Consider the following 57,671-nt stretch of genomic DNA (forward strand, 5'->3'; position numbering starts at 1 on the left):
CATCAATCATTTCAGGATTCTTTGGTGTTACTGAACCAGCAATTTATGGTATTACATTACCAAGAAAAAAACCATTTATAGTGAGCTGTATAATAGGTGCAGTTACAGGAGGTATCCTTGGTTTCTTTGAAGCTAAAAAATATATGCCAGGTGGTTTAGGAATATTTGTTTTACCAAATTTTATAGGACCAAATGGACCTGACAAGGGATTTTATGGAGTTGCTATAGCAATGGCAGCAGGTTTAATTTTAGGATTTTTAGCAATGTTATTTGTAAAATTAGATCCAAAGGATATGGAAGAGGATAATTTTAATACAGATGTTTCACAAAATAGTGAAAATACATTAGTTAAACAAGAAGTTATTTCAAGCCCATTAAAAGGAAAATTAACAGAGCTAAAAAATGTTGAAGATGAAGCATTTGCTTGTGGTGCATTAGGTAAAGGTATAGCAATAATACCAACAGAGGGGAAAGTTGTAGCTCCAGCAGATGGAGTACTTACAACACTATTCCCAACAGGACACGCTATGGGAATTACAACTAATAATGGAGCAGAAATATTAATACATGTTGGTATGGATACTGTAAAGTTAGAAGGAAAACACTTCACATTAAAAGCTAAACAAGGAGACGCAATTAAAAAAGGACAGACTTTAGTAGAGTTTGATATTAAAGCAATTGAAAAAGAAGGGTATTCCTTAATCACACCAGTAATCATAACAAACTCAGATAATTATTTAGATGTTGTAGAAATCGATAAAAAAGAAATAGATTTTAAAGAAGATTTATTAACAGTAGTAATATAGTTTAGTTTATAAAAATTATTGATTGTAGATATTATGAGTAGTTATAAATATTACTCATAATATCTGGCATGAAATAAAACTTCAGTTATTAATGAGAATATAGATGTAGTTATGATATATTAGTATTAACACAGGTATTTGTTAATCATAACACCTTAAAGTTACAGTATGAAGATTGTAACTTTAAGGTGTTATTTTTTTATTCTTTAGGAAATTATATTTTTAAAAACTGTGTATAACTAATAAAATGTAGATATGATAATTGAAGATAAGATAACAGTAAAACAGATATTAAAGGACAATTATAATAAATTTAAAAATAAATATTGGTTTCAAGTTTTGAAAAATATGCGAGAGCATATTGATGATGAGATAAATAAATCTTTAAGGTGTAGCGATATTAAATATGGATTTGCGGAATATAGAATAATTAAGTATGAAAATAACAGAATATCAATAGTAAAGAAAATAAGGCTCATAAATTATTAGAACATTATAGAAAAGTATGTAATGTATATGAAAAGCTAATGTTGTTAATGAAATGGGAGGAAGATATTCAAAATCTAAAGGCAGAAAAGATTAAGGAAGAAGAGTTTATTGTAATAACTGCAAAGGGAAATAAATTTATAGTAAAGCTAGAAAATAATATGTGTATATGTAAGTGTTTTTATTATAATAGAGAAACTTGTAAGCAGATTATTGCTTGTAAAAGATATAAGTAAACTCATAGCCATTATTTAAAATGCTAATGGCTAAAAAATATCACCAAACTGTATCATAAATAACGGAGCATATGATTTGTGATAAATTGTATAAAATTATATACTCCTATATAATAATAGTATTCTTAGTCTTAAATTATATTTAAATAAATTAGAGTGAATTTTATAGAAATGAAAGCAATTATTATATATTTTAAGAGACATATGATCTATTAATATATAAATCTATTAAAAGATTTAAGGTAATAAAAGTTATCTACAAAAGGAGGGGAAATATGAATCCTATAAAAAAGTCTAATCGAACTAGAATATTAGAGTATGTTTTTAGAAATGCTCCTGTATCAAGGGCTACTATAGCGGAGCAAACAGATATTACACCTGCTACAGTAACAACAACAATAACAGAACTGATAAATGAAAATGTTATTGTAGACTTAGGTGAAGTTGAACAAAGTGATAATACGCCGGGGAGAAAGCGTGTTTTAATTGATTTAAATCCTGACCATAGTTATGCAATTGGAATTGAATTTAATGAAAAGCATATATCTTTTTGCATAACTAATTTAAAAGGGAAGATTATAGATGAATCAATATTTTTAACAACTTATCATCAAGTTTCAAATATAACAGAGTTTATAATTGAAAATGTAGAAATACTTATGCAAAAAAATAAAGATATCAAGGATAAGCTTTTAGGAATAGGTATTGGTGTACCGGGAAAGATAAATAATAATAATAAAGAATTATTTTCAGATTCAAATGTATGGAAATGTTTCTTTCCTGAAAAAATTAAAGAGAGATTTCGATTATCTGTCATTATGGAAAATAATGTTAAATGCATGGCTAAGGGGTTATATTTATTTGAACCTCAAAAAAGTCCAGAAAATTTTTCTTTTTTTCATTTAGGTACTGGAATGTACTGTGCAAATGTGATTAATGGAGAATTATTTAAAGAGGAAAATTATATATCTGGGGAAATCGGTCATACAATTGTTAAAGTGGATGGAAAATGTTGTGAGTGTGGAAAAAATGGATGCCTTAATACTTATGCAAGTGAGAGATGGTTAATAAAGATGGCTAAGATACTGATTAAAAATAAGGCTTCTGTTATTTTAGATAGTTTAGTTAAAAATTACGAAGAGTTAAATATTGAGCATATTATAACTGCATATAATTTGGGGGATGAAGTTATAAGACAATACATATTAGAAGCACTGAAATATTTAAGTATGTCTATTTCAAATTTATCTATTATAATGAATCCTACTAAAATTTTTCTACATGGTCAATTATTTGAGGATGATACAATATTTAAGCAATTTCAAATATATATTGAAAGAGATCTGAACTTTATAGGGGATAACTATTTTTCTAATATAGAACTAGTTCACTACAAGCCTATTGATGGTGCTATTGGGGCAAGTGCTAGGGTCATTGATGCTTATTTTATTAATGAATAATTAAAAAGAGTATATATAAATTTGTTTTTACACAAATATATATATACTCTAATTATTTATCTCTAAGGATAATATATTTTTTTCTTTATAGATATAATTGTTAGATTTCTAATAAAAGTCTTTAATACGATGAAACCATACACTAGCTGGGTCATTACTTTCTTTCAGATGCTTAGATAATTTTTGTATATATTCTCTTTTTATATCTGCATATTGTCCATCATAACATAAATTATTTAGTTGATATGGATCGTTAGTGAAATCATAAAGCTCACCTTTTTCATTTTCATTAAAGGTGAATTGGTATTTATTATCTCTTACCATCCTTTGACGAGATACATAAAAGTGATTATGAAACTCGCCAAATACTTCTGTTCTATTATTACTTTTCTTTACTCCGGACATTAATGGGAGAAGGCTTTCACCATCAACAGGTTTAGGAGGCTTCATGCCTGCTATATCTAGAAGCGTTGGCATAATCTCCTGTAGATAAACAAAACTATCATTATCCTTAGTGCCGAGACCTTTAACTATCATAGGTATTCTATATATTTCATCGAAAGTGAATGCACCTTTTTCAATTAACTTGTGAGCGCCAAGACAATCCCCATGATCTGCACTATATATAATAATAGTATCATCATAGATTCCTAATTTTTTTAATTTATCTACTATTAATCCCACCATGTCATCGATCATTGTACAATGACCATAGTATTTAGAAGAGATGTCTGCAAATCCATCCCACCCATAATCTCCAAGTCCCCACATTTTTTCAGTAAGATAATAACCATAAGAGGTTTATCATTAAAATCTTCTTTATAGCTTGGATGCTCTTTAATATCCTTTGGATCATACATAGAATAATAAGGTTCAGGTACGATGCTTGGTGAGTGAGGTCCCCAGAAATTTGCCCAGATCAAGAAGGGTTTATCTTCGTCAATTGCTTCATCAATTAAACGATTAGCTTCATGTGCAACAAAATATTCAATAGTGCTTTCAATAGGTCCTTCATGCTTAGCATACATTTCTTGGATCTGAAGTGCAGGGTTATTACCTAAGAAGCCGTGGGAAACATCAGGTATATCAAAGCCATTATCCTTTAAATATTCTTCGTAGTAATTAGGTAAGTTATCTGGTGGTTGATTAAATATTAAACTAGGAAAAACTTGGCTTCCTGGAAAACCATATCCCATAAAAGCTTTTCCGTTAAATCTACAGTCCTCAGGTGTTTTTGATGCGGAAACATGCCATTTACCAGCAAGACCACAATAATAACCTTGATCTTTCATACATTGTCCGAGAACAGGAATATCATCTTTAATATCTGTAAAGTTATCGATTACACCATGATTGTGAGGGTAAAGTCCTGTCATAACACTTGCACGAGAAGGTGCACAGATTGGAGAAGATGTAAATGCATTAGTAAATTTCATTCCTTCATCAGCAAGAGCATCAATATTTGGTGTTTTGCATATATCATTCAAACCATAAGAACTAACAGTATCATATCGTTGTTGATCGGATAGTATTAGAATTATATTTTTTTTCTTAGTCATAAAACTCAATCCCTTCTAAATATGAATTAATTATTTATTATAAAAAATAAAAAGTGATAATAAAAGATTTTAATAATAAAAAGCATAAAAATCGCAATATAAATTAATGAAATTTAAATAATATATAATTTAACACTAATTTTAATGTTAGTATAGCACTGCTAATTATTAAAATTAATAATTAATTAAATCTATTAATAATTTTGATAAATCGATATAATGAGTATTATATCAAGAAAAAATAAAATGTATTGAAAATACATTAATTATTATTTATAATTAATTGTGAAAAGGTTAAAAGCAAAGGGGGAGTGTTATAACCTTATAAAGTAAGAGAAAAAAGTTATGCTTCTTAAGAGAACTATTCGGGTAGATGAGGAATTGATGTAAAAATTAAAAGTAAAGGGGAGTGTTATAGCATTATAAATTAAGAAAGAAAAGTTAAATTTCTTAAAAATTAAAATTATACGGGGGTAAAGAGATGAATAATTCAGTGGAAGCTTCAGAGAAACAAGTATACTTATATAGTATAGGGAACATTGCAAATACAGCTATATTTATGTTTGTAGGCACATATATTATGTTCTATTACACAAATATATTGGGTATTTCAGCTACAGTGGCAGGAACAATTTTTATGGTAGCTAGAATCGTAGATGCACTAACAGATCCGATTATGGGAATGATTGTTGATAGAACTAATTCTAAAAGGTTCGGTAAATATAGGCCTTACATCATATTTGGTTCACCTATATTAGGAATTATTTTTGTATTAATGTTTATGGCTCCGGATTTAAGTATGGGAGGAAAAATAATTTATGCATATACAAGTTATATTTTATATAGCTTAGCATGGACATGTGTGCAAATTCCTCAACTTGCACTTCCTATTATTTTGAGTAATAATACAACACGTCGTACAAAAATTCAGGCTATCTTTCAGGCAGTTGGAAACATTGGATCTTTAGCGGTAACATCATTAGCCATTTATATGCTAAAGTGGTTTGGTGGAGATGGAAGTAAAGAATCGTGGTTTATTGTGGCGATAATTTTTGCTATATTCTCTACAATTATGTTTATTATATCTGCTATGTCTGTTAAAAGTCTTGATGTTTTTAATCCAGCACAAGCTAGTAGAGTTAACTCAGGTGAAAAGGTATCCATTAAACAAAGAATAAAAGTTATTACTTCGAACACAGCTTTACTTATGGTACTTATCAGTTTTGGAACAGATAGTTTAGCTATTTAAATCGGAAATGGACTAAATATGTATTTTTTTAAATATAACATGGGAGAAAAATTAAATCTCATGGGGATGCTAGGATGGGCAACTACTATATTTTCTTTCATATTGATTGGAATTGTAGGATGGTATGTAAATAAGCTTGGAAAGAAAAATGGAATAATATTAGCTGAATCACTTGCTATTATAGCTGCACTTGGATTATTATTTGTTCCGTCACATAATACTTTTTTCGTTATGTTCTTTTTAATAGCATCAGTTACTATTGGGGCAATTACTAACATGTTAAGTAGATCTGCTGTTTTAGATTCAGCTAACTATGCAGAGTGGAAGACTGGCATTAATGGATCGGCATTAGTATCTTCTACATTTACTTTTGTAAATAAGTTTTCACAAGCATTTGGAGCATTTATCATGGGGTATGTTCTAGAGTTTGTAGGTTATGCACCAAATCTAGCTCAGCAGTCTGCAACTACGCTAAAAGCTATTTTATATATGAAAACGTTAATACCTATTGCTGCATTTATATGTTCTGTTGTGGCAATGCAATTTTATCCAATTGATAGAAAAACAGAGAATGAAATGGAAACGTTTATAAATGAGAAGCGTAAGAGGGAGATTGAATCATCTAAATTAATAGAAGATGAAGTTCATAAAGAATCACAAATAAAAATTTAATAAAAAATAAAAAGAACTTATATTAAAGCATATATGGGGAATGGCATCTAGTATATCGAAAATTATCTAAGTATATTTTATATATAATAATCTTATATCAGTCAAGAAAACGTTTTTTAGAGAGTGGTTTATATTTTACTGAAATAGGTAGTGAAAGTGAAATAAATATGCTTAATATAATTAATTGTAAATGATTAGCAGCTGATTTCTGCTCTGTATAAGAAATCAGCTGTTAATTGATTTTAATATAGTTTCATATATAGGTAGAGAATGAAATGTTGAAAATGACATAATAATATAGAAGAAAAAGTAGGGGGAGTGTATGGAGTTTATATACTTTATTATAAGTGCCATCGCATCATTAGTAGGAGCTATAAGTGGAATTGGTGGAGGAATAATTATAAAACCTTTTATGGATAGTTTAGGAACAATGAGCGTATCAACGTTAAGTTTTTTGTCCGGATGCACTGTTTTGACTATGGCTACAGTATCACTTATAAGAAATAGAAAAGAGGAAATTAAGATAAATGTGAATATAACTGTATATTTAGCAATCGGTGCTTGTGTTGGTGGAATTTTAGGAAAAGAATTATTTGATAAATCAAGAAGGATATTTGGAAATGATAGTTTAGTAGGAATCATTCAATCAATTTTATTATTATTAATTAATTTAGCAATCATATTTTATATGAAAAATAAAGATAAAATTGAAACACATAATGTTGAAGATAAGATAAATTGTGTATTAATTGGATTATCATTAGGAGTGTTATCATCTTTTTTAGGTATTGGGGGAGGCCCATTAAATATAGCTGCAATATACTATTTTTTCTCAATGAAGCCAAAGGAAACAGCTTTAAACTCATTATTCGTAATATTCTTTTCTCAAATGTCTAGTTTACTAACAACAATTTTAGCAAATGATATTCCTGAGTTTAGAATTATGACATTGATTGTAATGTGTTTGGGAGGAGTTTTAGGAGCGATTTATGGAAGTTATAGATCAAAGAAAATGAGCGATGATATAATCCAGCAGTTTTTTGCGAGAGTTTTAATTTTATTAGTTTTTATAAATATATTTAATATAGTCAAGTTTACAGGAGTATCATTATAGAGGAGGGCTAAAATGTATCCATTAAATTTATTAATTAAACCAGCATCAGGATATTGTAATTTTAAATGTAAGTATTGTTTTTATGATGATATAGCTGATAATAGATCAGTTCAGTCTTATGGATTTATGAGCACTAAAACTTTAGAGCAAATAGTAAAGAAAGCTCTTAAGTTTGCAAAGGGTGAATGTACATTTATTTTTCAAGGTGGTGAACCTACTTTGGTAGGCCTTGATTTTTATAAGGATTTAATAAAGTTTCAAAAGAAATATAACAAAACAGGGATAGAAATCCATAATTCAATTCAAACTAATGGCTATTTAATAGATAAGGAATGGGCAAAATTTTTGCATAATAATAAGTTTCTTGTAGGAATATCACTAGATGGAACTAAAGAAATAAATGATATAAATAGGATTAATGCTAGTAGAGAAGGTACTTATGATAGTATATTAGAAACAATAGAACTCTTTAACAAATATAAAGTAGAATACAACATATTGACTGTAGTAACTTCTTATGTAGCTCAGAATATAAAGAATATATATGAATTTTATAAAGAAAGGAATTTTTCATATCAACAGTATATACCATGTTTGGATCCTATGGGAGAAGAAAGAGGATGTCGTGATTATTCACTTAATCCTAAACTTTATGGACAGTTTTTAAAGGATTTGTTCGATTTATGGTATGAGGATATGAAAAAAGGAGAATTTGTATATAATAGATATTTTGAAAATATAGTAGGGATAATAAAAGGATTTAGACCAGAGGCCTGTGGTATGCTTGGTCATTGTACAGTTCAGAATGTAATAGAAGCTGATGGCAGCGTATATCCTTGTGACTTTTATGTATTAGATGAACAAAAGATAGGAAATCTGATAGAAGAAGATTTTGAGGATATAGAAAAAAAGCGAAAAGAAAGTAAATTTATAGTATCATCATTAAAGTTAGAGTATAGCTGCATGGAGTGTAAATGGAAAAATCTATGTAGAGGTGGATGCAGAAGAGATAGAGATAAAAATATGGATGGAAATTTATCGCTAAACTATTTCTGTGAATCTTATAAGGAATTTTTCGAGTATTCAATTGATAGATTAATAAACTTTTAATAAATTTCTAGAAGAACAAAATGAAAAAACTTAATTAGAGTAGTTATAGTGAACCGTACAATAAGAAAATGAGATCTTTAATTAGATATTAATATAACTTATCTAAGGATACGAAAAAATAGTATCATAAGTAATACTTTAAATTTAATTAATACAATATATTATTTATATATTATATAACAATGAACCAAGGTGAATATTTAATTATCTAAGATACAGTAATAGTCGCTGCAACTGTAGATTAATGCTTTATAGAGTATGTAAATTTAATTAAGAGAGAATTAAATAAATTTTACAATAAGTTTAAAAGTATATAATTATAGTTTAAATATGTTATAAAAAGAAATAGTTAAATATTAGTATGAAAAATGTGAAATAAATAATTAAAAGGTGTTGCAATTAAGTAAATACTATGTTATTATAAGAGAGTAGCAAAGTTGCTAACAAAAAAAGTTTCATTTAGGTAAATAGTTTCTCAAAAATTAGAGATTATTATATCGATTTAGAATCTTTAATTTCAGGAGGAATATTTATGACAGATAAGACATTAGTATGTAGAGATTGTGGAAGTGAATTCGTATTTTCAGTAGGAGAACAAGAATTCTATAAAGAAAAAGGATTTACAAATGAGCCAACAAGATGTATATCTTGTAGAAGAGCTAAAAAGGAACAAAATAGAAGATAATTTTAAATTGTTATAGGTTGTAGTTTAGACTACAACCTTTTTTATTTTTAAATAAGCCTAATCACCTTAATAAAAAAGCCCAGACTTTAATGTCATGGGCCTTTTGCATTATATTAATAACAAAAACATCTTTTATTAGATGTTAAAAATTGAACAAACTTTTCCTCGTGATCCGTAAAATTATAGTTTTTTCTAAAAGCTAAGTAATAGTTATAAGGAATTTCTAAACCATCAATGGTAATTCTTTTTAAGGTACCTGTCCTAAGTTCATGAGTAACAACTGATTCTGGAAGGAAAGAATAGCCTCTACCAGAAGCTACGGATGATTTTATAGACTCAAGAGAGTTTAAGGAAATTAATATATTTAAGTCATTTAATGAAAGCAAGTTATTCTGAAGGGCTTTTTCTAGCAAAGCAAGAATTCCAGAACCTTCTTCTCTTAAAACTAGGGGTAATTTAGTAAGTTCTTGAATTGAGATAGAATTATTTTTTACATTTTTACCCCCAACTAAAATTAGCTTATCAGGCATTATGGAAGTTGTGCTTATATTATCAGGAACATCCATATCTTGAATAATAGCAATATTAGTAGCATGATTTATAAGATTTTTTATAACATTAGCTGAGTTGTCTACTTCCATTGATATATCTATATTAAAATGTATTTCTTTAAATGTATATATACTACAAGGTAATATGTGCTCACCAATGCTTTTACATGAAGAGATAAATAGCTTGGACTTCTTATTTTTTAAGTTTTTTAAATTACGCTCAAGATTATCCTGTAAGGATAGCATACTTTCAGCATATTCAAAAACTAATTTACCTTCATCGGTTAATGAAACGCCTCGATTACTTCTATTTAAAAGGTTTTCACCAATATCATTTTCTAAGCTTTGTAATTGCATACTAAGCCCTGGTTGAGTTAAATGAAGCTGTTTAGCAGCCTTTGAGATACTATTACACTTTACAGTTACATAAAAGGAACGTAAGTAAGTTAAATTCATTTAGTCACTTCCTCTAAATATCATAGTGATTATATTCTATATTATTTTTATAAGATATGTCAAATTTACAGATGTATAAGACTTATTTATTGTAAATAAGGAATGCTTATTACACTAAAGAGAGTATTATATGTTATCCTAAGGAAGGATAAAAATTTAACAATCTATACTGATTAGTCAAAATAATTGTTTAATAATAGATAGGAGAGTAATCGTATGAGTAAAAAAGTAGTCATTGTTGGAGGGGTAGCTGGTGGAGCATCAACTGCAGCTAGATTAAGGAGATTAGATGAAAGTGCTGAAATAGTAATGTTTGAAAGAGGTCCACATGTTTCTTTTTCAAATTGTTGTTTGCCATATCATTTAAGTGGTAAGATTGAGGATCATGAAGATTTAGTTCTAATGAAGCCAGAACAATTCTTTAATCAATATAAGATAGATGCAAGGGTATTTAGTGAAGTAGTTAGAATTAATAGAGAAAAGAAGGAAGTTACAATAAGAAATGTTGTTAATGGTAAAGAGTATGTTGAAAGCTACGATAAGTTAGTGCTTTCCCCTGGAGCTAAAGCAATAGTTCCACCTATCGATGGTATTGATGATGTGAATTTATTTACAGTAAGAAATGTAGTAGATATAGCTAGACTTAATGTATTTATAAAGGAAAATAGAAGTAAAAATATTACTGTTATCGGTGGGGGATTTATAGGTGTTGAAGTTTGTGAAAATTTAAAAGAGGCAGGATATGAGGTTTCTTTAGTTGAAGCAATGGATCAGATAATGAAGCCATTTGATTATGATATGGTACAAGTGTTACATAAGGCTATGTACGATAATGGAGTAAATCTTATAGTTGGAGATAAGGTTAGTTCCTTTGAAAAAAATACAGTGGTATTAGAATCAGGAAAAAAGATAGAATCAGATGTAGTAGTTATGGCAATTGGAGTTGTTCCAGAAACTGATTTAGCTAGAGAAGCAGGATTAAAAATAGGACAAACTGGAGCTATAAAGGTAAATACTAATTATATGACTAATGATAAGGATATATATGCAGTTGGAGATGCAATAGAAGTACATAATGCATTAACTAACTCTGCAACTAAACTTCCACTTGCAGGGCCAGCTCAAAAGCAAGCAAGGGCAGTAGCAGATCATATTAATGGTATCCCAGTTAGAAATACAGGATTTATTGGTTCATCATGTATTCAAGTTTTTGATTATAATGGAGCATCTACTGGTTTAACAGAAGGACAAATTAAAGCTCTTAATTTAAATATTAATTATGAAGTTGTCAGAGTAATACCTCAAGATAAGGTTGGCTTAATGCCAGAGAGTGAACCACTTCATTTTAAATTAATATTTGAAGTGCCAACAGGAAAAGTTTTAGGAGCACAAGCAATTGGAAGAGGGAATGCAGATAAAAGAGTTGATGTAATTGCTACATTAATTAAATTTAATGGGACAGTTTATGATTTAGCTGATTTAGAGCTTTGTTATGCGCCACCATTTGGAACAGCAAAAGATGTTGTTAATCATGCAGCATTAGTAGCAACAAATCTTTTAAAGGGAACTTTCAAACAAGTTTATGTTCATGAAGTAAGGGATTTAGTAGAAAGTGGTGCTTGCATAATAGATGTAAGAGAAGAGGATGAATATGAATTAAGCCATATTAGAGGAGCTAAAAATGTTCCATTAAGCCAATTAAGAGATAGAATAAATGAAATACCTAAGAGTGTTCCAGTGTACTTACATTGTAGAAGTGCGCAAAGGAGTTACAATGCATCAGTAGCATTAGGACACTTAGGATTTGATAATATATATAATGTTTCAGGGGGATTTATGGGAGTTAGCTTCTATGAATACTACAATGATATGGTAACTGGAAGAGAAAAGATAGTTACAGATTATAATTTTGATTAAAAAAAGATTCATGTAGACTTTTTTTAATCAAAAGGAGCTTATTAAATTTAATATAAAATATTAATGAATTTAGGGGGATATTATGAAAAAGGGACAAATATTTATAGGATTTGGAGTTATAGCTGCAATTATAGCATTTATTATGACTAAATATACAGATAATAGTAAATTAGCGTTATTTCTAATTACAGGATTAATGTTAGGTTATGTGTTACAAAGATCTAGATTTGGATTTGCTGGTGGAGTTAGAAAAATAGCTATGACTGGTGATGGAAAACTAAGCAAGGCATTATTATTCTTATTTTCTATAAGTGTAATTGGTACAGCTGGAATTCATTATGCAGGAGCTCAAAGTGGAGCAGAAGCTGCTTTTAGAGCAGCTAAGGATGTTGCTACTATTCCAGGTACAGGAAGTGTATCTGCAATTTCATTAGGGTTTATAATTGGTGGTATATTATTTGGAATTGGTATGGTACTTGGTGGAGGATGTGCTTCAGGTACGTTATCAGATACTGGGGAAGGTTCAGTGAGAGGTTTAATAGTTCTTTTCTTCTTTTGTATAGGAGGAATGCTTGGAACTTGGAATTTACCTTCATTAAAGAATACATTCTTATATAAGAATTCATTAACTGTTTATTTACCAGATGTGTTTGGGTATGTTGGTTCAGTATTAGTTTCATTATTATTACTTTTAGGATTATATTTTATAGTTAAGATATATGAAAATAAGAGAAGAAAAGCTGGTACTCTTAAACTAGAAGAATATAATGAGTGGGAAAAAGGAATTGAAGAAGAAAAGGAATATGAGGTTCTAAGCAATAAAACTTATCATAAACTTTTTGTTGAAAGATGGTCTTTCTTTACAGGAGCTTCATTAATAGCAATATTATTTATATTTATAATTAATACAACTAATTCAAGTTGGGGTGCATCAGGTCCATATACTCATTGGGGAGTGTGGTTATTTAGTAAGTTAGGTATTGACTTTGGTTCAATAGAAGCATTTAAGGGAAGTGCAGGAGTAGTTACTAAGGGAATATTAAATGATCCAGTTTCAGTAAGAAATATAGGTATTATTTTAGGAGCTGCCATTTGTATGTTATTAGCTGGAAGATGGAAGTTAAGTGCAAACTTTAAAGCTAAGGATATTGTATTCTATGGCTTAGGTGGCATATTAATGGGATATGGAGCAAAGCTTGCAGGGGGATGTAATGTTGGAGCTCTATTCTCAGGAATAGCTAACCTTTCATTATCAGGATGGGCATTTTTAGTAACACTTGTTATTGGTGGATTATTAGGAGTTAAATTAGTTAAAAAGTTTAATATACCTGCATAGATATCAATAACATGATAATATAATAGCAGAAATATTTTATAAGCCTATGCAGATAACTCTGCATAGGTTTTGTTGCTAAAGAAAAGTAGAAAGGAAGGAAGTATGAAAAAATATCTTAATAGGTTAGATGTGTTTTCCATTGTTGTAGGTGGTATTATCGGCTGGGGTTCATTTATGCTACCAGGAACTAAGTTTTTAAAGGAAGCTGGAGTAATAAATACAGCGATAGGTCTTATACTAGGAGCACTATGTATTATTGTAATTGAGAGAAACTACGAAGTTATGATGTCTATTCAAAATGAAGAGGGAGGAGAATTTTCATTTACTTATAATAATTTAGGTAAAAAGCATGGTTTTATTGTTGGATGGTTTCTTACCTTAGCTTATTTTACAATGATTCCTCTAAATGCTACTGCATTTCCATTAGTTATAAAGAAGTTAATGGGTGGAGTCTTAGAGTTCGGATATCTATATAATGTTGCAGGATATAATGTTTATATAGGTGAAATAATTGCAGCTAGCATTATTATTTTACTTTTTGCTTATTTCAATATAAAAGGATTAAAGGAATCTAGTAGAATACAAAATATTATAATAATAGTACTAATATCAATGGTATTTCTTGTTTTTGTAGGCATGCTATTTAAGGGAGAAAGAGAAACCTTTGTTCAAACATATATCAAAGAATACTCATTTGATATAAATTCAATAGCTATGGTATTTGCTATAACACCATTTGCCTTTATTGGATTTGATGCCATACCTCAATTAAGTAATGAATATAAGTTTTCAGCCAAAAAGGCATCAATAGTTGCTATAACTGGGCTTATTATAGGAACGTTAATATACAATATATTAAATATAATAACTGCTTTAGCTTATACACCTAAACAGGCACTAGTTCTTGAGTGGGCAACTGGTAGTGCTGTATTAGGGACCTTAGGAAGAGGAGCATTCTTTATGCTTATAATGGCACTATGTGGTGCAGTATGGAGTGGAATTAATGGGTTTATGATTTGTAGCTCAAAATTATTGGGGTCAGTAGCTAGATATAAGATGTTACCTGATAAAATGGGAAAGATAAATAAAAATGGAGTATATAAAAATGCAATACTATTTTTAACGGGTATAAGCTTAATAGCACCTTGGTTTGGGAGAGAAGTTATAATTTGGATTGTAGATATGTCATCTCTTGGAGCAGCTGTAGCATATCTTTATGTTTCATATATTGCATATAGAAAGACTGAAAAGATAACTGGCAAAGTGTTTTCAATATTAGGAGTGATTATAAGTATAATATTTATATTATTATTACTACTTCCAATGTCTCCAGCTGGGCTAGGAAAGGAATCCATGATATCTTTATTAATATGGAGTCTTATGGGGATTATATTTTATTTTAATATTAAGTAGATTAGAAAAAAGATGTTTATTATTGTGATAGGTTTTAATATAACTAGGTGATAGCCGTACTGAAATTAAGTACGGCTTTTTATTTTAGTTTTTTGTTGATTATAAGCAGTGTACAAAGTATATAATATTTTCTTTATTTATTAACATAATAAATTTATTTTGAAGAAGAAAAAATATATTAATTATTAAAGAAAACTAAGGCTAGTATAGGAAAATATCATGCAGGAATTTCTAATGATGAGGGAATTAAAAATCAAGAAAATAAGAAGATTCAACAAATTACTATTTTAGTATATTATAAATATTTATTATTAGATAAAAAATTGAAAAGTTTAAATTATGTCAGAAGATTGTAAGAAGTTATATGTAAAATACAAAGTATAGTAAATAAAAATTTTGAGGTGGAGTTAGATGAGTATTTTAAAAACAGAAAATTTAGTGAAGATATATGGAGAAGGAGTTAATGAAGTTAGAGCATTAAATAACGTTAGTATAGAGATTAAAGAAGGAGAATTTGTAGCTATAATAGGGACATCTGGAAGTGGAAAATCAACATTATTAAATATGTTAGGTGGATTAGATAAATCAACTAGTGGAGAAACAATTATAGGTGGTAAAAATATAAGTAAAATGAAAGATGAAGATCTTACTATATTTAGAAGAAGAAATATAGGGTTTATTTTTCAAAATTATAACTTAGTTCCTATTTTAAATGTTTATGAAAATATAGTTTTACCTATAGAGTTAGATGGAGTAAAGATAGATAAAGAATATGTAGATTCAATTATTAATACATTAGGTTTGAAAGAAAAATTAACTAATATGCCAAATAATCTTTCTGGAGGACAACAACAAAGGGTAGCAATAGCAAGGGCATTAGCTACTAAGCCAGCTATTATTTTAGCTGATGAGCCTACAGGAAACCTTGATAGTAAGACAAGTATGGATGTAATAGGGTTATTAAAGATAACAAGTAAGAAGTTTAATCAAACTATGGTTATGATTACACATAATGAGGAAATAGCTCAACTTGCAGATAGGATTATAAGAATTGAAGACGGTAAGGTTTCAGTTAGAGGTGATGAGTAATGAAATTTGAAAATAATAATAAGGAAGTTATTAAAAGGATAACAAAAGGGTCATTAAAGAAAAATAAGATAAGAAATATATTTGCCATAATTGCAATAGTACTTACAACTTTTATGATATCTTCTGTTTTTAGTATAGGAATAAGCTTTGCTAAAAATTATAAAACAATGAATTTAAGATTACAAGGTACTACAGCCACAGTATCGTTAGATAACCCTACAGATAATCAAATAGAAAAAATAAAATCATTAGACGTATTAGATAGCATGGGCTATGAAGTAAATGTCGGAAAAGTAGTTCTTGATAGTTTGACAAATAATAGAACAAGCATAAGACTTAAATATATTAATAAAGAAAATTTTGAAAAACAGTTAACTCCATGTATAAGCGATATAAAAGGAAGATATCCAGAAAAAGAAAATGAGATAATGGCATCTAAGAAAGCTTTAGAATTTCTAGATAAAAGTGATGCAAAGATAGGTGATAAAATTGAAATTCCAGTAAAAATAAATGAAGAAGTTACTAATAAGGAATTTATCCTAAGTGGATCTTATACTACTTATGGAGTAGTACAAGATATAGGATATATATTAGTTTCCGAAGAGTTTATAGAGGGAAATAATTTAACTTTAGAAAACGATGGAAAACTTCTTATGGCTTTAAAAAAAGCGCAAAAGGAAGTAGCAGAAAGTAAATTAGAAAAGGAAGTTTCTCTTAATGGAAATCAAAAATTTATATATAGCTATGATCCTACAGAGGAATTTTCAAATACAGCATTAATTACAGTAGTATTAATAGTAATCATAGCTTTATTTATAGTTTTAAGTGGATATCTTCTTATTTATAATATTATATATATAGCAGTAACTAAAGATATCAATTTCTATGGATTACTTAAAACCATAGGGGCATCACCAAGACAAATTAAAAGGATGGTAAAGGGTCAAGCTTTTAGACTATCTATAATTGGAATACCATTAGGATTAATATTAGGAGCAATAGTTTCTTTTGGAATTGTACCATTAGCAATGGGAACATTATTTGATGGGGCTAAGGCGAGCGCTATGCCTGGAGATGTTTCTTTTAATCCGATAATATTTATAGGGTCAGCACTATTTTCATTACTAACAGTAAGTTTAAGCTGTAAAAAGCCAGCTAAAATTGCAGGAAGTATTTCACCGACAGAAGCGTTACGTTATACAGGAAGCAAATCTAAAAAGCAAAAGAAAGACAGGAAGTCTACTAATGGTGGAAAGCTATATAAAATGGCATGGTACAATGTTTTTAGAGAGAAGAAGAGATCTATAATAGTATTTCTATCATTATTTATGGGGATTATTACCTTCTTAAGTGTAAATACATTCTTAAGTAGTTTAAGTGTAGATAATTATATTGATAGATATGTAAAAAATGATTTTGAAATACAAAATATTGAGGCTCAAACAGATAAAATAGATACTGATATGATAGATAAAATCAAATCTATCAATGGTGTAAATTCAATAAACTTAAGTAAGTCGAGTACGTTACAATTAGAAATGAGCGAAGATATACTTATGCCATCCTTAAAGGAAAGTTATAAAAGGTTTGGGTTATCAGATGAAGAGCTAAATCAATTTTTAAATCTAGTTAAGGATGATCCAAGTGTATTATCATCGTCTGTTATGGGAATAGATGATGATCTTATAGAAAGAGTTAATAAGGATTTAAAAGATAAAATAGATATAGAAGCATTCAAAAGAGGAGAGTTTGTTATAGCCGATGCATGGAGCTATGGAGATGATTATAAGAATATAAAAGGTAACTTAACTATAAGAAGTTCTAATAATGATATATCAAAAACCTTTGATGTAAAAATAATAAATGATAATTCATCACTATTACCATCAGGATTACCAACACCTTTAGGAATACCAACAATATATATTAGTAATTCTGTGTTAGAGGAATTAGATAGCAATGCAGTAAATTACTTATTATATGTAAATGTCGATAATAAATATGAAGAGCAAATTGAATCTGAACTAGAGGGTATTAGTGAAAGCCGTGGATTGTGGTTTGAATCTAAGGGTGATAAGACAGAAGAGTTTAATAGTTCACAAATAGTAATGAATATACTTGGTAGTGGTATATCAATTATACTAATATTAATAGGAATAATTAACTTCATAAATGTAATGATAACAGGAGTAAATGTTAGATTAAAAGAGCTTGCTATAATGGAAAGCATAGGTATGACTAAGAAGCAAATCAAGAAAATGCTAACTTTTGAAGGTTTATATTATGCAGGTATTACTACTACATTTATATTAACAATAGGAATTGCTATTATTTATGGAATATCAGAACTTACTAGGCAAATAGCTGACTATGCAACTTTTGTATTCCCAACAGTACCATTAGTACTATTAGTACTATTTATATTTGCAGTATGTTTAATTACTCCAAGCATTGTGTTTAAAGAATCATCAAAGAGAAGTGTAACTGAGAGAATTAGAGAAGTAGAGAAATAAAATTTTAATGGGTTATCTTTAAGATAACCCATTTTTGATATAATTAATTTATTAGGTGGATGAGGTGAGTATTATGGCAAAAATATTAATAGTAGAAGATGATAAAATACTTAATAAAGGAGTAACTTTTGCATTGAAAAAAGAGGGGTATGAGGTAGTGTCTGCATATTCTAAGGATGAGGGGAAAGAAGCAATATCAAAATATAAGATAGATTTTATACTTCTAGATATTAATTTGCCTGACGGTAACGGCTTGGACTTTTGTAGGGGGGTTAGGGGTAAAGTGAATATTCCCATAGTGTTTTTCACAGCTAATGATACAGAAGAAGACATGGTTAAGGGCTTTGAAACAGGATGTGATGATTATATATCTAAACCATTTTCTGTAGAAATACTAAAGCATAAGATTAATGCAATACTTAAAAGGAATAAGGTAGTTAATAAAAATATATTTGAATATGATGGTTTAAAAATAGATTTTGAAAGAATGACAGTAGGAGTCTTAGAGAAGGATATTAATTTAACTGCAACAGAGTATAAGATTTTGGAGTTACTTGCAATAAACAAAGGTAAGGTATTAACAAAGGAAATATTATTAGAAAAAGTATGGGATAGTAATGGAAATTTTGTTGATGAAAACACTTTAAGTGTGAATATTAGAAGACTTAGAAAGAAAATAGAGATAGATCCTAAGAATCCTAAATACATAATAACTGTATTTGGTATAGGATATACTTTGGGAGAGTAGCTTATGAGACTTAATTTTAATAAAGTAAATATAGTTTTTAGGGTCATTACACTAATATTAGTTATATCTATAAATTTTTATGTTTATATTATGGATGTAAATAATAAGGTAGCGATAGTTTTATTAATATTTTCAATAATTATAATCTTGGGGATGTTTATTTATGAGAAACTATATAAAAGTTATATGGAGGAAATGTTTATACAATTATCTGATATGCTTGCAACAATTATAGATATGAGAGATGAAGAAATATTTTCTACTACGGAAGATACTTTGTTATCTAAATTGCAGCATCAAACTATTAAGTTAACTACTATACTAAAAGACAAAAATAAGCAAATAGAAAAAGATAGAAACGAAATTAAATCATTAATTTCAGATATAGCACATCAACTTAAAACTCCATTAACTAATTTAAAGATGTATGGTGAATTTCTTCAAGATGAAGATTTGACTGAAGAAGAGAGAAGAGAATTTAATGATATTATTATAATTTCATTAGATAGGTTAAGCTTTTTAATCGAGAGTATGATAAAGATGTCTAGGCTTGAAAGTGGAGTTATTAAATTAAAGCCACAGATTAATGATCTAAATGATACTTTATTACTTGCAATAAGCGAAGTTCAGGAAAAGGCTAGAATAAAGGGTATAGAAATTCAATTAGAGGAAGTAGATAAGGTTTCGATAAGTCATGATAAAAATTGGGTAAGAGAAGCATTTTTTAATATATTAGAAAATGCAGTTAAGTATACTAGTGAAAATGGATTGATTATGGTGAAAATTCAATGTTATGAAATGTTTACTAGAGTAGATATAAAAGATAATGGAGTGGGAATAAAAGAAGATGAGTTAACTAAGATATTTTCTAGGTTTTATAGGGGTGAAAACTCTAGATATATAGAGGGGATAGGAATAGGACTATTTCTAACAAGAGAAATAATATCAAATCAAGGTGGATATATTAAAGTGAAATCTAGTAGTAAAGGGTCGATATTTTCAGTATTCTTACCTAGATAATAAAATAGTATGTAAATTATAATAAGATTTTGTTTAGAAATTTATTAACAATAATTTTTAAGTTTAACAATGATATGTGGATTAATTTTTATTACCTGTGGAAAAAGATATTAAATAGATATTCAGCTATGGAATTGTCCATAGCTTTTTCATTATACACTAACATATATCACATGTATATTAGTACTAAAAGCTGTATATCAGGCAAAGTATATTTCAGTAAAAAATTAATTGTACAAATATTTTTTTATATAACCTATATCATTATAGGTAATAATATAGAAATGATTATGGTATATTAATAAAACAATAAAAGAATACTATTATATAATTTTTTTACTTAGGAGAAAAAACATGAAAAAGGCTTTACATGAATATAAAGAAAAAATAATGAAGTTACCATTAAAAGATAAATACACTAAAGAGGAACTATTAATTGAGGATTTTTTGGTAGATAAGGAAAATAGCATAGAGATATATTATGCACCACATAATGAGTATTTAAACCCAAGGGCAAAAATATTTATTATTGGAATAACTCCAGGATTTCAGCAAATGAGTACAGCCATTGCAACTGCTAGAAAAGAGTTTGAACTAGGAAGTGATATTAAAGAAGTTCAATATAAGTGTAAGGCTGCAGGAAGATTTAGTGGAGTGATAAGAAAGAACATAATAAGTATGTTAGATGAAATAACTTTAAATAAGGCTTTAAATATTCATAGTTGCAGTGAGCTATTTAATGAAAAAGATTATTTATTGCACACGGTTTCTTTAATTCCTTATCCTGCTTTTGTGAAAAAGCAAAATTATTCTGGTCATACTCCTAAATTAATAAAAAGTGAATTTTTAATGAAGTATATTTATGCAAATTTTATTGATGAGCTTAATAGTTTAGATAGCTTCAATGAAGTTTTGCTAATACCATTGGGGAGAGCTGTAGAGGAGGTTTTATTTGAACTAGAAGGTAAGGGATTTATAAGGGAGGGGCAAATACTTAATAATTTTCCGCATCCTTCAGGTGCTAATGTAAATAGAATAACACAATTAAAAGATAATAAAGATAATATGATGAACTTTATTAATAAATTTCATTTTAAATGATTAAAAAATAAAATAATAAGTAAAATGGAATAAAAAATAGGGAATTTATGATAAAACCTGCTAATAATGCATAGCAGGGCTATTGTATTAAATAATAAGATAAAATGAGCAGCATTTACTTAAAGCTAAACGGCATTAAGCCATAAGCTGTTTTATAGTTTATGGCTTAATTTTATTTAATAGAAATTATCAAATTATTTATTTAAGTCCTTTCCAGTAAAGCCTAGAGGTAAAAGTTCTTCTAATGTATATTCTTTAAATTCATCTTTATTTTTAGCAAGATAGATTTTAAAAGTTTTTGGGTCACAAAATTCTGCTAATACTTGTCTGCAGACTCCACAAGGAGCACAGTATTCAGTTTCTTTAGCATCTGCCATATTACCCACTATTGCGATTGCTAGGAAATCATGTTGTCCTTCAGATACAGCCTTAAAAAAAGCAGTTCTTTCAGCACAGTTTGTTGGAGTAAAAGCAGCATTTTCTATATTGCAGCCTAAATATATCTTACCGTTTGTACCAAGTAATGCTGCGCCAACATTAAAGTTAGAGTAAGGAGTATAAGCAAATTTTTGAGCTTCATAAGCCTTTTCAACTAATAATTTTGCATCAATCATAAATTTCACCTAACACTTTCCATAATAATTCATTTATTATTACTTACAAATAATAGTATGCATCAATAAATGGATTATTATTATAGCACTTAAAATTTATGATGTACAGAATACTTTGTAAATTGAACGGTTTTGTTATATAAGAAGTCATATTTATACTGTGTTTTCTAAGTAGGGAGATTTCTATTAGAGAAATAAATGTAAAAGTAAATTTAAACTACTTAATAACATTAGAATAAGGCATAAAATTTAATAAATTTTATTATACAATATTGAATTAAGTATAATAAATTATGCATATATGTTAAAATATAGAAAAATGCTATAATTACTTTATATGTTAGGGGGATAGTAAATGGAGGGCACAAATCTGTATTTTAGAACAGAAGAAAAGATAAGGATTGAGGGACATGCTTACATAGTAAAGGGGTCTATAAAATTTTATAATACTTCTGATGGTTGTCAATGGAGTGAGTATAAAATAAAGTCATTAGATTCGGGGATAATTAAATGGCTTAGTATTGATAATGCATATAATGAATACTCAATATACGATCAATACATATATAATAAAAGCTTTGACAACTACAATATTGATAGGTCAGGATATAGAGAAGTAGATTCTGGAATGGCTAAAGTTATAGAATCAACTGGAGATGTAGATGTAGATTTAGGAGATATTGTAGAATTTAAAGAATTTGAAGATATATCAGAATCTAAAATAATTTCTATTGAGATATGGGAAGATGAAACTGAATATTCAAAGGGATATTATTTAGATAAAAGTTCAATTAAAAAAGTAGATAGTGTTGAGATAAATAATATAAGTGGGAAGACCAACAACATTAAAAAATCTGATTCTAGCACCATTGCTATAGTAGCTATACTTATAGTAGGATTTCTTTTCTTTAGTGCTATATCAGCTTTTAAAGGAAATTCTAATTTTAAAAGGATGTCAGAGGTTATAATGGGAGATAGTAATTTTTATTATGAGACTTCAATAACCTCTGATTTAGATAATAATCAAAAGGCTGATGTTTACTCAACTAAATTATCTATTGAAGAGGCAGCTAACAAAATAATAGAAGCTATTAATGGAGAAGTAGAAGATGTTCAAGAAAATTCAGAAGATTATTCAGTTGCAATTATGACATCAGATGAATATTGCTTAGTATATAAAAGTGAAGATGGAGAAACTTTAGTACAAGTTAGTAGTAGATCATATACTTACTCAAGTAATACTAGTCCATATAGAAGTAGCTATATTACAAGGAGTTATTATAGAAGATATTATTATACTAATGGATATACAAGTGATAATAGTAGGTATAGTGGAAATAAAAATGCTTATGAAAACTATAATGATGGAACAGTAAATATTAATCCTAATAATAAATATAAAACTTATTCTAATAGTATAAGGGAAAGTAGTGTTGGTTCAAGGGTATCCTCAGGGGGAGGAACAAGCCTAGGAAAATAATGAGGGGGAAATTAAAATGCAAGAAATATTAAGTACAATTATTTACTCATGTTTAGGAATAATACTAATGATGGCTGGAACATTTATAGTAGATTTAATAGTACCATGTCACTTTCCAACAGAAATAAAGAATGGGAATCAATCTGTTGGTTATATTACAGCAGGTTCTTCTATAGCTGTTGGGATAATATTAAAAGGAGCAGTAATGTCGCCAAGTACTATTGAGATTACTCAAGGTTTGCTTGAAGGTGTAGGAAGTACAATACTTTATTTCTTTATAGGCATAATATTTTGTATTATAGGATATTTAGTAATGAAGGTATTCAATAAAAAGTATGACTTAAATAAAGAGATAACAAATGGAAATCCGGCGGCAGGTCTTATGGTGATGGGGATGTTTATAGGTTTAGCTATATTAATAAGTGGAGTGATATATTAACAAAAATGAGTGCGAATTTATCGCACTTTTTATATTACTAATATATTAGAAAAGGTGAATTAGATTATGGAAGAAAGTAAATTTAGATATAAGCTACTAATGATAACTACATTAATAATATCAGGATGTTCAATAATATACGAAGTTTTAATTAGTTCAGTAAGTTCTTATTTAATTGGAGATAGTATAAAGCAGTTTTCAATAACTATAGGAATATATATGAGTGCGATGGGAATAGGCTCTTACATATCAAAATTTATAAAAAAGAATTTATTTGATTGGTTTGTTCTAGTAGAAATAAGTGTTGGATTTATAGGAGGATTAAGCTCATTAATACTATTTTTATCTAATGTATACTTAGAATCATATCAATTAATTATGTATATTCAAATAATATTAATCGGTATTTTAGTTGGATTAGAAATACCATTACTAACAAGAATTATAGAGGAAAATACTAAAAATCTAAGAATAACTTTATCAAGTATTTTTAGTTTTGATTATATAGGTGGATTAATTGGTTCTATTGCTTTTCCACTGATACTTTTACCTAATTTAGGGTACTTTGCAACATCATTTTTAATTGGATCATTAAACATAATAATATCTTTAATAATTATATTTAACTATAAGAAATATATTAGAAAGTCAAATGCTTTTAAGATAATAGCATTTTTAGCACTATCACTTATGGTTTTGGGAACTATATTTTCGGAGAATATAGCATTAAATGTAGAAAACAGATTATATAGAGATAAAATAATACTAAATAAACAAACTAAGTATCAAAAGATAGTAGTTACAAAACATAAGGATGATTTAAGACTATATATAAATGGTAATATACAGTTTTCTACAATTGATGAATATAGATATCATGAAAGTTTAGTCCATATTCCAATGAGTGTAAGTGAAGATAAAAGTAAGGTATTAATTTTAGGTGGAGGAGACGGATTAGCTGTACGTGAAGTGCTTAAATATGAAGAAGTTGATAAAATAACTTTAGTTGACTTAGATAAAGAGATGGTGGAACTATCCCAAAATAATAAAGAGATAAGAAAAGTAAATAATGATTCTTTAAATAGTGATAAGTTAAAAATAGTTTATGAAGATGCATTTGAATACTTAGAAAATAGCAATGAACTTTTCAATATAATATTAGTCGATTTACCTGATCCAAATGATGAAAATTTAAATAAATTATATACAAATATATTTTATAGATTAGTATCAAATAGATTAGATAAAGATGGCGTAATTTCTATTCAATCAACAAGTCCATATTATGCAAAGGAAGCCTTTTGGTGTATAAATAAGACTTTAGAAGAAGAGGGTTTAAATGTTATACCGTATCATGTTGAAGTACCATCATTTGGGGATTGGGGATTCCAATTAGCATCTAAGAAAGTAATAGAGAAAGAAAAAATTAAAATAAATGTAGAAACTAAATTTTTAAATAATGAATCTATTGATAGGCTATTTATGTTTTCAGAAGATGAAATAGTAGATAAGGATAAGTTAATTACTAACACTATAGCAAGGCCACAATTAATAAATTATTACCTTAAGGCAATAGAAAATTGGAGATAATGGATATTATCATAAATTAGGGCGCTGACGCACAAAATCATTTTTAATTGTGCATCAGCTATTTTTATTTTCATGATAGAAGTGTAAACTTTTACTATTTATATAAATTATTGTCTTGAAAGATAAATTTTCTTTTCTACATCTATAAAGATTTCAGATATAATGCCATAAGCTCTTCCCCAAGCATCAATAATTTCATCTGTTGAAGCATCTCCTAGAACTTCTTTAATAGCAGATAACAAGTGTTTTCCTATTATTGGATAATGTTCTTCTTTAACGCCTGCATTACAGTGAATTTCTGCAATTTTGTTTACTACAGGAATAATTGCAGGTAGATTATCTATGTTTTGTGCAGAAGCTAATATAGCCATAGCTAAGGCTTTAGGTTGCTCACCTGATTCTTGTTTGTCCATATTGAACAATGGTTTAATTTCAGGATTTTTTTCAAACATATTTTTATAAAATGTTTTTGTTATTTCTACTCCATGAGTTTTTAATACTGGCACTGTACTTTTAATTATATCAATTGTTTTTTGATCTAGCATAATAACTCTCCTTCGATTTCAAATGTTGATAAATAATATCAATAAATAATAAATATCATTTAAGTAAAGTTTAGCACTAAGAAAAATTATATTCAAATAATATAAAAGCTTAATTAGCTTAAAATATTTATAAAAATCGAAATTATATAGGCTAACCTTTTTTATACTTAATATTTTAAATAAAACAAAAATATTTATATTTTATATTGACATTAACGCTACGTAATCCTTTATTATTAAGTTGTCAGGAGGTAATGATATGGAATATACAATTAAAAAGCTAGCTGAATTGGCAGGTGTAAGCGCTAGAACTCTTAGATATTATGATGAAATAGGTTTGCTAAAACCTTGTAGAATTAATTCTTCAGGATATCGTATTTATGGCCAAAAAGAAGTGGATTTATTGCAGCAGATTTTGCTATATAGGTCATTAGATATGAAGTTGGAAGATATACAGGATATAATATCTAATCCTAATTTCGATATTTGCCAATCTTTAATTGAACATCACCAAAGACTTATTTCTAGACGAAATCAACTTGATCAATTGATTTTAACTGTGGAAAAAACATTAGAATATAATAAAGGAGAGATAGATATGTCAAATAATGAGAAGTTTGAAGGTTTTAAAAAAGAAAAATTACAAGAAAATGAAGCTAAATACGGAAAAGAAATTAGAGAAAAGTATGGCTCTAAAACTATAGAAGAATCAAATAAAAAGTTTATGAACATGACTGAAGAAAATTTTGAGAAGATGCAAAATATAGAAAGTGAGATGTTTGAAGATCTAATTGAAGTTTCTAATTCAGGGGATTTAGATTCAGAAAAAGCTAAGGGAGTTTATGAAAAACACAAAGCTTGGTTAAGTTTTTCATGGTCTAGTTATTCAAAGGAAGCTCATATTGGATTAGCAGAAATGTACGTTGCAGATGAAAGGTTTGCAAAATACTATAATGATAGAGCTGGTAAAGAAGTTGTTACAACACTAAGTGATATTATAGTGAAATACGCAAAATAATTAGTATTAATAGTATAGAGTTACTTAAATGTATAAATAAATTTTAAAGCCGTAACTATTTTAATAGATGCGGCTTTTAACATGTAAGCTAGAAAAATAAAGGGTTTAAAAGGGGATCGCGTTTCGTTAGGTCCTTTGTAAAAAGAATAAATTTACTAATAAGTAGTAGTTATATTATTTTTAATCAATTTCATAAAAATATCAGGAGTAACAATTTTAACTTGAGAATTGTTATTTAATTTATCAACTACATGTTGAACATCATCCATAGTTTTACTCCATACATGAACATAAACAAATGTATAGGCTTTGGGATTTTTAATATTTGTATAGCCCAATTTAACTCTAGAGTTAATGTTATTGATTAGCTCTTCTTCGTTTTCTAGATTACTCCAAAGTAAATCACGACAAGACACTATGGGTTTATCATTAGACCAAATTATTTTACCTTCGTAATTATTATTTTTTTTATAATCAATATAGAATAAACCATCTATATTTGAACAAGCAGTATATTTGTCCCATAATTCTTTATTGTAGAAGGCGTTATCATCGAGGATTAAAACATATTCTTGATCAACTTGTTTCATATAGTTATTTAGCCTTTGTATATAATTATCTAATTTAGCTTTTGGGAATTTACTAGGATATATATAGCCATTACCAGAAGGAGAAACAAGATAGTAATCAGAGTATTTCAATGAACTTGCACTTTCATAGTATTTGTTAAATACTGTAGGTGATAAATAATAAAGAGAAGGGCTTAATGTCCAACCTAAATTAAAGTTTCCTCTATTTTTAGAACCATACCATTTTTCTGAACTATAATTACTTCCCAGTAGCCATTGCTGATTATCTCCATCAGACATAATAAAAGTCACATAATGTACATTATCTTCTGTAGGAACTTCACTTTGAGTTTTTTGAGTTTGCGTGGTAATAGGAAATGAGCTTAATACTGATAAATTATATGACCAATCTGCAGCAATGATATCCACGCCATATTTTGAAGCAATGTTTACATTATTAAATTCATCAGGGCCCCATCCGAGACAACGAGCAATATCATCCATGGAGCTGAATATATCCTTTCTTAATGAAAAATCATTTATGTCATCTTCATAGAAGATAAGCGATTTTGACATTATTGCGTAGTCTCTTAAAGCCATGGATTTTTCAGGAGATAGCTCTATAACTGTAGTATGATTTAATCCTAAATTCCATAAATTTTTATAAGCCCAGTGTTTATCTGTATTTCTACAATCTTCAACTAGATTAGTTACTCCATAACTTTGAACTTTAGATTCTAGGGATTCATCAATGGGGAGTGAATTTTTTAATGGTGTAAGAGAACAGGCATTGTTAATAGAGTAAGGATTTGAATTGCTATATAGTATGTAACCATTAATATTATGCTTTAAAATATTTAATAGCTTCCAAGGACTTGATATATTTTCATAGCTAATATTATAATTTTTATTTAAGTCATCTAACCACAGCTTGTAATCAGGTTCATTAGAAGGAAGAATGTAAATTTGAGATTTAGATTTGTTTGATATAATACCTTGAAGAGCAGAAATCATAGTCTGCTCTTCTTTGTTCATATTAGTATCAGAAATTACATATAAATGTTCAGGAAAAATGCAATTTTTAATGTAATAATCATCTAAATTATCGGTAAGGTTTTGATAATTCATAGAATAAGTATTTTTAGCTGTATAACTATTATAAAAATCATTTAAGAACTTGAAGTGATTTCCAGTATAAAAGCTTTGAGCACTTTTATCACTTATTGTTGATAATACTACTTGTCGTTTAATAATATCATCTAAGCTTACGTCTTTATAATTTTTCATAATATCATACATTATCATAAATGTAGTAGTTCTGCCTATTCCTTCTTTGCAATGAAAGTGAAGCCAAGTATCATTAGGCAATTTATTAATAAAATCAATAAAATAGTTTACCATGTCATCTGTTGGTAAATGGCCATCTGTTACAGGAATACGAATGTATTCAATTCCCTGTGATTTAGCAATGTCTTGTTCGTTTTGAACAGATTCAGGAACTACAGTTTCCTTAGTATTATAAAAAGTTATAGGAGTACCAATCTTAACCGATTGTAAAAGTTCATTTTCAGCACATATGACTTCCGGTAAACTTAATCCCTTATTAGCACTATTATTTGAATTTTCCCAACTTACAGCGATGCCATTTATAAATCCATGAGATTCTTGCCTTAAATCAACATCAATTATAGAAAATTTATTTGGTATGGAATTTTTTATTAAAGAAAGACCAGATTCAGAAAATTGACCACTTCCAGAAATGTTCAATTTGTTTAGTCCTTTTAAGTTAATATTTTGATTTTCTGCTAGCTTAGTTTCAGCAAAAAGCATTCGAAAGTGATGAGGTAAAGTATTATTATTTGCAGAGTTTTCTTTTAGATTTAATTCTGAAGTTGCCTTAGGATAATAGCTAATGTGTCCAAGTGAGTAGAGTGTAGTTAAAAGTATTATGGAACAAAATTTAAGAGACTTTTTCATGGGTAAACACCTCACATATGCAATTATTTTTGATATATATTAGGATTAGTAAGAGTAGTTGAGTTTATTCATGATAGCAGTTATATAACGTAGAAATATAAATACAATATTGGGAATATTTATAAAAATATGCTATAATTTATGATGCATAATATATGGCTATTTTTATGTTAAATAAATTAGGGAAAAGGGAAATTGGATGCAAAGGGTACAAAATTTACTTTCGGTATTTATGAGAAACTCATTAAAAATAATGTTAGCTATTCTCATAATATCATCTTTTAAAATTGTTTTAAGTGGAAATTTTTATGTAGAAAACTTATTTACAGTTATAATGTTTTTATTTATTTCTATAGGATTTAAATTTCTATTAAAAACAAAAAATAAGAATTTAATTATATATATTCTTATTTTAGGGTTTATAACTAGGGTAGTATGGAATTTAAAAGTTGATACATTGCCATATTCAGATTTTCAAGGAATGTTTGAGAAAAGTGAATATGTGCTAAATGGAGATTATAGCATGTTTAAGGGGTCGGAATATTATGGAAGATTTCCGCATCTAACAATTTTAGTTCTTTATTTCTCAGCTATAAGATTACTATTTAGTGATGCTTTATTAGCAATAAAGAGTATAAATATACTTTTAGGGATTGCTTCAATAGTATTCACTTACTTAATAGTTAAAAAGTTATTTGATTCCGATAGAAAGGGACTTATTGCTGCTTTTATTGCAAGTGTTTATCCCCCATTTATTATTTACTCATCTATTGTTGTTGGAGAAAATATTGCTATAACATTCTTTTTAGGGAGCATGTACTTATTTTTATGCTTTATAAAGGATAAAAGCAAAATATCTATCCTTATACTTTCAGGAATAATATTGAGTATTGGAAACTTATTTAGAATGGTAGGAACAATACTATTAATTGCATATGCAATTTACATAGTTATATATAGTGAAAATAAGATAAAGAAAAAGATGATTAATGTATTTACGCTAATTTTAGCATTTTATATACCATTAGTTACTATAAGTAGTGGGCTTAAATATAGTGGTATTACTGAGTTTAACTTATGGAAGGGTAGTGAGCCTAAGTGGACATCAGTATTAAAAGGAACAAATATAGAGCATAATGGTAGATGGAATGAGGAGGATGCTGAAATACCAGATAAGTATAATTATGATTATGAAAAAGTTGAAAAAGCAGCTAAAGAAATAGTATTTGAAAGGCTAACGACTACACCGACACCAGAATTAGCAAAGTTTTATATGAATAAGTTTTCTAATCAATGGACAGATGGAGACTTTTCAGGAATATATTGGGCGACAGAAGCAAGAGCAGAAAAGGGAGAAGATGTAAGCTTTGCATACTATATGGAATTATATAGTGATATATTACATTTATTATTATTAGTATCACTTATGATTGGACTATTCAGTAAATCAACTAAAACCAATAGAGAATTAAATCTTTTATTTATATTATTTGGAGGGTTTATTATGCAGTGCTTAATAAGCGAAACTCAGGAAAGATATGCATATATAGCAAGCTGGATATTTATAATTCTTCCATGCTCTTTAAATCTTTCGGAAATAAAAAGTTTTAAATTAAGAGAAAAGAACTTGAGAGATATAAAAGCATAACGGAGTATTGGATAATTCCTAATTATTAAGATTATTTTATATAGAATTGGAGAAGGTGTATAATATGAGATTAATTATAAATGCCGATGATTTTGGGCTTAGTAGAGGTGCTAATTATGGAATAATTGATGCATATAGAAATGGAGTTGTAAGAAGTACTTCAATAATGGCAGGAATGCCAGGGTTTGATCATGCAGTTGAATTATTAAAGGAATATCCAGATCTAGGGTGTGGGGTGCACCTAACTTTATCTGCATATAAACCTATATTAAATTCACATAAAACAATTATAGATGAAAAGGGATTTTTTTATAAAAGGATAAACCCTGGTAAAGATGTAGAGAGATTTAATTTAGAAGAAATATACAAGGAGTTTTGCGCTCAAATTGAAAAAGTTAAGAGTAGGGGAATTGAAATAACTCATTTAGATTCACATCATCATGTTCATACATTTGATTTTTTAAAGCCGGTAATTGAAAGGTTAGTAGAAAAATATAATCTTCCTATAAGAGGAGGACTACAATATGAATTGGATTATGATAAAGTAATTCCTTATGATGGGATTTTTTATAATGAAACAGTTAGTCTAGATGCTTTTAAAAAATTAGAAGATAAGTTAGAAAAATATGAAGTTTTGGAAACTATGACTCATCCTGCATATATTGATAGCTTTATTATGGAAACAAGCTCTTATAATATAAAAAGAGTAGAAGAATTGAGAATTCTTACATCTAACGAACTTAAAGAATTTATTAACTCTATAGGAGTAGAGCTTTGTAATTATAGAGATATTTTAAGATAGTATATAGAATCGCATCATTAATTTTGATGCGGTTTTATTTTTTTGAATAATAAATAATATAATAGCAAAATATAATCATAAGGTTTATAAAAGATATATAATAAATTACGAAAAAAATTTTTAAAAAAATACTTGAATAAAAATAATTTTCATGGTAACATGTAAATGTATTCAAGAGAAAATGATTTTTACAAAGTACAAATTATAAAAATAATTTTCAGAAATAAAGGAGGCACTTAAATGTTTAAACAATTACAAAAGATTGGAAAAGCCTTTATGTTACCAATTGCTATATTACCAGCAGCTGGTTTACTACTTGGTATAGGGGGAGCATTATCAAATCCTAATACTGTACAAGCTTATCCATTCCTAAATATTTCTTGGTTACAAGGAATTTTCTCAATTATGTCATCTGCAGGAGATGTAGTATTTGCTAATTTAGCACTTATTATGTGTATAGGTCTTTCTGTAGGTCTTGCTAAAAAAGATAAAGGTACTGCTGGACTTGCAGGTGCAGTTTCATTCTTAGTTATGAATGCTGCAATAAAAGGAATGATTACTGCTTTTAACCCAGCAGTTGAGTCAATAGATACTGGAGTTGTTGGTGCTATAGTAATTGGATTAACGGTATCATATCTTCATAATAAATATGGAAATATTCAATTACCAGCAGTTTTAGGATTCTTTGGAGGATCAAGATTTGTACCAATAGTATCTTCATTCTCAGCAATTTTTATTGGAGCTATATTCTTCTTAATATGGCCAACATTCCAAGGATGGTTAGTTTCAGCAGGTAATGCAATAGCTGGATTAGGACCAATAGGAACTTTCTTATATGGATTCTTGTTAAGATTAACAGGAGCAGTTGGATTACATCATATGATTTACCCATTATTCTGGTATACAGAATTAGGTGGAATTGCGACAGTTGCAGGTCAAACTGTTACAGGAGCTCAAAACATATTCTTTGCTCAATTAGCTGATCCAAACCATACTGGATTATTTACAGAAGGAACAAGATTCTTTGCAGGTCGTTTTGCTACAATGATGTTTGGATTACCAGCAGCATGTTTAGCTATGTACCATTGTGTACCTAAAGCAAAGAGAAAATTAGTTGGTGGGTTATTCCTAGGAGCAGCAATAACATCATTTGTTACTGGTATAACAGAACCAATCGAATTCATGTTCCTATTCGTTGCACCATGGTTATATGTAGTTCATGCATTCTTTGATGGATTATCATTCTTTATTGCAGATATACTAAATATATCAATTGGTAATACATTCTCTGGTGGATTAATAGACTTTACATTATTTGGAGTTCTTCAAGGTAATGATAAAACAAACTGGATATATGTATTAATAGTAGGAGTAATTTGGTTTGCATTATACTACTTCACATTTAGATTCTTAATAACTAAGTTTAATGTTATGACTCCAGGTAGAGAAGAAGATAGTGAGGAAGTTAAAGTTGTGACAAAAGATAGTATGAATGAAACAGCAACTCAAATTTTAGAAGCATTAGGCGGAGAAGAAAACCTAGATGATGTTGATGCATGTATAACAAGATTAAGAGTAGCTGTAAAAGATGTAAGTAAAGTAGATAAGGATAGAATTAAAGCTTTAGGAGCAACTGCTGTTTTAGAAGTTAAGGGCGGAATACAAGCGATATTTGGAGCAAAAGCAGATCCATTAAAGCAAAAAATAAATGAAATTATAGGGAGAGAGTAATAAGAGTGAAAGCAATAGATAGAGGATTAATCGTATCATGTCAAGCACTAGCAAATGAACCACTGCACAGCTCTTATATAATGAGTAGAATGGCTGTAGCAGCTAAGGAAGGTGGAGCTATAGGTATAAGAGCCAATAGTGTTCAAGATATTGTTGCTATAAAGAAAGAAGTTGATTTACCTGTAATAGGTATAATCAAAATTGATTATGAAAATATGAAGCCATATATAACTCCAACAATGAAGGAAGTTGATGAGCTTGTTGAAGCTGGAGTTGATGTTATAGCTTTAGATGCTACAATAAATCAAGATGAAGAATTTTTAAAGGAGATCTTTAAAAAGTATCCGTCTCAAAGATTTATGGCAGATATATCAACTATAGAAGAAGGCTTAAGAGCTGGAGAATTAGGATTCCATTATGTTGGAACTACTTTGGTTGGATATACAGAACATTCTAAAGGAATGAATAATTTTGAAGTATTAGAAGCTTTAATAAGGGATTGTAAATCAGAAGTAATAGCAGAAGGAAACTTCGATACTCCTGAAAAAGCAAGACTTGCTTTAGAAAAGGGAGCATGTGCTGTTGTGGTTGGTAGTGCAATAACAAGACCGCAATTAATTACAAAGAAATTTAATGATGAAATTTTAAAAGCATTATAATACTTTCGAGGTAGAGACATAAATCTCTACCTCTTTTATTTAGCTAAATTTAATGTTATTCTAATATATATATGTTTCAATTAGGTTATTAATTTTACTATTTCAAAAATCAATAGATTACTTGATATCTTTATATGTAGTTATATAGATTGAAGGCATATATTTTATAATTTTATATAGTAATTACTTTAACTATGTTTATTTAAAATATATTTAAGGTTATAGAATAAGAGGATTATGTACACGTTAGATTATGGAGGATATTAAGTGGATATTTTATGTGAGGTACAAAGAAAGTATAATGAGTTTTCTGGTAAGGAAAAAGATATAGCAGATTATATTATGCAACATGGCGATAAAATTAAAAATATAAATATTACTGATCTGGCTAAAGAAATTGGAACATCAGGGGCAACAATAACGAGATTTGCTAAAAAGATTGGTTGCGATAGCTTTGTAGATATGAAAATAAAGCTTGGATCAAATAAAGTAGAATTGCCTATAAATGATGAAGATGGCATATTTTCATATACATATCAATATTATAACGAAGTTATAGAAAGAACTAAAATGTTAATAGATAAAGAGGAAATATTCAAAGTAGTAAATGAAATAAAGAAAGCTAAGAATATTTATATCTACGGGGTTGGTAGTTCTGGATTAACATGCAAAGAAATGATGCAAAGACTTTTAAGAATGGGGTTTAATGTACATTGCATTTCAGATTCCCATATGATGATTATAAATAGTTCCATTGTATCAGAAAATGATTTAGTTATAGGTATATCTATATCTGGAGAGACACAAGAAGTAATACACTCATTAAGAAAATCTAAGGAAAATGGAGCAAAGACAGTATCTATTACAGGTTTTGAAGGAAGTACAGTAAGCAAGTATTCAGATATAAAGTTAATAGTTTATAATCCTAATTTTGTAGATAGGAGCAGGTTCATAAATACACAGTTTTCTGCTATGTATCTCCTTGATTTAATTTCTATGGTGTTATTAAAAGATATTAATTTAAGTAACAAGATGCAAACTACTATTAATGCGATTATTAATAATTAATAAAAATCTGCTATAAAATCATTATAGCAGATTTTTATTTTTTTATAGTTTAATATAGATATCAATATAAGATTATTTTACAAACTGTCCAGTCCGTCCCATATTATATGCAGTTTTTATTATAGACTTTTCTTCATCAGTTATTTCTTTATCATACATCTTACTAAATTGTTTAAATAAGGCATCAGTATCGATCTTAGCTTTAGTTTTATGCGTTCTATTATTATCATTATATGTCTTAGGTATTATGGATGGATTATATATTTCTTTAAAAATCTTATATGTATAAAGTGCATCATAAAAAGCATCATGGAATTTATCTTCAAAATCTATATTTAACATTTCAACAGCAGTCTTTAATCCAATTTGTTTCCCTTTTTGAAGATTAAATAGTTTTGATGTGTGTTTTTGGACATCAATATATTTGCTGGGAAATAGTGAAGTAGATAAGTTATTGAACTTTATATTTCTTAGAAATTCTTTTATATCTGACTTTCCCCATACACATAATACGACTTCATCATTTCCTATAAAACTTAAAAATCTTTTATAAACATTAGAAAAGGTTTCACAGTTTGATAACATATCTTTATTTATTTTGGTTATATTTTCTACATAAGGATTAATATCAGTATATACGATGGGTTTTACTAGTTTGTTGAAACTTGATATTACTTCAAGATTTTCATTAAGTTTTATAGCTCCAATTTGAATTATCTCAAAAGGGATTTGTTTCATAGTATTATCAATTGATTCCTTATTATTTTTATCAGTAGTATTACTTGGTATATATTTTTGGTTAAATTCTAAATCATAAACTATATAATTCATTAAAAGTCCTTTCTAAATCTATAAGTATTCATATCTATATTGTAGCCATTTTATTATGTAAATTATATTAATTTCTATAAAGAGTATATCAAAAACTAATATATTTAGATATTATGAAGTACAAGCAATTAAAAGGTATTAAGAAATGTACAGAAAGGGAGATTTTCATATTCATTCAACGGAATCGGATGGAGAACTAAAACCAGGAGAAATAGTATTGCTGGCTAAGGAGAGAAAGGTAGATATAATGGCTTTAACAGACCATAATACTGTAAATGGAAATAGAGAAGCTGTTAAGGTTGGGCAAATACATGGTGTAAAAGTAATACCTGGAATAGAGTTATCTACTAGATTTAAGGGGAGTAAAGTTCATATATTAGGTTATTTCACTAATGATAAATATCAAAGTGATGAATTTAAAATGATTTTAAATAATTTATGTACAAGAAAATTCAAGGCGTGTCAAATTTACTTTAAGGGAAGGTTAAGTTTTAAATCAGAGGGAGGGAAGATATCAACCTCAGCTGGAATAGACTTTTTACATCATTATAATGCAAAGGTAGTTTTAGCTCATCCTACATTACTTGATAGAAAGGTTTTTGAACAAATAATAAATTTAAATTTTGACGGGATAGAAGCAAAATATTATAGAAATAAGGATAATGAGACAGAGTATTTTATAAATATGGCTAAAAAGAAAAATATAATATACACAGCAGGATCAGATTTTCATTCATTAAAAAAAGTTGACTTGAAGCATGGGACATTAGGACAAATATATTTAGTAAAAGAAGAGATAGATAATTTTTTAAATATATTAAATTTAAGTAATAACAAGTGTCATAGTAGTTTATGATCTTATAACTAGCCTTTATTGTATCACATTTAAAATTCATTAGAGTAAAATATAGTAAGAATAATTTTAGAGGGTAGTAGTTTGGCAGAAGGAAATATATTAGTAAGATTATTTAGAATAAAAGATTTGTTACCATTGACGAAAGGGAGTATTAGAATTACTAATTCAAAAACAGGTAATATTGTTTATGAAAAAGAAAATGCATTTGATATAAGTGGAAGAAGTGAAGAAATATCAGTAGTTACCCTAGATAGAGAGTTATCCCAAGAGCCTTATGGAGAAGGGGAAAATCCTTATTTATTATATAATATAGAGGTTAGATCTGATGGATATAGAGATGTTATTGTTGAAGGGGTAAGTGTATTTGATGGAATCACTTCAATACAAGATATAGAAATGGAAGAGGTAAGTATTGACTCTGGGAAAAAAAATGTCCCTGAGGAAATAATTATTGAAGATAAACAGGATATAGAGAGTTCAATTGAAAATAAAGAAATGGGTTTGCCAATGGCCCCTTTTGTTCTTCGTAACGTATATGTACCTGAATTTATAACTGTACATTTAGGGAGACCTACTTCATACGCAGAAAATGTTACAGTAAGGTTTATAGATTATATTAAGAATGTCGCTTCTAGTGAGATATATCCTACTTGGCCAGAGGAAGCAATAAGGGCTAATGTGTATTGTCAGATTTCCTTTGCATTAAATAGAGTTTATACAGAATGGTACAGGAATATGGGGTATCCATTTCAAATAACAAATTCAACAGCATATGATCAATATTTTGTAAAAGGTAGAAATATATTTGATAATATAAGTAAGATAGTTGATGAAATTTTTAACGAGTACATTATAACAATTGGAAATCAAACTCCATTTTTTGCTCAATATTGTAATGGAACAACTGTAAAGTGCGAAGGCTTATCACAATGGGGAACTGTTGATTTAGCAAAGGCAGGGATGCCTGCTTTGGATATAATAAGATATTATTTTGGTTATGATAAAGTGCTGGTTAGAGCAGCATATGTTGAAGGAATACCTGAGTCATATCCAGGTTATCCATTAAGAATCAATGATGTAAATGAAAATGTTAAAGTAATACAAAAACAATTAAATAGAGTATCTAAAAATTTTCCTGCTATTCCAAGGATTTATCTTGAAAACGGAAGATTCGGAAAGGAAACTGAAGATACTGTTAAGGTTTTTCAAAGAATATTCAATTTAACTCCAGATGGAATTGTGGGCAGATCAACTTGGTATAAAATATCTAATATTTATGTTGGGGTAAAGAGATTAGCAGAATTAAATCAAGAGCCAGAAATAGGTGGGGAAGATGGAAGTGGAGGAGAAATTGGAAAACCAGAAGGTAACGGTAAGTATCCAGGATACTTATTAAAATATGGAGCAACAGGAGAAAAAGTAAGAGAGCTTCAATATTATTTAAGTGTAATTTCTAAGGTCTATAATATACCTACTTTATCAGCAGATGGGATATTTGGTAATGGCACAAAGGAATCTATTATAGCATTTCAAGGATTATTTGGACTATCTCCAGATGGAATAGTAGGCCCAGCTACTTGGAATAAAGTATTTGAAGTTTATAAAAATATAGACAATAGTAATTCAGAAGCACCTGATAATGAATTTGATGGAAAGTATCCAGGTTATTTATTAAGGTATGGCTCAAGAGGAGAAAAAGTAAAGGAAATACAATATTATTTAGCAAGGATATCTAATCAAATTGCTATACCTACTGTTGTGGCAGACGGAATCTTTGGGAATGCAACTAGAGAAGCTGTTGTGGCATTTCAAAAATTATTTGCTTTATTACAGGATGGAATTATTGGACAATCTACATGGAATAAAATATTAGAAGTATATAATGGTATGAAATACTAGAATATTTAAGTGGCATATCAATTACATTTATGAGAATGGTTGCATATTATATTGTATCTTAAAACAATTTAAATTTTAACATTTGAGGAGAGGATGATATGCAATCAATAAGTGCTGGAAGATACAAAGGAATAGACATATCAAGTTGGCAAGGAGAGGTTAACTTTAATCAAGTTAGTAATAGTGGAATTGAAGTTGTATATATAAAGGCAACAGAAGGTGACTATTATTTAAATCCTAGAGCAGATGAGTATTATTCAGGGGCTAAAAGTAATAATATGCTAATAGGATTTTACCATTTCTTTAGACCAAGGGTAGATGCAAAGGTTCAAGCTAATTATTTTTCAAGCTATGTAAAAGGCAAAAACTTTAATTGTAGGCTAGCTTTAGATATTGAGTTATCAGACGGATATGGAGCAACTGAGGTATCCAATATGTGCGTAACTTTTTTAGAAGAGGTTAAAAGGCTTACAGGAAAAGATGTGGTTGTATACACATATACTAACTTTGCTAGGACTAGCCTTACAAATAGCTTAGCAAAATATCCTTTATGGATAGCAAATTATGATGTTACTACACCTGGAGATAATCCTATATGGAATAATTGGGTGGGATTCCAGTATTCAGAATCAGGAACTGTACCAGGAATAAGTGGATACTGTCCTTTAGATGTATTTACAGATGGAATATTAATATCGGGAGGAACTACTAATGTTCCAGATATAAATCAAGGGGGAATAACTACAACTTATACTGTTCAATCTGGAGATACCTTATCAGAAATAGCACAAAGGTATGGAACAACAACAGAAAGATTAGCAGAGATAAATAATATAAGCAACCCTAATTTAATATATCCAGGACAAGTTTTAATAATTAGTTCAAGTAGCTTAGCAGGAAACACATCAGGAGGAACAAGGACAACTTATATAGTAAAAGAGGGAGACACTTTATCAGAAATAGCACAAATGTATGGAACCACAACGGAAAGATTAGCACAAATAAATAATATAAGTGATCCTAATTTAATATACCCAGGAGAAGTAATTAGAATAAATTAATAGTCAACCATAATTAAATATAATAGACTTACTTTTAATGTGAATTATTAGTAAGTCTATTTTTATGAAAATACACAAAAATTAGCAAATTAGAATAATTATAAATTTTAGTGTATAATTAAAGGGTAAAAGAAATATTTTTAAGGAGGTAATATGATTGAATTAATGATTATATGCGGATTAATATTATTGATTTGCATAACATCCAGTAAGATTTTATACAAATTTGGAGTTCCTATGCTTTTAATTTTTATAGTGTTAGGAATGTTATTTGGTTCTGATGGAATTGTAGGAATATACTTTGATAATTATGAATTAACAAGTAAATTAAGTTCATTAGGATTAGTATTTATAATGTTTTATGGAGGGTTTGGAACTAATTGGAAAATAGCTAGGGAATCAGCTGTTCCATCCATATTAATGTCAACCTTAGGAGTTATAATTACAGCAGGACTTACAGGATTATTTTGTTATTTTATATTAGGTACAAGTTTATTAGAAGGGTTACTTATAGGATCTGTTGTTGGCTCGACTGATGCAGCATCAGTATTCTCAATACTACGTTCTCAAAAACTTAATTTAAAGGGCTCATTAGCACCTTTATTAGAAATAGAAAGTGGTAGTAATGACCCTATTGCATATATGTTAACACTTATAATTTTAACCTTCATGTCTAATGCAGGGGTAGGATCCATAGTTCCGATGGTAATAAAACAAATATTATTTGGAATATTAATAGGAAGCATACTAGCTAAAGGAACTGTTTATTTAATTAGACGAGCTAATTTTGAAGTAGAAGGTTTCTATACAATATTTATAACTGCTATTGCTATATTATCATATGCAGTAAGTGAATGGCTTGGAGGAAATGGATATCTAAGCGTATATATGGCAGGTATTATAATAGGAAATAGTAAGATACCGCATAAGAAGAGTTTATTCCATTTCTTTGATGGAGTATCATGGATAATGCAAATTGCCTTATTCTTTATTTTAGGTCTTTTAGCATTCCCATCTAAATTACCACAAGTATTTGGTATATCTATGGCAATATCATTATTTATGATATTAATAGCAAGGCCATTAGCAACATTTATAATTTTAAATAAGTTTAATTATTCTATTAAAGAAAAGGTCTTTATATCATGGGTAGGTCTTAGAGGCGCAGCATCAGTAGTTTTTGCAATATTTTCTATAACTTATGGAGTTAATATACAAAATGATATATTCCACATAATGTTCTTTATAGCATTAATCTCAGTAGCTATACAAGGAACATTAATACCAAAAGTAGCACAAAAGTTAGATTTAGTTGATGATAGTACCCCGGTATTAAGAACATTTAATGATTACAAAGAAGATAAGAGTACAAAGCTTTTGGAAGTTAATATATTTGATGATAGTAAGTGGGTTAATAAGACTATTATGGATTCTGATATTCCTGAGGATATATTAATAGTAATGATAAAGCGTGGAGATGAAGTTATAGTTCCGAAAGGATCGACAATTATTAATAAGGGAGATATTCTAGTATTGAGTGCCAATAATTTTGATAATTTATTAGATAATTAATATTAATTATTTAATTTGGATATTTTATATAAATAGGATTTATTATTTAATGATGCTATTTAAATTTCGAAGATCATTATATGAGATGAGTATGTTTGTAATATTCTATAAAATTAAATTTGGAGAAAGTGTTTATGGGAAGAAAAGAAAAAGTTTTAAAGGAAAACATAATAGATGATTTATCTATAGATAAAAGAAAAATAGGTTATTATTCAACTCCAAGTTTTATATGTGATTATATTACAAACCGAGTAATGGAAATAAATAATAATGGAAAGAGTGTTCTAGATCCATGCTGCGGAAGGGAAGAAATGCTTAATCCCTTTAACAAGTTCAATGTGCAAGCTTATGGAATAGATATTATTAAATATAAAGAAGAATATAACTGTAATTTTAAAAATACAGATTTTATAAGATACTATTATGAATTTGCTAATGCAAATAACCAAATAAAAAACTTAAGTTATGACTATTATGTTTTAAATCCACCGTATAACTGCCATGAAGTTCAGTATATAAAAGATAATAAAAAAGAATTGAAGAAACATTTTCATGATGTTGGTGTTCATAATATGTATGGAATTTTTATTTCAGCCGTAATAGATTTAGCAAAAGATGGTGCTGTTATAGGAATAATAACTCACGATTCATTTTTAAATTCCAAAAGCTATGAAGGATTAAGAAAGAAAATATTGAATACCTGCTCTATACATGAAATAACTATGTGTCCAACTGACTTGTTCTTAGAGCAAGGAGCTGAAGTAAGGACTAGTATAGTTATATTACAAAAGGGATTAAGTTATCAAAGAAACGTAATTATTAATAATAGATGTAGAAGTAGAGAAGAGTTAATTGATGTTTTAGATTCATCTGATGACCATTTATATAGCTTAAATGATATAGTATTGAATAATAAAATGGATAATAGCGAATTTATAATAGGGTGTCCTGAGGAGATTAAAAGCTTATTTACTATTAATAGATTAGGAGAACAGTTTAAATGTATTACTGGAATATCAACAGGTAATGATAACTTGTATTTATCAAAAGAGATGAAAGAGCCATATACAGTTCCATTTTATAAAAATCCAGGAAAAGATAAGTATTATACAAATAAAGTTATGTATATAAATAAGGATTTTATAAATATATCTAAAAGTATTCCGAATTTTATAGTAAGAAATAAGGAGCTTTTATATAAACCAGGAATAATCTGCTCTTCAATGGGGGTGCAATTTACAGCTTGCAAGCTACCAGAGGAAAGCACATTTGGTGTAAATACTTGCATTATATGCGATGATAAAGATATATTTTGGTTATTAACGTATTTAAATTCTACCTTAGTGACTTATTTAGTTCGAGGAGTTTTAAATAGAAGTAATATGATAACATCAGGATATGTATCAAGAATACCACTTTTAAATTTTGATAATGATGCAAAAGATAAGCTGACTTATTTAGGAAAATTGGCCTATGAGAGAGCTAAAGATAAAAAAGAAATTTATGAAATATTAAATGAAATAGATAAAGTAATTAATGATACAGCCGGTTTATCGATTAATACAGTATCATATATAAATAAGTTTAAAATTGATTTGATAAAAAGAACATAAAAAACAGTCGCAAGGACTGTTTTTTATTATAGATTATTCATCTAAAGGTTCAAACTCATCTTTGGAAGCACCACAAATTGGGCAAACCCAATCATCAGGTAAATCTTCAAAAGCTGTATCTGGATCTATTCCATTATCTGGATCACCGTATTCTGGATCATAAACATAGGTACAAGGTACACAAATATATTTTTGCATTAATATAACCTCCTAAAATTCCTTTATATTTTAAAATGTATTGGGTATATTATAAAAATATGATATAAATTATTATAAATGATAAAAAAAATATAAAATAAGAACAGATTTAGATATAGAGGTGATTATATGGGAAGAAAAACTAGTAAAAATAATGATTTACTAAGTAGTGTAAGAAAGGACACATCTCCAAAAATATATTCTTTATTAGTTGATTTAGTGAATGATAATAGAGAAGATTTAGCGGAATTAGTATTAAAAATAGATTATTTATTAGAATACACAAGCACATGTATAAATCATAAAGATTTTGATGAGGCGAAGGAGAATATTAAGAGAGTAGAGGATAGAATAAGTATTCTTGAAAAAGAAGATAAGGATATTGAATATATAAAATATCTTTATGAAGGAATAAAAAAGAAATGTAAATAACACAAAAGGCTATTTAATGCTTGCCTTAAGCTTAAAATAGCCTTATTTTTATTTAATTATTTTCTTTTTCTATTTGCGACTTCAATGTTTACTTTTCTCTTATTAAGCTTAACACCGATACATTTATCAAGAACTTTATCCTTAACATCTGGAGATATATTAACAAATGAGAAGTTTTCTAATATATCTATATCACCTATTGAAGAAGCCTTTATTCTAGCTGTATCTTTAATAAAATTAACTAGAGTTTTAGGGTTTATTCCATCTCTTCTTCCTATAGATAAGAATAAACGGATATCTTCTGATTTAGGAGCTTCTAAAACGTCAGAAGTATAAGTTTCTAATAAATCATTATTAAATTTATTTTTTATTAATGCAGCAATAATTTCTACAGAATCATGCTTTTGAGTTAATTCAGTTGCTACTGGGATAAACTTTGAGTAATCAGAATCATTAATAGTATTAGTTACATCCTCTAATATTGATTTTGATTTACTGTTAAATATATCATTAACTGTTGGGATGCTTTTTCTAGATATATCACTTTTAGTTACTGATTTTATTTGTTTTAACATTGAATACTCTTTTGGAGAAACTAATGAGTAAGCTATACCTTCTCTATTTGCTCTTCCAGTTCTACCTATTCTATGAACATAGCTTTCAACGTCTTGAGGTAAATCATAGTTTATAACGTGTGTTATACCCTCTACATCTATACCTCTTGCAGCTACATCAGTTGCAACTAAATAATTTAAAGAACCTTCTTTAAATTTCTTTAATGTTCTTAATCTGTGTGCTTGAGACATATCTCCGTGCATACCTTCAACTACATATCCTCTTGATTGCATACCTTCAACTAATTCATCTACGCCTTTTTTAGTTCTACAGAATATAATTGCAGATGATGGAGTATCAAAATCTAAAACTCTACAAAGTGCTTCAAATCTTGTCTTGTGAGATACTTCAAAGAAGTTTTGACTTATCTTAGAGACAGTCATAGAAGTTTTCTTTATAGATATATGTTTAGCATCAGGCTTCATATATCTCTTAGCTAATTTTCTTATTTGATCAGGCATAGTTGCTGAGAATAATAAAGTTTGTCTTTCACTTGGTAATTGCTTTATTATATCTTCTAAGTCATCTATAAAGCCCATATTCAACATTTCATCAGCTTCGTCTAAAACTAAGAACTTGATTTGATCTAGTTTTATAGTTCCTCTCTTTATATGATCTAAAACTCTACCAGGAGTACCAACTACTATATTAACATTTCTTTTTAATGCTCTAATTTGGTTTGTTATTGGATCTCCACCGTAAACAGGTAGTATTGTTAAATCATCATATTTTGATAATCTTTTTAGCTCATCATTAACTTGTATTGCTAGTTCTCTTGTCGGAGCTAAAATTATAGCGCTAAGTCCACTTTTCTTAGAAATATGATTAATAATTCCACATCCAAAAGCGGCAGTTTTACCAGTACCAGTTTGAGCTTGACCTATAAGGTCATATCCTTGTATAGCTACAGGTATTGCCTCAGCTTGTATTTGTGATGGTTTTTCAAAACCTAAATCATTAATAGATTTCAAAAGGGTATCCTTAAGCCCTAAGTTACTAAATTTTATTTCGTTCATTCAAAATCCTCTTTCTTTTAGTATTTAAAATAACATATAATTAAATATATATAATATATTTTTTATTTTATATTATATTAGTTATATAATTTAACTAACATATCTTAAATCATAATTATAGTATGTACCATAAGGGGACATATTATAATTTTAAGTTATATTAATTTTAAGTTATATTAATTTGGAGATATAACATAATATTATTTTTTCCTAACTAACTTAGTATACACTATAATTCAAAAATATGCTCGTATTATTTATTAGTAAAATAAGTTATTTTGAAATAAATATAAAAAAAACAACAAGTAAACGTTTGATTGGAGATTTATCATGGAAAAATATGGAGAAAAATTATATTTTTATAAAATAGATAGCATAATAAGTTCTATATATATTGTAAAAAGTTTAAAAGGATTAAGAATTATTGAGTTAATAGAAGAAGACTGGATTAAATTTAAAGAAAAAAATAATTTAATAGAAGATAAAAATATATGCTTAGATGTAATAACTCAATTAAATGAATATTTTGAAGGGAAGCGAAAGAATTTTTATTTAAAATTAGATATAGAAGGAACTGAATTTAGAAAACTAGTATGGAATGAGTTAATAAAGATTCCATATGGAGAAATAAAAAGCTATAGTTATATAGCAAAAGCAATTGGTAACGAAAAGGCTGTAAGAGCAATAGGTCAAGCAAATAGGGCAAATCCTATTCCTATAATAATACCTTGTCATAGAGTTGCTGGTAAAAATGGAAGGTTATTAGGATATGCTGGAAATCATACATATATTCAAGAAAAACTTATTAAATTTGAAAAAAAGATTCAAACAAAATAAAACAAAAAGGAATATAAAGGAAAGTGTTTATTTTACATATTATGGGATGAGATGAGACTCTCCCTTTTTTTATTTGTATAAAAATATTATTGAAATATAACTATAAGTATTTTAATATATAATTACAAAGTAAATTAGCAGTATATAAATAGTAATTAAATAGTAATTTAATGTGGTAATAAATAGTAATTTATAGTTAATATAATTAGTAATGAAAGTGAGGCGAAAGTTATGGATGCCCAAATTATTCAAGATTTTAACAATTTATATTTTAGTAAAAAACAAATTTCAAGAAGAATATTTGACAAAGAAGAATTGGAAAAATTATGGAAGATTATTGAAGATGATAGAATGAAAATATCGCTTGAAAGTAATTTTAACTTTAAACCAATTGTAAATTATTGGTTTAATAATACAGAAGATATTATTAGTAATGCTGAGTTTATTAATGAAGCAAACAATTTAGGGGTATTTAATTATGTATCTTCAAAGATAAAGGAGAAGTTAAATAATTCAGCTGAAGAGTCTGAGTTATTAGGATTAGCGAATTTAGATAATATAATTATTTCAGATGAAATGCTAAGGGATTTAAAATTAGCTATTAGTAATGACTGCAATATAGACGAAGAGTTTGTATGGGATTTATATAGTATTATTGATGGAGAAAATATAAAAGATAATAAGAGTACAATACAAGGCGTTGCTAGAGATGAATTTAATGCAGGGAATATAAAGACTTTAATTTCTTTAATAAATGAAGAGCAAGGAAAAAGTGCATTAATAGTAGCTGCAACAATATATTTGTATGTAACAATTAATAAGCCTTTTAGAAGATATAACTCTATAATTTCAGAGCTTTTATCATATAAATATCTATTGATGAATGGATATGAGGTTATAAAATATTGTTCATTATCAACATTAATAAATTCAAAATTAAAAAAATATAATGCTGCAGTGGAAAATAGCATATCTTCAAATGGTGATATAACCTATTTTATAAGATTCTACATAAGTGTATTAAGAGAAGCCGTTAATGCTTTGAATAGTGAATTAAACTGTAAATTTGGTAAAAAGATATTAAAGGAATTAATTGAAAGAAATAATGTAAAATTAGAAGAAAGACATATTAAATTTATAAACAGCATTTTATCATCTAAAGATAATGTTGTAACCATTGACAATTATAAAAATAAGTTAGATATTTCATATGAAACTGCTAGAAGTGATTTAAATTATTTAGTCACATTGGGCTTTTTTAAGATTGCTAAATCAGGAAAAAGATATGAATATTACAAGAACGATATATCTACAATTGTGGATAACTTTGAAGAATAGTGTTGACAAATTTAAATAATTATTAGAAAATAACTAAGGAAAAAAGTAAGTGATAATGAGCAGATGGGCGGCCAGACTACCCATATGCTCTTTTTTTATGCATTTAATTAAATGAACAAAAGTGGGAGGGGTTAGATGAAAAAGGTACTAAAGGATAAGACATTTATAAAGACAATGCTTACATTAGCTTTACCAATAACATTTCAAAATTTTATTACTTCATCATTAAATCTTGTAGATAATTTAATGGTTGGTAGGTTAGGAGAAGAAGCCATTGCTGCTGTAGGATTAGCAAATCAATACTTCTTTATTTTTATGCTATGTATTTCTGGTATAAATGCAGGTGCTAGTGTATTTATGTCTCAATATTGGGGAAGAAAAGATATAACTAGTATTAAAAAGGTGCTTGGATTAGATATTACTATTGGATTTATAGCCTCATTAATATTTGGAGGAGCTGCATTTATTATAGCAGAGCCAATAATGAAGATTTTATCAAGGGATATTCAGGTTATAGAATTAGGTGTTCAATATTTAAGAATCATTGCAGTAAGCTTTATATTTACTAATTTTACTCAAGGCTTTTCTTCAGCTCTTAGAAGTTCTGAGCAACCAAAAGCACCAATGTATGCAAGCTTAATAGGAGTGTTAAGTAATGCATTTTTAAACTGGGTATTTATTTTTGGAAACTTAGGTGTAAAACCAATGGGGGTAGCAGGAGCAGCTTTGGCTACAACTATAGCACGTACTATAGAAATGCTTTATATAATTGTAATAATATATGGTAAAAAGAATATTATATCTTCAAAAGTTAAGGAATTACTTGCCTTTGATATAAGTTTTGTGAAAATATACTTTAATACATCAGCAGCTGTTATAGCAAACGAATTATTATGGTCATTAGGAATGACTGCATATTCAATTGCTTATGCACAAATAGGGACAAGCGCTGTTGCCACAATGCAAATTGCAACAACTTTAAACAATATGTTTATGGTATTGTGTATAGGACTAGCTTCAGCAGCATCTATTATGGTTGGTAATAAGATAGGTGCAAATGAGGAAGATATTGCAGTTGACTATTCGCATAAAATAGGAAAAGTTGCACCGGTACTTGGATTAATAATAGGGGTTTTACTTTGGGTTTTAGCACCTCAAATAGTTAGGCCTTTCAATGTAGAAGCAGGAACCTTTAATGATACTGTAGCAGTTTTAAGAGTAATGGCTTTAATATGTCCTATAAGATCTTATAATGTAGTTATGATTGTTGGTATATTTAGAGGTGGTGGGGATACCCTTTATTCCACATTAGTGCAATTAGGTACGGTTTGGTTTTATGCAGTTCCAATGGCATTTTTATCAGCTATAGCTTTTAAATTACCAATAACTTTTGTATATTTGTTAATATGCACAGAAGAGTTTATTAAAATTTGTTTTGAGAGAAGAAGATTGAAATCAGGAAAGTGGATAAAAAATGTAATAGCAGAGAATGAAGTAACTGCTTAAATGAGAATTAAATTTAATAATATGTATTAACTTTCCGATCATTAATGAGGTTAATTCTTCATTTGATGAGGCTTCATACTAAGTTTATTTGGATTATTCAACATTTAAATAAGTATTAAATGCCTACTGCGTAAAATTTAGAATGAATAAGTGCAAAACCCTTTTAATAAAAAGATAGCAGATAGATTATGTAAAAATAATTTATCTGCTATCTTTTTATTAACTCTTCCATTTTCATAATTCAACTGTATTGAATTACCTCATTAATTTTTTCACTCTTTTATTCTTTCATTTTTAACTCTTTTAATTAGGTAATTTGCTTTTAATGATTTCATAAACTTTTTTAGGTAACTCATCTTGTTGTTCTTTAGCTAATTTAGCAGTTTCTATAGCTGGGTGGATATACAAATCTACGTGAGCAGGTTTTACAATCCATTTTTTCTTATTAGATTCCATTATTTTATAAGATCCGCTCATTGTAATAGGTACTATAGGAACTTTAGACTTCGTAGCTAACTTAAAGCTACCAGCTTTAAATTCGCCCATTTTATCACCTTTACTTCTTGTACCCTCTGGGAATATAACTAATGAATGCCCATTCTTCAATACTTTAATACCTTGTATTATAGCTTCTCCAGATTTTCTTAAATTGCTTCTATCCATAAAGATACAATGCATGTATTCCATCCATGTACTAACTCCAGGAATTTTCTTTACCTCTATTTTAGATACAAATCCTTTTAATCCAGGGATTTTACTTATATATATTGGAATATCAAAATTTCCTTGATGATTTCCTATGAATAATACATTTTGGTCTTTAGGAAGATTCTCTAGACCATGAACTGTAACCTTCACACCAGCAGTTTTTAAAAGACTATCAGACCAAACTTTGGTTGCCTTATAAACTAATTTTTCCTTTTCTTCTTCTAGACCTTTTTTATCAAGTCTTTTAGTTTTTATCATACTAGGAATACTAATTAGTAAACCTATGAAGAAAACTATATACCAAGCAATAGATCTAAGCATGTAAATCAAATCCTTTCAATAATTTATAAAAATTCCATAAATAAAGTATATAACAAAGTTAAAACATATAAAAGTAAATAAACAGATAACTTTCAAACATGAATTTAATATTTGAATGGGTCTAACGAAACAGAAGGGGCTAACAAAACAGTATGGACTAAATAACTATAATTATAGGGATAATTATAGTAATGAGATACAATTAAAAATTAACAAAAGTTTTATAATGTACTGTAATGATATAAATAGATAAATTCAATTTCTAATTAAGTAACTATATAAATATAATAAACATATAGTAGGTAATAAAAAGTATTTTAGAGGTGAAGAGTTTGGATAAGCTAGACCCAAATAAACTTATAATTGATTTTAAAAAGGGGATATCTAAAGATGGACCGATAAGTCCCCGTAACTATACAGTTACTCATTCAGATAATACGGGGGATATATTAATAACAGTTGCGAAAGATTATGATAAAGGGCATGTGACTGATAAAAGAGATGAGGTATATGGCAGGTGGTGCGAAAATGGTAAAAATTATGTTTTATGTCTTCATTTAAATGTAGATGGGAATGAAAGAGATAAAAATAAAGTAGCACAAAGAAATAGAATATTTAGAGATGCTTTACCATTAGCAATTACAGCTATAAGGCAGGGGGATTTAGGGTTAATAAAAAAACACAATAAGTTAGATGAGTCAGACATATTTATAAAATTTAATTCAAGATTTGATGAATTTTACAAAGTTGAGCATTGGGGAAAGTTAAAAAATTATAAGTATATAGAAGATGATTATGATGAATATGAACTTAAATCACCAGAAGAAGGTGTGCTAATGGAACAAACAAGATCTGTAATACTTAGAAAAAAGAAATGTAAAATTAGTATGGAAGAAGGCATTATACTTAATCTTTTAAACCCATATATAGAAAATCAATTGTGTATTATATATGGAAGTAATATAAGGTACTGTATTGAAAAATGCGAAATAATTGATATTGATGAAATAAAATCACTAGATGGATGTGGTAAAATATACGAAGTATCTTTGGTAGTTAAAATAAAGATTAAATCCAAGTCGAGAAGGGTTTCTATGGATTTTATCATAAAGCCAAATGGTATAATAATTAAAAGAGTGGAAGAATAAATAATTGCTATGGAGGATATTATAGAAGTAGGATAATATTGACATATACCTAATATTATTATACAATTTATTTGGTAATCATGTCTCCATAGTTCAATGGATAGAACAGTCCCCTCCTAAGGGACAGATACAGGTTCGATCCCTGTTGGGGATACCACATAAAACCCTCAAGCCATAGATTTATTAGGCTTGAGGGTTTTATGTTTTTTAGTTTCTTGATAATACTAAGGATATAAATAAAGGTACTAAAGTAAGATAAATTTTATAAGATTTATTTATATGCTGTAGTTACTAAAAGATAAATTACGGGAACTACTAATTACGTAGTTACTAAGAAATATATTAAAGTAACTACAAAACACGTGGTTACCAGGAAAAATATTAAAGTAACTACAAAAAAGGTTATATAAAAATTTTATAGCCTTATATCTGTATGTACAAATAGAAAGTAAATAATTTATAAACTTTAAAAATTTTAATTATATAAATGCATTATGGCAAATATTATATATTATAGAAAGATATTTAAATTTTTTATTAAAACCGCTATATTGATTTTAAGATATGATATAATATAAAATAAAAAAATTATTTAATTTAGGAGTGTGAATAAATTTGGAGAGTTATACGTGGCAGATAGTATTATTAGTAATATTATTGTTGATGTCAGGATTTTTCTCTATGTCAGAAACTGCCTTAATGGCACTAAGTAAAATTAGAATAAGACATATGGTAGAAGAGGGAGTTAAAGGGGCAAAGTTAGTTGAAAAGCTTGCTGAAGATCCAAGTAGGCTATTAGGAGCAATATTGATAGGAAATAATATTGTTAATATAGGAGCATCTGCACTTGCAACATCAGTTGCTGTTAAAGCTTTTGGAGAAGGTGCAGTAGGTGTTGTAACCATTGTAATGACTATATTAGTATTGATATTTGGTGAAATAACTCCAAAATCTATAGCAAAGCAGAATTCAGAAAGTGTTGCTTTAAAGGTTAGTAAAATTATAAATATTGTAGTTAAGTTATTTAGACCATTTATAGCAATATTTACAGCTATATCTGGATTATTTATAAGAATTTTAGGTGGAGATCCAAAGGCAACAGAACCATTTATAACAGAAGAAGAACTAAAGACCATGGTAGGTGTTAGTGAAGAAGAGGGCGTACTTGAAGATGTTGAAAAAGAAATGATATTTAATGTTTTTGAATTCGCAGATTCTCAAGTTAAGGATGTTATGGTTCAAAGAGTTGATGTGGTAGCAGTAGATATAAATGCTACCTATGATGAAGTTATAAGCATTATTAAAGCTGAACAATTCTCAAGAATACCAGTTTATAATCAAAACATAGATGATGTAATAGGAATATTAAATGTCAAAGATTTAATAATAGCTTCTCAAAGTAAGGAGAATTTTAAAATTTCTGATTATATGAGAGAGCCTTATTATACTTTTGAATTTAAGAAGATTACTGAGCTATTTAATGAAATGAAAAAAAATAGAAACCACATGGCTGTTGTATTAGATGAATATGGTGGGAATGTTGGTATAGTTACTATAGAAGATCTAATTGAAGAAGTAGTAGGGGAAATTGAAGACGAGTATGATGATGAAGGAGATGACGATATAGTAGTAGTCAAAGAAGATGAATATATCGTTGATGGAAGTGCTAGATTAGATCATATTGGTGACCTAATAGGAGTTACCATGGAATCAGAGGAGTTTGATTCTGTAGGAGGATTAGTAATCGGAGAATTAGGAAGATTTCCTGAACAGGCAGAAGAAGTCAAGCTTAATAATATTAGATTTGTAGTTGAAGAAGTAGATAAAAATAGAATTAAGAAAGTTAGAATATACACTTAATTTTAAAAAATAAGATGGGGAACTATATAAAGATTAAGTTCTCCATTTTTATTTATAATAGATAGACTCTTAATTAAGAAGGTGTATTTATGAATTATATGAATAGGGCAATAAATGAAGCTAAAAATGCATATAACAAAGGGGAAGTTCCGGTTGGAGTAGTTATTGTTAAAGATGGAGAAGTTATAGCAAGTCAACATAACTTAAAGGAAAAATTGAATCTACCAACAGCTCATGCAGAAATATTAGCAATAGAAGAGGCATGTAAAAAGTTGAATAATTGGAGATTATCAGGTTGTGAGATGTATGTAACTTTAGAACCTTGTCCTATGTGTGCAGCAGCAATAGCACAAAGTAGAATTTCAAGACTGTTTATAGGAACTTTTAATAAGGATATGGGAGCTTGTGGATCTACTATAAATTTAATAGATTATAATATATTTAATTGGCATGTAGATGTTAAATGGTGTTACAATCAAGAATGTAGCGATTTATTAACTTCTTTTTTTATAAAGCAAAGAAGTAAGATATAAAATTTATAAGTATGTCTTTATAAATAATACATATTTATTTGGTATAATTATCTATAAAGTTATATAATTAAAATAATTTACTATAAGAGGAGGAGATGAAATGAATCCAGTAGCTTTTGAATTATTTGGTTTAGAAATAAGGTGGTATGGAATAATAATATCACTTGGGGTGTTAGCTGCTATGCTATTAATGTATATTTTGGCTAAGAAGAAGAACTTAGATTATGATGTAATAATAGATGCATTTTTAATAACTTTTCCAATATCAATAATTGGAGCAAGGCTATATTATGTAGCCTTTGAATATCAAGATTATAATTCATTTATAGATGTAATTAACATAAGAAATGGTGGAATGGCAATCCATGGGGGAGTTATAGCTGCGTTATTATCTGGATATGTATTTGCAAGATATAGAAAAATAAACTTCTTAAGATATGTAGATGTTATAATGCCAGGAGTTATATTAGCTCAAGCAATTGGTAGATGGGGTAATTTTATGAATCAAGAAGCTCATGGAGGACCAGTATCTAAAGAGTTTATAAGTAAGTTCCCAGAGTTTATTCAAAAAGGTATGTACATTAATGGAGTTTATTATCACCCAACATTTTTATATGAATCAATATGGAATCTTTTAGTTTGTGCAATTTTAGTTTATATTGTTTACAAGAAAAAAGAAGTAAAAGATGGTATAGTTCTTGGTGGATATATGATCTTATATTCAATAGGAAGATTCTTCATAGAAGGATTAAGAACTGATAGTTTAATGTTTATGGGATTAAGAACAGCTCAAATGGTAAGCTTACTTGGAATAGTGTTAGGTATAGTTTTAATTGTTTGGATAAATAAGAAAAATAAGGCTGTTTAGGTAATATAGTTACATTAAGTTTTAAATGTTGCAATATGAATTAGTATGTGATAATATATAGCAGTAGTTAAAATTAAATAGCTATATATTATTTTATGGAGAGATGTCCGAGTGGTTGAAGGAGCACGCCTGGAAAGCGTGTATAGGGGAAACTCTATCAGGGGTTCAAATCCCCTTCTCTCCGCCATAGCCGTGCTAGATGGGGAGTCAGCGGTGCCCTGTAACCCGCAATCCGCTATAGCGGGGTTGAATTCCTAGCCTAGGCTTTAATCTGTAGGGTCTGCCTATGCAAGTGGTGTTGATGGCAAGGTCCCATACGACGTAAGTGCGTGAACCTCGTCAGGTCCGGAAGGAAGCAGCGATAAGCGATTACTGCGTGTGATATGGATCAATCTTGCCAGAGCTAACTACATAGTAACGCTTATAGATTACTGTCAAAGCTAGGTGCACGGTTTTAATTTTTAGACCTTTCTAACCAAAAGAAGGGTTTTTTTAATGTAAAAGGTAGAAAATAAATGTTTAAGTATTACATAAAATATTTATTTAATCAAAGGTTACTCTTCAATAGGATTAACATACAATAGGACAAAGAAAGCGAGGGAATTCCTTATGGAATACCCTCGTTTTCTTTATTTAAAAAGGATATAGTTATTAATTAAGTAACTATATCTTTTAAAGTAATAGAGTATAAAGATAAAATTTATTTATTAGAATTCTTTGTATAAATCGTAAATACATGAGGGTGTTTATGATTTATATTTTCTTTATGGCAAATACTCTCTGATATTTCCCATTCGTCTGTAATTTCTGGGAAATATGTGTCAGCTTCAAATTCATCAAATATATGAGTAATATAAAGTTTATCTGCATATGGAAGCATTTGCTTATAAATGCTATCACCACCACATATAAAAGTTTCCTCTTCTGTATTTAATAACTTTAATAATTCCTCTATAGAATTAACTACTTCAGCACCATCTAATTTTATGTCTTTAGTAGTAAGAACAATATTTCTTCTATTAGGTAATGGCCTTTTGGGTAATGACATATATGTATTATATCCCATCACAATTGTATTACCATCAGTTATTCTTTTGAAGTACCTTAAGTCTTCAGAAATATGAGCGAGTAACTTATTTTTATTTCCAATGCCATTATTTTTATCCATGGCAACTATTAAACTAATCATAATTATATCCCCAATTCAAATTTTAGTTGTGGTTTAACGGGATCGTAATCCACCATTTCAAAATCATCAATTGTAAAATCGTAGAAGTTTATTTTACCTTCTTTAAGTATTAATTTAGGTTGCTTATCACTAGGAGTTCTTGCTATTAATTCTTTTGCTTGTTCTACATGTCTATCATAAATATGTAAATTATCTACAACGTGCATAAACACTCCAGGCTTTAGGCCAACATGTCTTGCTACCATCATCATTAAAGCAACATATTGAATTTTATTTATATGTCCGGCTGTACAATAGTCTGAGCTTCTTTGATGAAGTGTTACATCAAGATACTTATCTCTAACAGACCAAACAGTAAGAAATGCACAAGGATTTAAGCCTGGTGTTTCTTCAAAGTCTGCATATTGATATAAGTCTATAATATGCCTTCTAGTATAAGGCTCATTCTTTAAACCATCTAATAGCTTATTCATTAAATCATATTTTTTTACAGTAGCACCATATCTTTGACCTATTGTCCCTGTGCCATTAACTTCCCAATCTCCCCACCAAGTAATACCCATTTCTTCAAGTACTGAAAGTTCATTTGAAGCTTTTTGATATATCCATAAAATTTCTTTAATACCTGATTTCCATGCAACAGGTCTTAGTGTAGTAATAGGAAATTCACCTTTGGAGATATCATATTTTTCTACAACTTGATTTATATATATTGTGTGTGCAGGAGTGCCATCTTTATATTTTGGTCTTACTTTATGACCTTCTGTGCTTACTCCATTTGTAAGAATATCATTTAATGTTTCTTTAAATAAATTATCTGTTTTTGATATAAAATTTGTTGTCATAGGTTCACCTCTATATCTTAATTTCACCCCAAGGGATGAACAGTTATATTATACCATAAGGGGAAGTTAATATGATTTGCATTAACCTATTTTTTTAATCTATTAATAGATATCGATAATCATAATAAATACTTTATTTAAAAGTAATTTACTTAGAGCATTTGATTTAAAGTTATGTAAATAAAAAAATATATATAAAATAGGTTTAGAGGTGAAAATATATTATGAATATTTATTAGATTTAGATAATCAAATATTATGAAATTTTAGTAGGAAATTAGAAAAAGATGGATTTGTCTAAAATTTAACGAAAAATAATTACAACATTTGTAAGTTGTGTCGTGAAAATGATGATGAAAAAATAAAATGAAAGTTTTTGTTGCAGGACTTGCATGTTGAAAAAATAAAGATGAAGGATTTGAAATTAAAACTTTCAATCCTTCATTAATTTTCATCTTTAGTTTATAATATAAGTAAATAATTAAATTTAAGGAATGATTTTATGGGATATACAGCTTTATATAGAGAATGGAGACCACAAAACTTTTATGATATTGTTGGTCAGGAACATATAACAACAACAGTTAAAAATCAAATATTAAATGACAGAATTGCTCATGCATATCTTTTTTGCGGAACAAGAGGAACAGGAAAAACAACGACAGCTAAAGTATTTGCTAAAGCTTTAAATTGTTTAGAGTTAAAAGATGGGGAGCCATGTAATGAATGTGAGATGTGCAGAAAGATAAATGAAGGTTTAGCAA

General features: G+C 28.2%; 49 protein-coding genes, 2 tRNA genes, 1 other RNA gene and 1 pseudogene (1 of these 53 running past the window's edge). 41 read left to right on the top strand and 12 right to left on the bottom strand.

Features of this window, described 5'->3' with window-relative positions:
- The 3 genes from J7M87_RS13105 to J7M87_RS13115 form a co-directional block, all read left to right on the top strand.
- The coding region (locus J7M87_RS13105) for a glucose PTS transporter subunit IIA (protein WP_291651479.1) at positions 1-806 on the top strand (806 nt) is incomplete at its 5' end.
- 527 nt (positions 807-1,333) lie between these two features.
- Positions 1,334-1,528 (top strand): hypothetical protein, encoded by a 195-nt coding sequence (locus J7M87_RS13110; RefSeq protein WP_291651480.1) that lies wholly within the window; start codon positions 1,334-1,336, stop codon positions 1,526-1,528.
- Between the two features lie 275 nt (positions 1,529-1,803).
- Positions 1,804-2,988, top strand: a complete 1,185-nt coding sequence (locus tag J7M87_RS13115; RefSeq protein ID WP_291651481.1) for an ROK family protein — start codon at positions 1,804-1,806, stop codon at positions 2,986-2,988.
- Between the two features lie 108 nt (positions 2,989-3,096).
- On the opposite strand, the gene J7M87_RS13120 is transcribed toward J7M87_RS13115, so the two are convergent.
- Both J7M87_RS13120 and J7M87_RS13125 read right to left on the bottom strand, forming a co-directional pair.
- Positions 3,097-3,687 carry a sulfatase/phosphatase domain-containing protein gene (locus tag J7M87_RS13120; protein WP_291651482.1) on the bottom strand — a complete coding sequence of 197 codons (591 nt, stop codon included), beginning with the start codon at positions 3,685-3,687 and terminating at the stop codon, positions 3,097-3,099.
- On the bottom strand, positions 3,684-4,547 hold the full coding sequence (locus J7M87_RS13125) for a sulfatase-like hydrolase/transferase (protein WP_291651483.1): 864 nt from the start codon (positions 4,545-4,547) through the stop codon (positions 3,684-3,686). Before J7M87_RS13125 ends, J7M87_RS13120 begins: the two co-directional genes overlap by 4 nt.
- 481 nt (positions 4,548-5,028) lie before the next feature.
- Between J7M87_RS13125 and J7M87_RS13130 the strand changes: the two are divergent.
- From J7M87_RS13130 to J7M87_RS13145, 4 genes and pseudogenes are all read left to right on the top strand, one after another.
- Positions 5,029-6,468, top strand: a pseudogene (locus tag J7M87_RS13130) (glycoside-pentoside-hexuronide (GPH):cation symporter).
- 322 nt (positions 6,469-6,790) lie between these two features.
- Positions 6,791-7,582, top strand: a complete 792-nt coding sequence (locus J7M87_RS13135; protein ID WP_291651484.1) for a sulfite exporter TauE/SafE family protein — start codon at positions 6,791-6,793, stop codon at positions 7,580-7,582.
- 12 nt (positions 7,583-7,594) lie between these two features.
- Positions 7,595-8,692, top strand: coding sequence for an anaerobic sulfatase maturase (locus tag J7M87_RS13140; protein ID WP_291651485.1), 1,098 nt, complete (start codon positions 7,595-7,597; stop codon positions 8,690-8,692).
- A gap of 532 nt (positions 8,693-9,224) precedes the next feature.
- Positions 9,225-9,377: a zinc-ribbon domain-containing protein gene (locus J7M87_RS13145; RefSeq protein ID WP_291651486.1), complete on the top strand. Its 153-nt coding sequence runs from the start codon at positions 9,225-9,227 to the stop codon at positions 9,375-9,377.
- Between the two features lie 113 nt (positions 9,378-9,490).
- Here J7M87_RS13145 and J7M87_RS13150 read toward each other — a convergent pair whose 3' ends face one another.
- On the bottom strand, positions 9,491-10,384 hold the full coding sequence (locus J7M87_RS13150) for a LysR family transcriptional regulator (RefSeq protein WP_291651487.1): 894 nt from the start codon (positions 10,382-10,384) through the stop codon (positions 9,491-9,493).
- Between the two features lie 216 nt (positions 10,385-10,600).
- Between J7M87_RS13150 and J7M87_RS13155 the strand changes: the two genes are divergently transcribed.
- From J7M87_RS13155 to J7M87_RS13190, 8 genes are all read left to right on the top strand, one after another.
- On the top strand, positions 10,601-12,301 hold the full coding sequence (locus J7M87_RS13155) for an FAD-dependent oxidoreductase (protein WP_291651488.1): 1,701 nt from the start codon (positions 10,601-10,603) through the stop codon (positions 12,299-12,301).
- Positions 12,302-12,383: 82 nt separating this feature from the next.
- Complete coding sequence (locus tag J7M87_RS13160; protein WP_291651489.1) at positions 12,384-13,637, top strand: YeeE/YedE family protein; 1,254 nt, start codon at positions 12,384-12,386, stop codon at positions 13,635-13,637.
- Positions 13,638-13,739: 102 nt separating this feature from the next.
- Entirely contained in the window at positions 13,740-15,050 is a 1,311-nt protein-coding gene (locus J7M87_RS13165; protein ID WP_291651490.1) for an APC family permease, read from the top strand.
- Between the two features lie 411 nt (positions 15,051-15,461).
- Complete coding sequence (locus J7M87_RS13170; RefSeq protein WP_291651491.1) at positions 15,462-16,139, top strand: ABC transporter ATP-binding protein; 678 nt, start codon at positions 15,462-15,464, stop codon at positions 16,137-16,139.
- Complete coding sequence (locus J7M87_RS13175; protein WP_291651492.1) at positions 16,139-18,652, top strand: ABC transporter permease; 2,514 nt, start codon at positions 16,139-16,141, stop codon at positions 18,650-18,652. The genes J7M87_RS13170 and J7M87_RS13175 overlap by 1 nt, the downstream gene beginning before the upstream one ends.
- Positions 18,653-18,725: 73 nt before the next feature.
- Positions 18,726-19,400: a response regulator transcription factor gene (locus J7M87_RS13180; protein ID WP_291651493.1), complete on the top strand. Its 675-nt coding sequence runs from the start codon at positions 18,726-18,728 to the stop codon at positions 19,398-19,400.
- A gap of 3 nt (positions 19,401-19,403) precedes the next feature.
- Entirely contained in the window at positions 19,404-20,420 is a 1,017-nt protein-coding gene (locus tag J7M87_RS13185; RefSeq protein ID WP_291651494.1) for a HAMP domain-containing sensor histidine kinase, read from the top strand.
- Between the two features lie 354 nt (positions 20,421-20,774).
- Positions 20,775-21,521 (top strand): hypothetical protein, encoded by a 747-nt coding sequence (locus J7M87_RS13190; protein ID WP_291651495.1) that lies wholly within the window; start codon positions 20,775-20,777, stop codon positions 21,519-21,521.
- Between the two features lie 194 nt (positions 21,522-21,715).
- Here the strand turns inward: J7M87_RS13190 and cdd are convergent, their stop codons facing one another.
- Entirely contained in the window at positions 21,716-22,135 is a 420-nt protein-coding gene (gene cdd, locus J7M87_RS13195) for a cytidine deaminase (RefSeq protein ID WP_291651496.1), read from the bottom strand.
- Positions 22,136-22,490: 355 nt separating this feature from the next.
- On the opposite strand from cdd, the gene J7M87_RS13200 reads away from it, so the two are divergent.
- The 3 genes from J7M87_RS13200 to J7M87_RS13210 all read left to right on the top strand — a co-directional run bounded on the left by J7M87_RS13200 (position 22,491) and on the right by J7M87_RS13210 (position 25,644).
- A complete protein-coding gene (locus tag J7M87_RS13200; protein ID WP_291651497.1) occupies positions 22,491-23,615 on the top strand; it encodes a DUF4178 domain-containing protein in 1,125 nt (374 codons plus the stop codon).
- Positions 23,616-23,631: 16 nt separating this feature from the next.
- On the top strand, positions 23,632-24,054 hold the full coding sequence (locus J7M87_RS13205; protein WP_291651498.1) for a DUF350 domain-containing protein: 423 nt from the start codon (positions 23,632-23,634) through the stop codon (positions 24,052-24,054).
- 66 nt (positions 24,055-24,120) lie between these two features.
- Entirely contained in the window at positions 24,121-25,644 is a 1,524-nt protein-coding gene (locus J7M87_RS13210) for a polyamine aminopropyltransferase (protein ID WP_291651499.1), read from the top strand.
- Between the two features lie 107 nt (positions 25,645-25,751).
- Here J7M87_RS13210 and J7M87_RS13215 read toward each other — a convergent pair whose 3' ends face one another.
- Complete coding sequence (locus tag J7M87_RS13215; RefSeq protein WP_291651500.1) at positions 25,752-26,189, bottom strand: globin domain-containing protein; 438 nt, start codon at positions 26,187-26,189, stop codon at positions 25,752-25,754.
- A 259-nt stretch (positions 26,190-26,448) separates the two neighbouring features.
- On the opposite strand from J7M87_RS13215, the gene J7M87_RS13220 reads away from it, so the two are divergent.
- Positions 26,449-27,207, top strand: a complete 759-nt coding sequence (locus tag J7M87_RS13220) for a MerR family transcriptional regulator (RefSeq protein ID WP_291651501.1) — start codon at positions 26,449-26,451, stop codon at positions 27,205-27,207.
- 155 nt (positions 27,208-27,362) lie between these two features.
- Here the strand turns inward: J7M87_RS13220 and J7M87_RS13225 are convergent, their stop codons facing one another.
- Positions 27,363-29,753: a GxGYxYP domain-containing protein gene (locus tag J7M87_RS13225; RefSeq protein WP_291651502.1), complete on the bottom strand. Its 2,391-nt coding sequence runs from the start codon at positions 29,751-29,753 to the stop codon at positions 27,363-27,365.
- A 199-nt stretch (positions 29,754-29,952) separates the two neighbouring features.
- Here J7M87_RS13225 and J7M87_RS13230 point away from each other — a divergent pair, with 199 nt between their 5' ends.
- From J7M87_RS13230 to J7M87_RS13250, 5 genes are all read left to right on the top strand, one after another.
- The gene (locus tag J7M87_RS13230; protein WP_291651503.1) at positions 29,953-31,401 is read left to right on the top strand and encodes a glycosyltransferase family 39 protein; all 1,449 of its coding nucleotides are present in this window, start codon (positions 29,953-29,955) and stop codon (positions 31,399-31,401) included.
- Positions 31,402-31,465: 64 nt separating this feature from the next.
- A complete protein-coding gene (gene chbG, locus J7M87_RS13235) occupies positions 31,466-32,203 on the top strand; it encodes a chitin disaccharide deacetylase (RefSeq protein WP_291651504.1) in 738 nt (245 codons plus the stop codon).
- Between the two features lie 240 nt (positions 32,204-32,443).
- Entirely contained in the window at positions 32,444-33,934 is a 1,491-nt protein-coding gene (locus J7M87_RS13240) for a PTS transporter subunit EIIC (RefSeq protein ID WP_291651505.1), read from the top strand.
- Positions 33,935-33,939: 5 nt separating this feature from the next.
- Entirely contained in the window at positions 33,940-34,593 is a 654-nt protein-coding gene (locus J7M87_RS13245) for an N-acetylmannosamine-6-phosphate 2-epimerase (protein WP_291651506.1), read from the top strand.
- Between the two features lie 267 nt (positions 34,594-34,860).
- Positions 34,861-35,661: a MurR/RpiR family transcriptional regulator gene (locus J7M87_RS13250; protein ID WP_291651507.1), complete on the top strand. Its 801-nt coding sequence runs from the start codon at positions 34,861-34,863 to the stop codon at positions 35,659-35,661.
- Between the two features lie 72 nt (positions 35,662-35,733).
- Here the strand turns inward: J7M87_RS13250 and J7M87_RS13255 are convergent, their stop codons facing one another.
- A complete protein-coding gene (locus tag J7M87_RS13255) occupies positions 35,734-36,492 on the bottom strand; it encodes a 3'-5' exonuclease (RefSeq protein ID WP_291651508.1) in 759 nt (252 codons plus the stop codon).
- Positions 36,493-36,637: 145 nt separating this feature from the next.
- Here J7M87_RS13255 and J7M87_RS13260 point away from each other — a divergent pair, with 145 nt between their 5' ends.
- The 5 genes from J7M87_RS13260 to J7M87_RS13280 all read left to right on the top strand — a co-directional run bounded on the left by J7M87_RS13260 (position 36,638) and on the right by J7M87_RS13280 (position 43,493).
- Complete coding sequence (locus J7M87_RS13260; protein ID WP_291651509.1) at positions 36,638-37,348, top strand: PHP domain-containing protein; 711 nt, start codon at positions 36,638-36,640, stop codon at positions 37,346-37,348.
- Between the two features lie 81 nt (positions 37,349-37,429).
- Positions 37,430-39,247 (top strand): peptidoglycan-binding protein, encoded by a 1,818-nt coding sequence (locus tag J7M87_RS13265; protein ID WP_291651510.1) that lies wholly within the window; start codon positions 37,430-37,432, stop codon positions 39,245-39,247.
- Positions 39,248-39,345: 98 nt separating this feature from the next.
- Positions 39,346-40,308 (top strand): GH25 family lysozyme, encoded by a 963-nt coding sequence (locus J7M87_RS13270; protein WP_291651511.1) that lies wholly within the window; start codon positions 39,346-39,348, stop codon positions 40,306-40,308.
- Between the two features lie 153 nt (positions 40,309-40,461).
- Positions 40,462-41,880 (top strand): potassium/proton antiporter, encoded by a 1,419-nt coding sequence (locus J7M87_RS13275; RefSeq protein WP_291651512.1) that lies wholly within the window; start codon positions 40,462-40,464, stop codon positions 41,878-41,880.
- A gap of 134 nt (positions 41,881-42,014) precedes the next feature.
- Positions 42,015-43,493, top strand: a complete 1,479-nt coding sequence (locus J7M87_RS13280; protein WP_291651513.1) for an N-6 DNA methylase — start codon at positions 42,015-42,017, stop codon at positions 43,491-43,493.
- Positions 43,494-43,526: 33 nt separating this feature from the next.
- Here J7M87_RS13280 and rd read toward each other — a convergent pair whose 3' ends face one another.
- Positions 43,527-43,691 carry a rubredoxin gene (gene rd, locus J7M87_RS13285; protein WP_291651514.1) on the bottom strand — a complete coding sequence of 55 codons (165 nt, stop codon included), beginning with the start codon at positions 43,689-43,691 and terminating at the stop codon, positions 43,527-43,529.
- A gap of 129 nt (positions 43,692-43,820) precedes the next feature.
- On the opposite strand from rd, the gene J7M87_RS13290 reads away from it, so the two are divergent.
- A complete protein-coding gene (locus J7M87_RS13290) occupies positions 43,821-44,123 on the top strand; it encodes a hypothetical protein (RefSeq protein ID WP_291651515.1) in 303 nt (100 codons plus the stop codon).
- Between the two features lie 56 nt (positions 44,124-44,179).
- Here J7M87_RS13290 and J7M87_RS13295 read toward each other — a convergent pair whose 3' ends face one another.
- Positions 44,180-45,754, bottom strand: a complete 1,575-nt coding sequence (locus tag J7M87_RS13295) for a DEAD/DEAH box helicase (RefSeq protein WP_291651516.1) — start codon at positions 45,752-45,754, stop codon at positions 44,180-44,182.
- A 330-nt stretch (positions 45,755-46,084) separates the two neighbouring features.
- Between J7M87_RS13295 and J7M87_RS13300 the strand changes: the two genes are divergently transcribed.
- The 3 genes from J7M87_RS13300 to J7M87_RS13310 all read left to right on the top strand — a co-directional run bounded on the left by J7M87_RS13300 (position 46,085) and on the right by J7M87_RS13310 (position 49,435).
- Entirely contained in the window at positions 46,085-46,591 is a 507-nt protein-coding gene (locus tag J7M87_RS13300) for a methylated-DNA--[protein]-cysteine S-methyltransferase (RefSeq protein ID WP_291651517.1), read from the top strand.
- Between the two features lie 231 nt (positions 46,592-46,822).
- Positions 46,823-47,929 (top strand): Fic family protein, encoded by a 1,107-nt coding sequence (locus tag J7M87_RS13305; protein WP_291651518.1) that lies wholly within the window; start codon positions 46,823-46,825, stop codon positions 47,927-47,929.
- A gap of 135 nt (positions 47,930-48,064) precedes the next feature.
- A complete protein-coding gene (locus tag J7M87_RS13310; protein ID WP_291651519.1) occupies positions 48,065-49,435 on the top strand; it encodes an MATE family efflux transporter in 1,371 nt (456 codons plus the stop codon).
- A gap of 303 nt (positions 49,436-49,738) precedes the next feature.
- Here the strand turns inward: J7M87_RS13310 and J7M87_RS13315 are convergent, their stop codons facing one another.
- Positions 49,739-50,464, bottom strand: coding sequence for a lysophospholipid acyltransferase family protein (locus J7M87_RS13315; RefSeq protein ID WP_291651520.1), 726 nt, complete (start codon positions 50,462-50,464; stop codon positions 49,739-49,741).
- 323 nt (positions 50,465-50,787) lie between these two features.
- Between J7M87_RS13315 and J7M87_RS13320 the strand changes: the two genes are divergently transcribed.
- From J7M87_RS13320 to ffs, 7 genes are all read left to right on the top strand, one after another.
- On the top strand, positions 50,788-51,612 hold the full coding sequence (locus J7M87_RS13320; RefSeq protein ID WP_291651521.1) for a staygreen family protein: 825 nt from the start codon (positions 50,788-50,790) through the stop codon (positions 51,610-51,612).
- Positions 51,613-51,694: 82 nt separating this feature from the next.
- A tRNA-Arg gene (locus tag J7M87_RS13325) sits at positions 51,695-51,769 on the top strand.
- Between the two features lie 458 nt (positions 51,770-52,227).
- A complete protein-coding gene (locus J7M87_RS13330) occupies positions 52,228-53,472 on the top strand; it encodes a hemolysin family protein (protein WP_291651522.1) in 1,245 nt (414 codons plus the stop codon).
- Positions 53,473-53,561: 89 nt separating this feature from the next.
- Positions 53,562-54,005: a nucleoside deaminase gene (locus J7M87_RS13335; RefSeq protein ID WP_291651523.1), complete on the top strand. Its 444-nt coding sequence runs from the start codon at positions 53,562-53,564 to the stop codon at positions 54,003-54,005.
- A gap of 100 nt (positions 54,006-54,105) precedes the next feature.
- Positions 54,106-54,873, top strand: coding sequence for a prolipoprotein diacylglyceryl transferase (gene lgt / locus J7M87_RS13340; RefSeq protein WP_291651524.1), 768 nt, complete (start codon positions 54,106-54,108; stop codon positions 54,871-54,873).
- Between the two features lie 97 nt (positions 54,874-54,970).
- A tRNA-Ser gene (locus J7M87_RS13345) sits at positions 54,971-55,060 on the top strand.
- Positions 55,061-55,063: 3 nt separating this feature from the next.
- An RNA gene (gene ffs / locus J7M87_RS13350) (signal recognition particle sRNA large type) lies at positions 55,064-55,325 on the top strand.
- A gap of 248 nt (positions 55,326-55,573) precedes the next feature.
- Here the strand turns inward: ffs and J7M87_RS13355 are convergent.
- Positions 55,574-56,062, bottom strand: coding sequence for a dihydrofolate reductase (locus J7M87_RS13355; protein WP_291651525.1), 489 nt, complete (start codon positions 56,060-56,062; stop codon positions 55,574-55,576).
- A 2-nt stretch (positions 56,063-56,064) separates the two neighbouring features.
- Complete coding sequence (locus J7M87_RS13360; protein ID WP_291651526.1) at positions 56,065-56,907, bottom strand: thymidylate synthase; 843 nt, start codon at positions 56,905-56,907, stop codon at positions 56,065-56,067.
- Positions 56,908-57,409: 502 nt separating this feature from the next.
- On the opposite strand from J7M87_RS13360, the gene dnaX reads away from it, so the two are divergent.
- On the top strand, positions 57,410-57,671 hold the 5' end (the start) of the coding sequence (dnaX, locus tag J7M87_RS13365; RefSeq protein ID WP_291651527.1) for a DNA polymerase III subunit gamma/tau. It continues 1,358 nt past the right edge of the window; the window shows 262 of its 1,620 coding nt (coding positions 1-262); its start codon is at positions 57,410-57,412; its stop codon lies off the right edge, out of view.

It is taken from the genome of Clostridium sp., assembly GCF_017888565.1.
Classification (GTDB): Bacteria; Bacillota; Clostridia; order Clostridiales; family Clostridiaceae; genus Clostridium.

Bases quoted from the DNA above. Each gene is read 5' to 3' on its own strand.
- J7M87_RS13110 (WP_291651480.1), top strand. From the start codon at position 1,334: ATGTTGTTAATGAAATGGGAGGAAGATATTCAAAATCTAAAGGCAGAA.
- J7M87_RS13115 (WP_291651481.1), top strand. From the start codon at position 1,804: ATGAATCCTATAAAAAAGTCTAATCGAACTAGAATATTAGAGTATGTT.
- J7M87_RS13120 (WP_291651482.1), bottom strand. From the start codon at position 3,687: ATGATCGATGACATGGTGGGATTAATAGTAGATAAATTAAAAAAATTA.
- J7M87_RS13125 (WP_291651483.1), bottom strand. From the start codon at position 4,547: ATGACTAAGAAAAAAAATATAATTCTAATACTATCCGATCAACAACGA.
- J7M87_RS13135 (WP_291651484.1), top strand. From the start codon at position 6,791: ATGGAGTTTATATACTTTATTATAAGTGCCATCGCATCATTAGTAGGA.
- J7M87_RS13140 (WP_291651485.1), top strand. From the start codon at position 7,595: ATGTATCCATTAAATTTATTAATTAAACCAGCATCAGGATATTGTAAT.
- J7M87_RS13145 (WP_291651486.1), top strand. From the start codon at position 9,225: ATGACAGATAAGACATTAGTATGTAGAGATTGTGGAAGTGAATTCGTA.
- J7M87_RS13150 (WP_291651487.1), bottom strand. From the start codon at position 10,384: ATGAATTTAACTTACTTACGTTCCTTTTATGTAACTGTAAAGTGTAAT.
- J7M87_RS13155 (WP_291651488.1), top strand. From the start codon at position 10,601: ATGAGTAAAAAAGTAGTCATTGTTGGAGGGGTAGCTGGTGGAGCATCA.
- J7M87_RS13160 (WP_291651489.1), top strand. From the start codon at position 12,384: ATGAAAAAGGGACAAATATTTATAGGATTTGGAGTTATAGCTGCAATT.
- J7M87_RS13165 (WP_291651490.1), top strand. From the start codon at position 13,740: ATGAAAAAATATCTTAATAGGTTAGATGTGTTTTCCATTGTTGTAGGT.
- J7M87_RS13170 (WP_291651491.1), top strand. From the start codon at position 15,462: ATGAGTATTTTAAAAACAGAAAATTTAGTGAAGATATATGGAGAAGGA.
- J7M87_RS13175 (WP_291651492.1), top strand. From the start codon at position 16,139: ATGAAATTTGAAAATAATAATAAGGAAGTTATTAAAAGGATAACAAAA.
- J7M87_RS13180 (WP_291651493.1), top strand. From the start codon at position 18,726: ATGGCAAAAATATTAATAGTAGAAGATGATAAAATACTTAATAAAGGA.
- J7M87_RS13185 (WP_291651494.1), top strand. From the start codon at position 19,404: ATGAGACTTAATTTTAATAAAGTAAATATAGTTTTTAGGGTCATTACA.
- J7M87_RS13190 (WP_291651495.1), top strand. From the start codon at position 20,775: ATGAAAAAGGCTTTACATGAATATAAAGAAAAAATAATGAAGTTACCA.
- cdd (WP_291651496.1), bottom strand. From the start codon at position 22,135: ATGATTGATGCAAAATTATTAGTTGAAAAGGCTTATGAAGCTCAAAAA.
- J7M87_RS13200 (WP_291651497.1), top strand. From the start codon at position 22,491: ATGGAGGGCACAAATCTGTATTTTAGAACAGAAGAAAAGATAAGGATT.
- J7M87_RS13205 (WP_291651498.1), top strand. From the start codon at position 23,632: ATGCAAGAAATATTAAGTACAATTATTTACTCATGTTTAGGAATAATA.
- J7M87_RS13210 (WP_291651499.1), top strand. From the start codon at position 24,121: ATGGAAGAAAGTAAATTTAGATATAAGCTACTAATGATAACTACATTA.
- J7M87_RS13215 (WP_291651500.1), bottom strand. From the start codon at position 26,189: ATGCTAGATCAAAAAACAATTGATATAATTAAAAGTACAGTGCCAGTA.
- J7M87_RS13220 (WP_291651501.1), top strand. From the start codon at position 26,449: ATGGAATATACAATTAAAAAGCTAGCTGAATTGGCAGGTGTAAGCGCT.
- J7M87_RS13225 (WP_291651502.1), bottom strand. From the start codon at position 29,753: ATGAAAAAGTCTCTTAAATTTTGTTCCATAATACTTTTAACTACACTC.
- J7M87_RS13230 (WP_291651503.1), top strand. From the start codon at position 29,953: ATGCAAAGGGTACAAAATTTACTTTCGGTATTTATGAGAAACTCATTA.
- chbG (WP_291651504.1), top strand. From the start codon at position 31,466: ATGAGATTAATTATAAATGCCGATGATTTTGGGCTTAGTAGAGGTGCT.
- J7M87_RS13240 (WP_291651505.1), top strand. From the start codon at position 32,444: ATGTTTAAACAATTACAAAAGATTGGAAAAGCCTTTATGTTACCAATT.
- J7M87_RS13255 (WP_291651508.1), bottom strand. From the start codon at position 36,492: ATGAATTATATAGTTTATGATTTAGAATTTAACCAAAAATATATACCA.
- J7M87_RS13260 (WP_291651509.1), top strand. From the start codon at position 36,638: ATGTACAGAAAGGGAGATTTTCATATTCATTCAACGGAATCGGATGGA.
- J7M87_RS13270 (WP_291651511.1), top strand. From the start codon at position 39,346: ATGCAATCAATAAGTGCTGGAAGATACAAAGGAATAGACATATCAAGT.
- J7M87_RS13275 (WP_291651512.1), top strand. From the start codon at position 40,462: ATGATTGAATTAATGATTATATGCGGATTAATATTATTGATTTGCATA.
- J7M87_RS13280 (WP_291651513.1), top strand. From the start codon at position 42,015: ATGGGAAGAAAAGAAAAAGTTTTAAAGGAAAACATAATAGATGATTTA.
- rd (WP_291651514.1), bottom strand. From the start codon at position 43,691: ATGCAAAAATATATTTGTGTACCTTGTACCTATGTTTATGATCCAGAA.
- J7M87_RS13290 (WP_291651515.1), top strand. From the start codon at position 43,821: ATGGGAAGAAAAACTAGTAAAAATAATGATTTACTAAGTAGTGTAAGA.
- J7M87_RS13295 (WP_291651516.1), bottom strand. From the start codon at position 45,754: ATGAACGAAATAAAATTTAGTAACTTAGGGCTTAAGGATACCCTTTTG.
- J7M87_RS13300 (WP_291651517.1), top strand. From the start codon at position 46,085: ATGGAAAAATATGGAGAAAAATTATATTTTTATAAAATAGATAGCATA.
- J7M87_RS13305 (WP_291651518.1), top strand. From the start codon at position 46,823: ATGGATGCCCAAATTATTCAAGATTTTAACAATTTATATTTTAGTAAA.
- J7M87_RS13310 (WP_291651519.1), top strand. From the start codon at position 48,065: ATGAAAAAGGTACTAAAGGATAAGACATTTATAAAGACAATGCTTACA.
- J7M87_RS13315 (WP_291651520.1), bottom strand. From the start codon at position 50,464: ATGCTTAGATCTATTGCTTGGTATATAGTTTTCTTCATAGGTTTACTA.
- J7M87_RS13335 (WP_291651523.1), top strand. From the start codon at position 53,562: ATGAATTATATGAATAGGGCAATAAATGAAGCTAAAAATGCATATAAC.
- lgt (WP_291651524.1), top strand. From the start codon at position 54,106: ATGAATCCAGTAGCTTTTGAATTATTTGGTTTAGAAATAAGGTGGTAT.
- J7M87_RS13355 (WP_291651525.1), bottom strand. From the start codon at position 56,062: ATGATTAGTTTAATAGTTGCCATGGATAAAAATAATGGCATTGGAAAT.
- J7M87_RS13360 (WP_291651526.1), bottom strand. From the start codon at position 56,907: ATGACAACAAATTTTATATCAAAAACAGATAATTTATTTAAAGAAACA.